Source organism: Xanthobacter agilis, assembly GCF_021730435.1.
Classification (GTDB): Bacteria; Pseudomonadota; Alphaproteobacteria; order Rhizobiales; family Xanthobacteraceae; genus Xanthobacter; species Xanthobacter agilis.
On record NZ_JABWGX010000027.1, the window covers coordinates 1 to 56784 of the forward strand.

Sequence of the window (56784 nt, forward strand, 5' to 3'; positions counted from 1 at the left end):
AGCCGGGCTCGTGGGCCAAGGCCGCCCCCTTGTTGGGACATACGAGAAAGCCCGGCAAGATCGAACGAAGATCCCAGACGCAGCGGAAGACACGGGCGGAGCTGAGGGAAGGAAAATCCTTCTCTTTTGACTGTCATCTTTGGAATGGAACGCGCGAGGCAAGCCACTTATACGTCGTTTTGAAAAGTAAACATCAAATTCACGCTCCATCCGGGGTTCGCGGGCGCGGTATCGTCCCGCAGCCGGGACGGGGATGCCTACCGGGCCCCGGCGGCGTGCCGTCGGGGCCGGGTGAGGTGGCGACACACCGGCGTCCGCCCCGTTCTCCGGAAGCGAGCGGGGGCGCCCCGCAAGTGGCCCAGGCAACAGGGAATGCACATGACAAAGCCGAAAAAGCGCATCATTCTCAACGCATTCGACATGACCTGCGTCGGCCATCAGGCCGCGGGCACATGGCGCCATCCGTCCAGCCAGGCCTCGCGCTACAACGACATCGAATATTGGACCAACCTCGCGCTGGAGCTGGAGCGGGGCGCGTTCGACGCCCTTTTCATCGCCGATGTCGTGGGCGTCTATGATGTGTATCGCGGCTCCGCCGAAGCCGCGCTCCAGGACGCCGCCCAGGTACCGGTAAACGATCCTTTCGGCGCGATCTCCGCCATGGCCGCGGTGACGAAGAATGTCGGCTTCGGCGTGACCGCCGCCGTGACCTTCGAGCACCCCTATCTTCTGGCGCGCCGCCTCTCGACCCTCGACCACCTCACCAAGGGCCGCGTGGCCTGGAACGTGGTGTCATCCTATCTCGACTCCGCGGCCCGCAACATCGGCATGGATCGCCAGATCGAGCATGACGCGCGCTACGATCTGGCCGACGAATACATGGAAGTTCTGTACAAGCTGTGGGAAGGCAGCTGGGAGGACGGGGCCGTTCTGCGCGACAAGGAGAAGGGCATTTTCACCGACGCCTCCAAGGTCCATCCCATTCAGCACGACGGCAAATACTTCAATGTCCCCGGCTTCCATCTGTGCGAGCCCTCGCCCCAGCGCACGCCGGTGATTTTCCAGGCCGGCGCCTCCGCGCGCGGCCGTCGCTTCGCCGCGCGCCATGCCGAGGCGATGTTCGTGCTGGCCACCGCGCCGGAAACCGCGCGCAAGCTGACCGATCAGATCCGCGCCGAGGTGGCGGCGGCGGGCCGCGAGCCCGACTCCTTGAAGATCTTCACCCTCCTCACCGTCATCACCGGCCCGACCGACGAGGCGGCGCAGCGCAAGTATGAGGAATATCTCTCCTACGCCAGCCCCGAGGGGGCGCTCGCCCTCTACGGCGGCTGGACCGGGCTCGATTTCTCTTCGCTCGATCCGGATACGCCGCTCACGGCGGTGGAAAACGACAGCCTGCGCACGACCCTCGAATCTCTGGCCGCCGACGGCGAGGCCTGGACCGTGCGCGAGGTGATCCAGCGACGGTCCATCGGCGGGCTCGGGCCGGTGCTTGTGGGCGGACCCAAGAAGGTGGCCGACGAGCTGGAGCGCTGGGTGGACGAAGGGGGCGTGGACGGCTTCAACCTCGCTTATGCGATCACGCCGGCCTCGACCACGGACTTCATCGATTTCGTTGTGCCCGAGTTGCGCAAGCGCGGTCGCGCGCAGAGCGGTTACGCGCCGGGCACGCTGCGCGAGAAGCTGCTGGGGGACGAGGGAGGTCGGGTGCGCACCAGCCACCCCGCCGCGCAATGGGGCCCCTATTATGTCGGCCGCGAGAGCGTGGCGGCTTCGAGCCGCGGCCAGCCCTTCACCGCGCCGGCGAAAGACCGTCGCGACGCGGCCGAGTAAGCCGCGCGATACCCCCGGCCCCGCTCAAGGGCGAACCTATGCGATCGGCCCGCCCGCGATGCCCCCGGCGACGTGGGCGGGCCGATCGCATGTGGGGATGGAATGTGCGCGCCCTTGAGCCCCTGCCTCCGCTCCGCAGCCGGGTCAGAGGACGCATTATGCCCCCGCCCGACAGCGACGCCCCCCTTCGGCCCCTTAAGACGGACCTCAGGCCCGCGCGTCTCAAGCGACCTTCGCGGCCGCTAGCGCCGTGCGCAGTTGCGGGTCTCGAGGGGATAGGCGGTGGTGAACTTCATCCGCTCCATGGCGAAATGGGACGTTACATTGCGCAGCGGCAAGGCTTCGGTGAGCCGGCGATAGAAATGATCGAAGGCGGGCATGTCCGGCATCGCCACGCGCAGCAAATAATCCATCTCCCCCGCCATGCGGTAGACTTCCAACACCTCGGGCATGCCGGCAACGACCCGCATGAAGCTCTCGCGCCATTCGGTCGTGTGGTCCGGTGCTTCGACCGCGACAAAAACCGCGAGGCCGAGCCCGAGCTTTTCCGGATCGGCGATCGCCACGCGCTGGATCAGCACCCCCGACGCCTCAAGCTTCTGGATGCGCTTCCAGCACGGTGTCTGCGAGAGACCCACCTTGTCAGCGACCTGCGCCACGGTCTGCGTCGCATCGCGCATCAGCTCAGCAACGATCTTGAGGTCGATCTGATCGAGGCCACTCATCGATTTTCTCCGGCGTCGGCCAAACGGTGGGTGCGTGAAAAATATAACCTAATCCATGGTTTTTATAGAAAATAAAATCCATAAGCGAGCCTCTTTTCGCGCCGGCCGCTGCAAATGGGGAACGCGCCTTGTCGGCACACATTTTTGCCTCGCCCACAGAGGGCGCCACCCACGCCCACGAGACGCCAGGCAGCGACCGAGCCAAATCAAGGGAAAGGCCCAAGAGCCCATGACACCACCGCCGGCCGCCGCACCGATCGGCGGTCCGGATCGCAGGTCATGGCGCCGTCACGGCGAACGTGGGGTCACGGCGCGGGACGCGGGACGCGAGGTCCGGCGCGCGGGGCGTCCGCCGCGGCCGTGAGGCAGGTTGTCCACACCGCCGCGGCGGGAAGAGAGGTCATCCGCCCTGTTCGGCCCGGTGCGGGCCCACGCCGATGGGGCGCGGACGCGCCGCAGCCCTCGGGTCAGGCCTGACGCGGCATCATGCCACCGGCATCTGTCCTCGACCGGTGCCGAGTGGCGACGCTGTAGGGAGGCGCAAGCGCCCGCCCGCTTGACCGAAGACCTCTTGCGTCAAATACGGGGGCCTTCGGTCTCGCATCATGCGGCCGGCTTTTCCGCCAGCGCCTCGAAGATATGCCGCGCGTCCTTGGCACCCCGGATCGCCTCCAGCACGCCGAGAGACCGCAGCCCCCGCGCGATGCAGGCGAGCACGTTCAGGTGCGCCTTGGTGCTGTCGTCCGGAATGAGAAGGACGAACACGATATTCACTGGGATGTCGTCGATGGCGTCGAAGGCGACATCCCCGGCCAGCCGGGCCAGCATCCCGAAGGGCTGCTTCAGGTCCCGGATGCGGGCGTGCGGAATGGCCAGACCGCCGCCGATGCCGGTCGACCCGAGCCGCTCGCGCGCATGGAGGGCATCGAAGATGACATTTGCATCAAGGCCCAGCTGGCGGCCCGCCGCGTCGGACAAGCGCCTCAAAACTTGAACCTTCGACGACGAGGGCAGGTCGATGAACACGTTCTCCGGTTGGAGAAAGTCGGAAATCTGCATGAATTCGTTCATTTCATTCGCGCGGGCCGGAACGGGTGGGCAAGCCAGGTAGGCGGATCACCCGTCCGCCTCGCGCAGGCGATAGCCGACGCCGGTTTCCGTCATGATGTACTGCGGCTGGTCCGGACTTTTTTCGATCTTCTGCCGGAGCTGACGCACGTAAACGCGCAGATACTGCACATCCGCCGTCTCGCCCCAGACCTGGCTGAGCAGGTGATGATGGGTGATGACCTTGCCGGCGTGCTGCACCAGCACCCGCAAAATGTCGTATTCCTTGGGGGACAGCTTCACGTCTTGGCCCTCGACCTTCACGATCCGCTTCACGAGATCGACGGTCAGGCCGCCGGTCTGGAACACCGGCTTCTCCCCCTGCCTTTGAAACCGATGGCGCAGGGCGACCCGGATGCGGGCCACCAGCTCCTTCATGCCGAACGGCTTCGTCACATAATCGTCGGCGCCCAATTCGAGTGCTTTCACGATTCCGGTCTCATCGGTGCGGCTTGAGAGAATGATGACGGGGACCTCCGCGCCCTCGGCCCGCCATTTCTCCAACAGGTCGTGTCCGGGAAGATCGGGGAGGCCGAGGTCGAGCAGGATCAGGTCCGGCCGATCCGTCTTGACGCACGCCGCCGCCTCCTTGGCGTTGGCGGCCTCGGAGATGGCGAAGCCCTCGGCCACCAGCCCGACGCGCAGCAGCTTGCGAATGGGCGGCTCGTCGTCAACGAGCAGAATCCTCACCGTCGAAACCGTCATGGCTGGTGGTCCAGGTTTGGCGTGTCGGCCGGGATCGGCATGCGGATCGTGAAGACAGCCCCGCTGCGATCCGGCCGGTTCTCCACCGATATGGTGCCGCCCATCGCCTCGATGAAGCCCCGGCAGATGGAAAGTCCAAGTCCGGTGCCGGCGCGCACATGATCCCCCTTGCGCACCCGGTAGAAGGTGTCGAACACCCGCTCCAGATCAGAGCCGGGAATGCCGGAGCCTTCATCGGTCACCTGGAATGCGAGGGTCTTGCCCTCCTCCCGCCCCCCGATGCGCACCGTCGAGCCGGCGGGCGCATATTTCGCCGCATTGTCCAGAAGGTTGAACAGCACCTGCTCGAACAGCACCGCATCGACCCTCAGCATGGGCAGGTCGGCCGGAATGTCCACCTCGATCGTGTGCCGCGCCAGGATCTTGGAGGCCCGGCGCAGGGCCGCGCCGACGATGTCGCCGGCGAAGTAAAAAGACACATTTGGCTGCATCGCCCCCGTTTCGAGACGCGTCATGTCGAGCAGGTTGGCGATGAAGCGGTTGAGCCGCTCCGCCTCGTCGATCACGGTGGCGAGGAGATCGACCCGGTCGGGCTCGGACATGGAGCCGGCGTAATCCCGCAAGGTCCCCGCGGCGCCGAGGATCGCCGACAGCGGCGTCTTGAGGTCGTGCGAGATGGAGGTCAGCAAGGCCGAGCGCAGCCGGTCGGTCTCCGCCGCGCGCTTGGCATGGTCGATGTCGGCCACGAGCTGAATGCGCTCGATGGCAAGGGCCGCCTGATCCGCGAGGGCGTCGAACAGGCGTTGCTGCTCGGGGGTCAGCAACGGCCCCTGCCGGTCATTGTCGAGGCCGACGACACCGAGCGCGGCCCGGCTCGATTTCAACGGCAGATAGAGGCGCTTGGCGCCGGGCAGCGTATCGGCGCCACGGCCCGCCGCGTGATCGTGCGCGAACGCCCAGCGGGCGGCGGCGATGTCGGCCTCCACCAGGGTGTCGTCCGGCGGGTAGCCCGCCTTCACCGCGAGCCCGTCGCCCTCCGGCAGGAGGATCACCACCCGCACCTTCAGCATCAAGGCGATCTGGTGAGCGGTGGCCCACAGCACGTCATCAAGGGTGCCGGCGCCGGCGAGCTTCTTCGAGAAAAGGTAGAGATCCTCCGTGGTGCGGGCGCGCTGGCGGGCCGCCTCCGCCTGCCGCTGCACGCGGGCCATCAGGTTGCTCGCCGTCACCGCGACCACCAGGAAGAACACGAGAGCAAGGACGCTTTCCGGATCCTGAATGGTAAGGGTGTAACGCGGCTCCAGGAAAAAATAGTTGAAGGCCAGCGCGCTGAGAAAGCAGGCATATAGCGCCGGCCATAGCCCCGCCGTCACCGCCGCGCCGAGCACCCCCATGAGGAAGACGAGCGCGAGATTGCGCACGTCGAGCACCCGGTCGAGCACGGCGCTGACCCCCAGCGCTCCGCCCACGAAGAGCGTGGCGATCAGATAGGGCCACATGTGGATGGGCTGTCGGACCGCCGCGGCTTTCACCCCACGCGCCGGGGCGCCGTGCTCGCGCTCGGCGCCCGAGATGACGTGCACGCTCATGTCACCGGCGCGGCGGATGAGGTCATGGGACACGGAGCCGGTGAGCCATTCCCGCCACCGTGGCTGGCCCGGACTGCCGACCACGAGGTGAGTGAAATTGTTGGCCGCGGCATAGCGCAGAATGTCGTTCGCCACCTCCTGGCCGGGGATGGTGACCGCCTCCGCCCCGAGCTGCTCGGCGAGGCGCAGATGCGCCGCGAGGCGGTCCTTGTCCGCCTCGGGACGCGCGGCATCGCGCGAGGTTTCCACATGCAGCGCCGCCCAGGGCGCGCGCAGGCGGTCCGCCTGGCGCCGCGCATAGCGCACGAGGGCGCTGCCGCGCGCTTCCTCGTTCAGGCACACCAGCACCCGTTCGCCCGCCGCCCAGGGGCCGGAAATAGCATGGGCCTGCATGTGGCTGACGAGCTGCTCATCCACCCGTTGCGCGGTGCGGCGCAGGGCGAGCTCACGCAGTGCCGTGAGATTGCCGGGAGAAAAATAATTCTCGATCGCCCGCCGCGCCGTCTTCGGCATGTAGACCTTGCCGTCGTTCAGGCGCTTGATGAGATCATCCGGCGTCAGGTCGATCAGCTCGACGTCATCGGCCCGGTCGATGATGGAATCCGGCACCGTCTCACGCACGCGGATGCGGGTGATCTGCGCCACCACGTCGTTGAGGCTCTCCACATGCTGAATATTCAGCGTGGTATAGACGTCGATGCCGCGCGCAAGCAGTTCCTCCACGTCCAGATACCGCTTGGGATGGCGGCTGCCCTCGGCATTGGTGTGGGCCAGCTCATCCACCAGCACCATGGTGGGCTGCCGGGCGAGAATGGCGTCGAGGTCCATCTCGTCGAGCACGCGGCCCTTATATTCCACCTTGTGGCGGGGAATGATCTCGAAGCCCTCCACCAGGGCCTCGGTCTCCTTGCGGCCGTGGGTCTCCACCACGCCGATCACCACATCCATCCCGTCGCTCAGGCGGGCGCGGCCGGACATCAGCATTTCAAAGGTCTTGCCCACCCCCGGCGCGGCGCCGAGGAAGATCTTCAGCCGGCCACGGGTCTCCCGCTCCGCGCTTTCCAGCAGGGCGTCGGGCGAGGGGCGCGCCACCCCGTCGCGCATGTCGTCAGCCATCCATCATCCCCCGCTGTTCCGCCCCCCCATATGAGGGGCGGAACTGGAAATTTCATCGGCCGATGCCGTCGAGCGCCAGGTTGAGGGCGAGCACATTGACGGTCGGTTCGCCGATGAAGCCGAGCACCCGCGGTTCCACCTTGGCGTCCACCACCGCCTTCACCGCCGCCTCGCTGAGGCCACGCGCCTTGGCGACACGCGGCACCTGGAAATAGGCGGCCTCCGGCGTGATATCCGGATCAAGGCCGCTGCCGGAAGTGGTCACGAGGTCCACGGGCACCGATGCGCCGGGATTTTCCGCTTTCAGCGCCGCCACGTCGGTCTTGATGCGGTTGATCAAGGCGACATTGGTGGGGCCGAGGTTCGACCCCATGGAGTTCGCGGCGTTGTAGGGCTGCGCCACGCTCTTGGTGGGATCGTTCGGGTCCGCGCCGGTGGTGGCGGACGGACGGCCGTGGACGTACCGATCGCCGGTGAAGGTCTGGCCGATGAGGGCCGAGCCGATCACCTTGCCGTCTTTCTCGATCGGGCTGCCCGACGCCTGATGGGGGAACAGCATCTGGGCGATGCCGGTCATGGCCAGCGGGTAGGCAAGGCCGGTGATGAGCGTGAGCGCCACGATCATCACCACGGCGGGACGAAGCTGCTTCAGCATGGGAATGTCCTTCCGATAGGCGGGCCGCGAGGGCGTTTTTGCGTTCGCACCGTCTCACGTCATCCGCTCCAAGTTTTCACATTGACGCATTTTCTTCACGCGAACCGGAATCCAACTCGCATTGAAGATGCTCGCATCAGGCGAGGCCGAGGGCGGTGATGGCCATGTCAATCACCTTGATGCCGGCGAACGGCACGATGATGCCGCCAAGGCCGTAGACGACGAGGTTGCGCGTGAGCAGGGCGCCGGCGCCGACGGCCCGGTACTGGACCCCCTTCAGCGCCAACGGGATCAGCGCCACGATGATGAGGGCATTGAAGATGATGGCCGAGAGAATGGCGCTCTCAGGCGTCGCCAGCCCCATGATGTTGAGGGCGTTGAGCTGCGGGTAGAAGGCCACGAACAGGGCCGGGATGATGGCGAAATACTTCGCCACGTCGTTGGCGATGGAGAAGGTGGTGAGCGCGCCGCGTGTCATCAGCAGCTGCTTGCCGATCTCCACGATCTCGATGAGCTTGGTCGGGTCGCTGTCGAGGTCCACCATGTTGCCAGCCTCGCGCGCGGCCACGGTGCCGGTGTTCATGGCGACGCCAACATCGGCCTGGGCGAGGGCGGGCGCGTCGTTGGTGCCGTCGCCGCACATGGCGACCAGCTTGCCCTTGGCCTGCTCCTCGCGGATGAGGGCGAGCTTGTTCTCCGGTGTGGCCTGGGCAAGGAAGTCGTCCACCCCCGCCTCGGCGGCGATGGCGGCGGCGGTCATGGGGTTGTCGCCGGTGATCATCACCGTGCGGATGCCCATGCGGCGCAATTCGGCGAAGCGCTCCTTGATGCCGCCCTTGACGATGTCCTTCAGGTGCACGATGCCGAGCAGCCGGTTGTCGCGCACCACGGCGAGCGGGGTGCCGCCCGCCTTGGCCACCTCGTCGGCGATGGCCTGCAACTCGCGCAGGGTCTCGGCGCCGTTGCGCGTGGCGCCGGTGGCCGCATGGGCCAGCTCCACATGCTTCAGCACCGCCTCCACCGCGCCCTTGCGGATGGAGATGCCGTCCATGTCCACGCCGCTCATGCGGGTCTGGGCCGTGAACGGCACGAAAGCGGCGTGCAGCATCCCCATGTCGCGGGCGCGGATGGCATATTGCTCCTTCGCCAGCACCACGATGGAGCGTCCTTCCGGGGTCTCGTCGGCGAGCGAGGCGAGCTGGGCCGCATCCGCCAGTTCCCGGTCGGAGACGCCGCGCACCGGGCGGAACGCGGTGGCCTGGCGGTTGCCGAGCGTGATGGTGCCGGTCTTGTCCAGCAGCAGGGTGTCCACGTCGCCGGCCGCCTCCACCGCGCGGCCGGACATGGCGAGCACGTTGAAGCGCACCAGACGATCCATGCCGGCGATGCCGATGGCCGACAGCAGCGCGCCGATGGTGGTGGGGATGAGGGTCACGAACAGCGCCACCAGCACGATCACCGGAATGGTACCGCCGGCATAGGCGGCAAAGCTCGGAATGGTGGCGGTAGCGAGGACGAAGATCAGCGTCATGCCCGCCAGCAGGATGTTGAGGGCGATCTCATTGGGCGTCTTCTGCCGCTCGGCGCCTTCCACCAATGCGATCATGCGGTCGATGAAAGTGGAGCCCGCCGCCGCCGTGATGCGCACGCGGATCCAGTCGGACAGCACCTGCGTGCCGCCGGTGACGGCCGAACGGTCGCCGCCCGACTCGCGGATCACCGGCGCGCTCTCGCCGGTGATGGCCGCTTCGTTGACCGATGCCACGCCCTCGATCACCTCGCCGTCGGAGGGGATGATGTCGCCGATCTCCACCAGCACGATGTCGCCCACCTTCAGGCTGGTGCCGGGCACCAGGGTGAAGGTGGTGCGATCGCCATTGGCAAGCAACTTGGCCAGGGTCTCGGTGCGGGTGCGGCGCAGGGCGTCGGCCTGGGCCTTGCCGCGCCCCTCCGCCACCGCCTCGGCGAAGTTGGCGAACAGCACCGTGAACCACAGCCACAGCACGATCTGGAAGGAAAAGCCGAGGCTGGCCCCGCCGGTCGCCGCGTCCTTCACGAGCAGCACGGTGGTGAGGGCCGAAACCACGGCCACCACGAACATGACGGGGTTTCTGGCGAGCTTGCGCGGATCGAGCTTGCGAAACGCGTCGCCCACGGCGGGAAGGAGGATGCGCGCATCTAGGATGCTCGCCGATTTGGAATGGCTCATGAGAGGCTCCAACGAAAGGTTCCGGGATCAAGGCCGGGGACGTTCAGTCCGCGACCGACACCAAGGTGAGCGCGGCGGCGAAGGCGAGGCCGATGGCGGCCATGATCAGCATGCCGAGAAGGAAGCTCGAGGCCCGCGGCGGATCGGGCTCCTGCATCCGATGAGACCCCCCGCCGGCCTCAGGTCGCCGGCGGGGCGGATGGCGTGACAGGGCCATGGCTGCGCTCAGAAGGTCGTGCCCTGAAGCATCGCCAGGTGCTCGACGATCGGCCCGAGCGCGAGCGCCGGGAAGAAGGTCAGCCCGCCGACGATGACGATGACGCCCACCAGCAGGCCCACGAACAGGCCGCCGTGGGTGGGGAAGGTGCCCGCCGATTCCGGCACCGCCTTCTTCGCCACCAGGGATCCCGCCAGCGCCAGCGCCGGAATGATCACGAAGAACCGCCCCATCAGCATGCCGACACCGAGGGTCAGGTTGTACCAGACCGTGTTGCCAGTCAGGCCACCGAAGGCGGAACCATTGTTGGCGGCCGCCGACGTGTAGGCATAAAGAATCTCCGAGAAGCCGTGCGGCCCCGGATTGGCGATGGACGCGACCGCGTTTGGCAACACGGTCGCCGCCGCGGTGAAGCCGAGCATGGCAAGCGGCAGGCACAGCACCGCCAGCATGGCCATCTTCACGTCTTTCGCCTCGATCTTCTTGCCGAGATATTCCGGCGTGCGGCCCACCATGAGCCCGGCGACGAACACCGCGATCACCACGAACAGGATGATGCCGTAGAAGCCGGCGCCCACGCCGCCGATGATGATCTCGCCCAGCATCATGTTGATGAGCGGGATCATGCCGCCGAGCGCCATGAAGCTGTCGTGCATGGCATTCACCGCGCCGCACGAGGCCGCCGTGGTGATGACCGCGAACAGCGCCGACAACGCGATGCCGAAGCGCGCCTCCTTACCCTCCATGTTGCCGCCCTCGACACCGAGCGCGTGCACCAGCGGGTTGCCCGCCGCCTCGGCCCAGTAGCAGACCGCGACGCCGGCCAGGAACAGGAGGCCCATGGCCGAGAAGATGGCCCAGCCCTGCCGCTCGTCGCCCACCATGCGCCCGAACACATTGGTGAGGGCCGCGCCCAGGGCGAAGATGGAGACCATCTGGATGAGGTTTACGATCGCGTCCGGGTTCTCGAACGGATGGGCGGAGTTCGCGTTGAAGAAGCCGCCGCCGTTGGTGCCCAGCATCTTGATGGCGAGCTGGGAGGCCACCGGCCCCACCGCGATGGTCTGCTTCGCCCCTTCCAGGGTCTCCGCCTCGAGATAGGGGCCAAGCGTCTGCGGCACGCCCAGCGCCACGTAAGCGATTGTCAGCACCATGCACAGGGGCAGCAGCACATAGAGCGTCGTGCGTGTCAGGTCGACCCAGAAACTGCCAAGCGTCTTCATCGACTTGCGCGAGAAGGCGCGGATCACCGCCATGGCGATGGCAATGCCGGTGGCGGCCGAGAGGAAGTTCTGCACCGCGAGACCCGCCATCTGGGTCAGATACGACATGGTGCTCTCACCGCCGTAGTTCTGCCAGTTGGTGTTGGTCACGAAGCTGACCGCGGTGTTGAAGGCGAGTTCCGGCGGCAGCGCCCCCATTCCGGCCGGATTGAACGGCAACGCGCCCTGCACCCGCTGAAGAAGATAGAGCAGCAGGAATCCGGCAAGATTGAACAGCAGCAAGGCAATGGCATAGGCAGTCCAATGCTGCTCCTCATGCTCATGGGTGCCCGCTGCCCGGTATAGTCCGCGCTCGATCGGGCCCAGGACTGGCCTTAGAAGCGTGCGCTCTCCGTTGAAAACCCGCGTCATGTAGCCGCCCAGCGGCCGCGCGAGCGCGATGACGATCCCGCAGAAGACGAGGATCTGAATCCATCCGTTCAGTGTCATGGAGTTTGCTTTCAAGGCGTACGCCAGCGGTCAGAACCGCTCCGGCCGAACGAGGGCATAGGTGAGGTAGAAGAGCAGGAACACAGTCACCGCTCCACCGAGAACGTATTCCACCGTCATGGATTCATTCCATTTCTATAGGCTGTCGCATGCCGCGACATAAACAAGCGAAATGCAGAAGAACAATGATCCGATGACGATCATGATGATATCCATCTACGCGCCTCCACATGTAACGCGATGTCATTCACGTTAATTTCGAAACATGATCTGATACATTTCAGCATATGCACCGCCATGTATTAGCGCGCATAAACTCTGGCACCGGAGCTGCAGCCACTGCGCCCGGACCCAGTAAATTGTGACCGGAATATGGATCAGGACCGCATAAAAATTCGAGATGATGGGGGCGCCAGGGGCATAAATATTCCATAGGATTTTGGACGACTGGAGCGCCACGCACCCCGGACCGGCTTGAACAAGGTCCCGTGCCGCAGGACCGGAAATCCGGGTTCAGAGGAAGGCCCATGGCCTGTTTGAGGCGCTCACGGCGCCTCGGCGCAACGACCCGAGGCGCCACCAGATGCTTCAGCTCACGCAGCCGCCTCGACAGCGCTGCGATGGACGCCGGGCAGACGCCTTATACCAAAGTGCTGTGAGCTCGACTCACGGGGCTTTGGTTAAGCCCGCGCGGCGCCTGAGCGAGCCTACTTGGCGCCGGTCAAAGACCGGGGCCAATGGCATTAAGTGTCTACGCCTACGCATTTTCCTCACACCTGCCCGGCTTTCTTCCGCGTGAAGAAGCGGGGCCGGCCCTTGCGGGTGCGGCGCGGCAGTGTACGCCCCCGCCCATAGCAGGCAAAAACGATTTCTACCCGCCGGACGCGCCTGATACCACCACTTGGGCACAACACATCGAATCGTGCGCGTTCAAACCTCGGCAAGCCAAGTAAAGCTGCTTGCACTTTACCACGCCGCGACCCACCCGCACAATCGCGCCACGGCGCGGGCGCATCCCGCGCGGTGGAGCTGGAGCCCGCGGCCGGGACCGCCTTGCCCCTGGGGACGACCGATGTTCAGCCCCGCGTCCCCGCCTGTTCCGTGGCTTCCGAAAAGAAATCCGTCAGCAGGCGCGCGAACCGTGCCGCATGCTCGATCTGCACCCAGTGTCCGCAGCGGCTGAACACATGCAGCTGGGACCGATCGATCCACTGCAAGAGGGTCAGGGAATTGGACAATGGGATCACCTTGTCGTCGCGGCCATGGACAATCAGGGTGTCGTGCGGCAGCGCCCGGATGTCGGCCTCGGCGCTCGCCATGGCGTCGACCCAGCGCTGGCGCGGCGCCGGGAACATGGCGGAAAAGCTCTCCTGAAAGCCCGGCCGGATGCTGGCGCGGTACCGCAGCTCCGCCAGCTCGTCATTCACCAGCTCCCGGCTGAACGCGAAGATGTCGAGCAGCGCCTTCATGTTGTCGATGGAGGGCTCGTAGCCCCACACCGCATCGAGCCCGTCGGTGATGGGAAAAGGCACGCCCACGCTGCCCATGAGCACCAGCCGCCCCACCCGCTCGGGATGCCGGATCGCCAAGGCGAGCGCGATCGCGCCGCCAAAGGAGTTGCCGACAATATGCGCCCGCGCCAGCCCCAGTGCGTCCAGCAGCCCGACCGCCTGCTTGACCCAGGTCTCCAGATCGTAGGCGATGCCCGCGGGCCGCGCGGTGAAGCCGAATCCAACCATGTCCGGCGCCAGCACCCGGTGGCGCTTCGCCAGCTCGGGAAGCGCCAGCCGCCAATTGGCCCAGGCGCTGACCCCAGGCCCCGAGCCATGGATGAAGAGCACGGGAAAACCTTCACCCCGGTCATGGAAATTGGTGGTGATGCCCGCAGCCGCGATGGACCGGGCGATTTCGGGATTGGTGGCGTCCATGGGCTCCTCCGGCCTGCTCGGTTCGAGGCAGCGTAAGGGGAGATTTTTATCGACACAACGTTGAATAACGATATTTTGGCGCGATTACGCGGACACCTTCACCGCGGCTTCCAGGATCTCGAAATGGCACCGGAAATGCTTGCCAACACCTTCAAGTCGGCCCTGAAAGACGGCCAGCAGCAGATCGGGCTCTGGCTCGCCATGGCCGACCCCTACAGCGCGGAAATCTGCGCCGGCTCCGGCTTTGACTGGCTGCTGCTCGATGGCGAGCATTCCCCTTTGGACCTGCGCACCATGCTGGCGCAATTGCAGTCGGTGGCACCCTATCCGGCCCATGCGGTGGTGCGCCCGCCAATCGGCGATCCGGTGCTCATCAAGCAGATGCTGGATATCGGCGCGCAGTCCCTGCTCATTCCCATGGTGGAGACGCCGCAGCAGGCGGAGATGCTGGTGCGAGCCACCCGCTATCCGCCGCAGGGCTTCCGCGGGGTCGGCGCCGGCATCGCCCGCGCGGCCCGCTGGGGCCGGCTCGACACCTACATGGATCACGCCAATGGGGAGGTCTGCCTGCTGCTGCAGGTGGAGACCCGCGCCGGGCTCGACAATCTCGAAGCCATCGCCGCCACCGAGGGGGTGGATGGGGTGTTTCTCGGCGCGGCGGACCTGTCGGCCTCCCTGGGCCATCCCGGCCAGCCCCAGCATCCGGAGGTGGTGGATGCCATGGAAAAGGCCATCGCCATCATTCTCGGCTGCGGCAAGGCGCCGGGGCTGCTGGCCACCGATGAAGCGGTGGCCACGGGCTATCTCGCGCTCGGCGCGCGGTTCGTGGCCGTCGGCGTGGATGCCCTGCTGCTGGTGAAGGCGACCCAGGATCTCGCGCGGCGCTTCAAGGGCGGCGCGCCATCCGCGACAACGGCATCCCCCTATTGAGGCCATGCCGTCACGCGAAGGGGCCGAGGTCCCGATCAAGGACCTCGGCCCGGCGTCTCAATACTTGAAGACCGCCGGCCGCATGGCGGAGGACGGCGCCATCAGCGGCACGATGATGTTGGCCCACACGCGGGTCTCATAGCCGCCGTAGTTTTCCTGATAAACGTCGCGCGTAAGCTTGAGCTGAATATTGCAGATATCGAAGTCATAGCCGATAAGGCCGCCCAGCGCGAACTGGCTCTGCTTCTGGTAGCCCACATAGGGCGTGGACAGATCGGTGGAGCCGAAGCCCACCGCGCCGATCTCGAACTTTCCGAACTTCTTGGTGGCCGTGAGGTCCACGTTGAACCAGGCCGGGCCGCCGTCCGAGCCTTCGGCGCCGGTGCCATAGATGAAGGTGGAGGACAGATCCCATCCGTCCTTCAGGTAGCTCAGGGCGGCGACGCCCTGCCAAGACACATAGTTATTGCCCACTTCCGAGTCGATCGGAAGATAAATTCCGCTCTGGAAACCGCCGAAGAAGCCATTGCCGAGGTTCCACTTCACCTGCATGTCGATGAAGCCGTTGGCCATGCCGGAGAATTGCGGGCCATTGTTCACGTCCGCGTTCACATAGGGCATGACCGCGTCGAGCATGATGACGCCGCCGCCCAGGGTCCAGGGGGTGGACCAGATCAACCACGCCGGCACCACCGCGCTGGTGTCGACCCTGGGATCGGAATCGCGCGAGCCATAGGTGGGAATGGTGATGGACCACAGGCCTTCCGGCAGCGGCGCACCCAAAGGAATGCCGGTGGAAATGCCGGGCATGAGTTCCGAGCCCGCCTGCGCCCCGCCAAGCGGCGCGCCTGTCAGGGCAACGGCCGCGACGGCGAGCGCGGCCAGGGATGTCTTTGTGATTGTCATGGGTCAACCCCCCGGATGATTGGCTTGTTCTTGCTTTCAGGAGAAGAAGCGGGGCGGAGCGCCCCGCCCCGATGTCACGATTTGCTCGAAGGTCCGCCCTTCGCCACGCCGCCGGCGCTGAAATGCACCGCCGGCACCTCGCGGATGATGATGCGGATGGCCTCTTTCGGGGCGTCGATGGCCTCGTGGACGGCCTCCGCCACCTTCTGGTGCAGGCGGACCTTGGCGTCGTCCGTGCGGCCCTCGATGAGGGTGATCTCGACGATGGGCATGGCTACTCCCCGACCTTGATCGAAACCGAACCGAGATTCTGCACGCGGGTGCGCACATGCTGGCCGACGCTGAGCGGATGGGCCGCCGTGGCGCCGCCGGCCAGCACGATCCATCCGGGCTTCAGCCCGCCGATGGCCGCCGCCGCACGCGCCGCCGCCACCAGCGAACGCAGGGGATGGCCCAGGATGGCCGCCGTGGAGCCCAGTTGCACCACGCGCCCATCCACCTCCATGGCGATGCCGAGGTTGGAGAAGTCCTGGTCCGGCCGACCCCAGGGCCCCACCACGAAGCCCGAGGATGACGAATTGTCGGCGATCACGTCGGGCAGGGCGAACTTGAAGTCGCGATAGCGCGAATCGATGATCTCCATGGCCGGGGCGATGGCCTCCACCGCGCTCAGCGCCTCGGCCGGCGACACCGCCCCGCACAGCTCGCGCTTCATGATGAAGGCAAGCTCCGGCTCGATGCGCGGATGCACGTAGCGCCGCTTGGAGAGCGCGCCGCCCTCCTCAAGGCGCATGACGTTGGTGAGGCGCCCCCAGATCACCTCGGCAACCCCCACCTGCACCATCTTGGCACGGGAGGTGAGGCCCATCTTGATGCCGGCGAGGGTTTCGCCGCGGGCGAAGCGCCGCTCCATGGAGAGCGCCTGGATGGCATAGGCCTCCTCGACGCCCAAAGGGCCGCTTTCGGTGAATTGCGGGATGGCGGTGGCGGTGCGCGCCGCCTCGTCCACCACCGCTGCGCATTGGGCGAGGGTGTTCATTGCGCCGCAGCTCCCGCGTCACGAGTCTTCAGGATGTCGAGGGCGACATCCACGATCATGTCTTCCTGGCCCCCCACCATGCGGCGCCGGCCAAGCTCGGTGAGGATGTCGCGGGCGTCCACGCCATAGGTCTTCGAGGCATTTTCCGCGTGGCGCAGGAAGCTTGAATAGACCCCGGCATAGCCCAGCGAGAGGCTCTCGCGGTCCACCCGCACCGGGCGATCCTGCAGCGGACGCACCAGGTCGTCGGCCGCGTCCATGAGCATGTGCAGGTCGCAGCCGGTTTCGATCCCCATGCGGTCGAGCACGGCGACCAGCGCTTCGAGCGGCGCATTGCCGGCGCCCGCGCCCATGCCGGCCAGCGAGGCATCCACGCGCACCGCGCCCGCCTCGATGCCGGCCACCGCATTGGCGACGCCCAGGGTGAGGTTGTGGTGGGTATGGACGCCGATCTCGGTCTCGGGCCGCAGGGCCGCGCGCACCGCCGCGACCCGCTCCGCATACTGGCGCGGCAGCAACGCGCCGGCCGAATCCGTCACATAGACGCATTCGGCGCCGTAGCTTTCCATGAGAAGCGCCTGCTCCACCAGCTTTTCCACCGGGGCCATGTGCGCCATCATCAGGAAGCCCACCGTGTCCATGCCCATCTCGCGGGCCGCCTCGATGTGCTGGCGCGAGACGTCGGCCTCGGTGCAGTGGGTGGCGATGCGCACCGAGCGGGCACCGGCCGCATAGGCCGCCTTCAGGTCATGCACCGTGCCGATGCCCGGCAGCAGCAGCACCGTTACCCGCGCGAAGCTGCATTCGTCCGCAACGGCGGCGATCCACTCCACGTCGTCATGGGCGCCGAAGCCGTAGTTGAAGGTGGCGCCGGTGATGCCGTCGCCGTGGGAGATCTCGATGGCGTCCACATGGGCCCGGTCGAGGGCTCGGGCGATGGCGCGCACGCCATCGAGATCATACTGATGGCGGATGGCATGCATGCCGTCGCGCAGCGTCACATCCTGGATGTAGAGCTTGTTCGGATTGGTGCGGGCCATCACGCGGCCTCCTTCCGCAAGTGCTTCGCCGCCCAGTGATCGGCTGTGGTCAGGGCGGCCGAGGTCATGATGTCGAGGTTGCCGGCATAGGCCGGCAGATAGTGCGCCGCGCCCTCCACTTCGAGGAAGACCGTGGTCTTGAGACCGCTGGCGTAGCCGATGCCGGGGATGCGCACCGGGGCGTTGTCGCCGATGACCTCGAACTGCACCTTCTGCTTCAGCCGATAGCCGGGCACGTATTTGCGCACCGCCGCGACCATGTCGAGAATGGACTGCTCGATGGCCTCCTTGCTGCCGCCCTGGCTGAGGGTGAACACCGTGTCGCGCATGATGAGCGGCGGCTCGGCGGGATTGAGGACGATCACCGCCTTCGAGCGTTCGGCGCCGCCCAGGATGCGGATGGCGTTGGAGGTGGTCTCGGTGAATTCGTCGATATTGGCGCGGGTGCCGGGGCCGGCGGATTTGGAGGAAATGGAGGCGACGATCTCGCCCCAGATCACCCGGTCGGTGGCGCGGCGCACCGCGTGCACGATCGGAATGGTGGCCTGACCGCCGCAGGTCACCATGTTGACGTTGGGCTCGTCGATATTGGCGTCGCCGTTGATCACCGGAATGGTGAACGGACCGACGGCGGCCGGGGTCAGGTCGATGACCTTCTTGCCGTCCTGCTGCAACAGCGCGTTGTTGGTCAGGTGGGCCTTGGCCGAAGTGGCGTCGAACACCACCTTGATGTCGGAATAATTGGGCAGCCGGCGCAGGCCCTCGATGCCCTCATGGGTCACCGGCACCCCGAGCCGCGCGGCGCGGGCAAGGCCATCCGAGCTCGGATCGATGCCGACCATGGCGCCCATTTCGAGGTTGTCGGAATTGCGCATGATCTTGATCATCAGGTCGGTGCCGATATTGCCCGACCCGATGATGGCGCAGGAGATCTTCGTCATTTGGCGTCATCCTTCCCAAAGGCCGCGCGCACGGAGCCGAGGCCCTCGATCCGCGCTTCGAACACATCGCCCCTCGTGACCGGCGCCATGGGGCCGAGCGCGCCCGACAGCACGGTGTCGCCCGCCTTGAGCGGGCGGCCGACGCGGGCCATGGTCTTGGCCAGCCACAGCACCGCGGACAACGGATCGCCGAGGCAGGCGGCGCCCGCGCCCACCGACACCGGTTCCCCGCCCGTCTCCATCACCATGCCCATGGCCCGCAGGTCGAGCCCGTCGAGCGTCTTCGGACAGGCGCCGAGCACGTAGAGGCCCGAGGAGGCGTTGTCGGCAATGGTGTCGAGAATGCCGATCTTCCAATCGGCGATGCGCGAATCCACCACCTCGATGGCAGGCAGCGCGAATGCGATCGCCCTGAGCACATCGGCGATGGTGAGGCGTTCCTCGTCGAGGTCGCGCTCCATCACGAACGCCACCTCCGCTTCCACCTTGGGCTGAAGGAGCCGGCCCGGCGCGATCTCCCAGCCATCGGGCACCGCCATGTCGTCGAACAGCATGCCGTAGTCGGGCTGGTTGACGCCGAGCTGGCGCTGCACCGCCACCGAGGTCAGGCCGATCTTGCGCCCCACCAGCCGGCGTCCGGCGGCAAGGCCGCGCGCGGTGTTGATCTCCTGCGCCGCATAGGCGAGATCCAGCGCCCCCGCCGGAAGGAGATCCTTGACCGGCGCGCAGGGCACACCCGTGCGGGAGGCTTCGAACAAGGTCTCGGCGACCTTGCTGACCATGTGTTCCGTCACCTTAACGCTCCCGATCACAGCTGAATGCAGACGTTGGACAGCTCGGTGTAGAATTCGAGCGAGTGCAGCCCCCCCTCGCGGCCGATGCCCGATTGCTTGGCGCCGCCGAACGCGGTGCGCAGATCGCGCAGGAACCACGAATTCACCCAGCAGATGCCCACCTCCATCCGCGCCGCCACCCGGTGGGCGCGGGAGAGGTTCTGCGTCCACACCGCCGCGGCAAGGCCATAAGGGGTGGAATTGGCGAGGCGAACCGCCTCCTCCTCCGTGTCGAACGGGCGGATGTGGCAGCAGGGGCCGAAGATCTCCTCGTTCACCACCCGCGCGTCGTCCTTGAGGCCGGTCCAGATGGTGGGCGCGATCCAGGCGCCGTTGGCGAGTTCGCCCGGCATGTCGGGTACGCGGCCGCCGGTCACCAGAGTGGCGCCCTCCTCCAGCGCAAGCCGGTAATAGGACAGCACCTTGTCGCGGTGATCCTGGCTCACCAGCGGGCCGAGATTGGTGGCGGGATCTTCCGGACGACCGAGCTTCAGGGCCTCGGCGCCGGCCTTCAGCCTTGCCACGAAGGCATCGAAAATGGTCCGTTCCACATAGATGCGCTCGGTGCCAAGGCACACCTGCCCGCAATTGGAAAAGGCCGAACGCAAGGTGCCTTCGACCGCCGCGTCGAGATCGCAATCGGCGAACACCAGGGCCGGGTTCTTGCCGCCGAGCTCGAACGACACCTGCCGCACCCCCAGCGCCGCCTGGCGCATGATGGCTTCGCCGGTGCGAGTCTCGCCGGTGAAGGTGATGCCGTTCACGCCCGGATGCTGGGTCAGGAACTCGCCGGCCGATTGGGGGCCGAGGCCGTGCACCACGTTATAGACGCCCCTGGGCACGCCCACCTTGTTCATCACCTCGCCCAAAAGGGTGGCGGTGAGCGGGGTTTCCTCGGACGGCTTCACCACCACCGTATTGCCGCAGGCAAGCGCCGGGCCCACCTTCCAAGTCATGAGCAGCAACGGCAGGTTCCACGGCGAAATCACCGCGATGACGCCCTTCGGCCGGCGCAGGCCATAATTGAGCGCGCTCCTGCCCCCGCCCTGTTCCAGCAGGAAGGTCTCGGTGGAGATGTTCTTCACCGTATCGGCGAACATCTTGAAATTGGCGGCGCCGCGCGGAATGTCGATGTGGGAGGCAAGGCCGTAGGGCTTGCCGGTGTCGAGGCATTCGGCCGCCAGGAAGTCATCGAAGCGGTTGGTGATCTCGTCCGCCACCGCGGCGAGCAGATCGGTGCGCTGGCCGACCGTCAGCGCCCCCCACGGACCGTCGAGGGCCGCCTGGGCCGCCGTCACCGCCGCGTCGATTTCCGCCCTTCCGCCCTCCGGCACCCGGCCGATCAGGCTGTTGTCGAGAGGCGAGCGGTTCTCCCAGCTCTTGCCGGTGGTGCCTTGAGTGAATTCGCCGTTGATGAAATGCGCCGCGTCGCGCCGCGCCCCATCGAGGCCAATCTGCATCGTCTTGTGCAGAGCCTGAACCGACATGGGTCCTCTCCTTCATCCGCGCCCGCGCCGCTGCCGCCACAGGCACATGATCCTCAGCTTTCATTGCCACGTTTTTTATCGATAAAAAATCATTTTATCGATATTTTTTGCTCGATTTTCGAGCATGTCGGCACGGCGGCGGGCCTTCCGTCGTCACCGCAGGCCCAGGGCCCAAAGCCCGGCGGCGGCGCAGGCCCGATCGTCCTCCTCCGAGCCTCCAGACACGCCGATGCCGCCGATCACCACCCCGCCCTCGACGATGGGCGCCCCGCCGCCGAACAGCACCACGCCGGGTCTCAGCGCGATGCCCTGGTGCAGGGCGGGGTTGGCCGCCAGTTCCGCGCCCAGCGCGTGGGTAGGTGCGCCGAACACCGCCGAGGTGTGGGCCTTATCCTGGGCGATGGTGATCGAGGCCTTGAAGGCCCCGTCACCGCGCAGCAGCGCCACCAAGTCGCCGCTCGCGTCCACCACCGCGGCCACCACCGCCTTGCCGGCGGCGCGCCCATGCGCCACCGCCGCCTTGACCGCCGCTTCTCCGGCTTCCGCCGTCACCGTGCGGCGCGCGAGCGAGAGATCCATCCCGTCCGGCCCTCAGGTCACCACCGACAGGAAGGCATCATTGAGCTTGCGCTCGTAGTAAAAGATACCCTTGCCCACTTCCGTCTCGTCCCAGGTACGGGTCGGGTTGTCGGGGTAATAGGTATAGCCGCCCGCGAACACTTCGTTGCGATTGCCCGACGGGTCGAAGAAATAGATGGTCTGGCCGCGGGTAATGCCGTGGCGGGTCGGGCCGATGTCGATGGAAATGTCGTAATGGGTGATGATATCGGCCGCGTTGCCCACCGCCTGCCAGTTCTCCAGCTCGAACGACACATGGTGCAGCTTGCCGGGCTCGGGATGCCGCACGAAGGCAATGTCGTGGGCCTTCATGCCGCACGCGAGCCAGATGGCGAGCAGGCCATCGGGCATGTCCACGCGCTCGGTGAGACGGAAGTCGAGCACCTTGACGAAGAAATCCAGCACCTGCTCGATATTCGGGCCGTAGAACAGCGCATGGTCGAAGCGGCGCGCGGACATGCCGTGCGGCTCCACAGACCACACATGGGGATTGTGGACATAGGGCTTGGGGTCGGACTGGTCGGCCTCGGCATAAAGCTCGAGCCGGTGGCCGGAAGGGATGGTGAAGCCGATGCGGCGCCCGATGCCGGGTTGCTCGCCGGCCGCCACATGATCGACCGCGATGCCGTAATCGACCACGCGCCTCTCGAACTGGTCGAGGTCGGCCTCCTCCAGCACCTTGAAGGCGATCAGGTCCACCCCGGCCTGTTCGGCGCGGCGCAGCACGATGGAATGGTGGTCGAACTCATCCGCCGACTTCAGATAAGCGCGCCCGTCCGGTCCCTCCGTGACCTGATGCAGGCCGATGCGCTTGGTGTAGTAATCGACGGACTCGGGCATATCCAGGACACGCAGCTGGACGAAGCCAGGGCGCAGAACTCCGGTCAGAGCCATTTTATTTTCCTCCCAATTCACTCTTATTGCAGTGTTGCTTCTTGTCTTTGATTGCCACCGCCGGCTCCAGGCGCAGCGAAAGCGGGGACAGCGGATAGATGCAGCATGCGAGGGTGAGCCCTTCCGCCTCGTCCTGTTCGGAAACATGGGCCCGGCTCAGCCTGTCGGACCGGTAATTGCCTCCTGTGACCCGCACCCGGCACACCCCGCAGCCGCCGCGCCGGCACCCCACCGGGAGCCGCAACGGCAAATTGGGCAGTTGCCCGAATCCCTGCGCCCGCTCCAGTGAGACCAAGACCCGCTCGCCGGCGTGGCCAAAGGCGGCGCCGCTGCCCTCGACGAAGATGGGATAGCGCTCGGCATCCATCTCACAGCCTCCGGAACACAGGGCTCTTGGGTTTCTCGACGCAATCCTTCGCCGTGAAGAAGCGTTCGGTGAAAATGTGCTTCTCGAACAGCCGGCCTTGCATGAGCGTCGCGATGCAGGCCTCGATCATGGGCGGCGGCCCGCACAGATACGCGGTGGCGCCTTCGAACACGCCGCCAAAAATCCGCTTGGCGGCATCGTGAACGAAGCCCCGCTCCCCCGCCCAGCCGCTGTCATCCGGCTCCTGGGACAACACCGGCGTGTAGTGGAAATTGCGATGCTGACGCGCCAGTTCCTCGAAAGCCTCCCGACCATAAAGATCCGCCTGGGTGCGCACCCCGTGCACCAGGACCAGGCGCTGCTCGCAGCCCTCCTCCAACAGATCCAGGATCATGGAGCGCGGGCTCGACACTCCCGTTCCACCCGCCAGAAACAGCAGCGGGCCGCCCCGCGACTTGCGCACCAGAAACCGCCCCTGAGGCCCGGTGAACGAAAGCCTGTCGCCGATCTTCAGCCTGTCATGGATGTAACCGGTCGCCGCGCCGCCCGGCACCCGGCGGATCTGCAGCTCCACATGGGTGTTATCCGAGGGCGGGCTGGCGATCGAGAACGCGCGCGAACCCTCGATCCCCGGCAGGAACAGATTGATATATTGCCCCGCCTGAAAGTCGATCGCATCGCCCTGAAGCGCAAGCCGCACGTTCTTCACATCGTGGGTGACATCATCCAGTGCGATCACCTCGCCCTTGAAGTCACGCACCGGGATCTTGCGGGCGTCGGGGTCCTCCTCCACGTCCGCTTCAATGGTCACATCGCCTTTCAGCGTGGCCGTGCAGGCGAGCACCATGCCTTCCTCGCGCTCGAAATCCATGAGCGCGAAAGACGATGCCTCGCCGTGTTCGATCTCTCCGTCCAGCACCTGCGTCTTGCAGGTGCCGCACAGGCCGTGGCCGCAGGCATGGGGCAGGTAGATCCCCGCCCGCAGGCAGGCGTCGAGGATGGTCTGGCCCTCCGCCACCTCGATGGCGTCGTCCGAGGGCTCGATCGTCAGCTTATGAACCGTCATTTCTCCCCGCTCGCTCCCTCATTATTGTTGTTACTTTTCCGCCGCCGCGCACCACCTCAGCTTGCGGACGACTTGTAGCCATCGAGACCAGGGGTCCAGAAGCGAACCAAGCTCTTATGCTGGATGCCGTTTTCCGCGAGCGACTTAGAGAAGTCCGGCGCCGTCTTCTCGCCGTCGATCATCCACACCAGCTTCGACCAATCCACATGGGCCGCATCGGGATGCGCGGCATAATGGGGCTTGATCACCTCCTCCACGAAGGCGCCGAACGGCATGGCCGGCGGCAATGGAAAGGCGATGGCGGAGCAAAACGAAAGATGTTGCTCCCAATGCACATATATCACGCGATTTCCGTGAAAATTCTGCTCGGCGTCGCGGAACACGATGTGGGATTCATAATCCGGGCTAATGGCGTTGATGGACACGTTTTTCTCCCGTGGTGGGCGCGGTCACGAGAACCGCGCCTGTTTTTCTGTCGTTGTCGATGTCACACGGCGGTTTTAAGCTTGTCCGCCTGCCACTCGTTCCACAGCTTCTCATCGGGAGAGCCGACATAGTCGAGGTTGTCGGCGCCATTGGCCAGGCGATAATAATTCAGCACATCGGGAATGGTCGCGCCGCCGCAATTGCCCTGAAAGATCTGGTGTACCGGAAGCCAGGACTGGGCGAACTTCTCCGGTTCGGCGTCGAAGATGTCCTTGCAGCCATCGGAACAGAAATGATAGGTCTCACCGCGGAACCGACTGCTCCGGAAGGCGATGGTGGTCGGATCGCCCGGCTCCGTATAGCCCATGGGGATCTGACAGGTCTGGCAGAGCTGCGGCAGCGCCATATTGTAGAAGCGCTTGCCCTCCTTTGCCATCCGGCCCCACATCTCCCAACGCGGGCGATAATATTTATCAAACGTGTTCGGATATTTCTCGGAAAGCCAGTCCATATGCTTGGCGTCCGGGATCCAGGTGTGAAACGCCGCCGCATGGGTGTACTGGTAGAAGATCGCCCAATTCTGATGCGAAATGTGCTCCGCCTCTGCGGTGGCGATGTCCGCGTATTTCGGCGGACGCAAGCCATAGCGGGCAAGATCCTGAAACAGCGCGCCTCCAGCCTGGGTGTAATAGATCTCCCAGGCCTCCTTCCAGGACATCACCGGTTTCGGCAGCATATAGTCCATCATCATGGCCACAAGGCCCAACACGCGATGCCCGCGCCAGAACCACTTGTCGACCCACTTCTGAACGATGGGCAGATTATCGGGATGCTGCTCCAGCAGGAACTTGATGACCTCGATGCCCAGTGTCATGTGCCGGCTTTCGTCGGATTGGGCCGAGAAGCCGAAGGTCACCGTGGACATGTCGCCATTGTAGGCTGCACCCGACATGAACGGCACGAACAGAAGGTTCGTCAACACATATTCGAACGCGAAGCCGATCGCGATCATGTATTCGAAGGGGCCAGCCGAGCGCGCATCATCAAAGAAGCTCTTGGGAACCGACAAATACCACACGCGATCATGCATGTGGGAAAACTCGGAGATGCCGTCAAAATGCTTGTTATAATGGCTGATGGTATGGATCTGCGTCTGCAGGTGCCGAAGCTCGTCCAAAGACTGCATCTGCGCCGCCACGCGTGGACCGACGCCGCGCAAATGACGTCCGGCGAACGCGAAGCCGCGATGGGCCTGATATTCCGCTGGCGAGATGCCGGTGAGAAAGAGTTTCAGCACATTGGCATAGCGTCCATCGCTGATGCCTGTCTGCCCATTGTTCTGGGCGAAGGCATCAATGACCGCATAAAGCTTGCGCTCTTTTTCCGCCTGAAATTTCCAATACGTATCCATAGTCAGCCGGAATGGATCCTCCCAGGCCGACCAGTCCTTGATCTTGATCCCCTCGAATGAATCGTAGGGGAACACCTTGTCCATGGGCTGATAGCTTGTCTCCCAGTCCAGCCCCCGTGTCATGTGGGCGTAGCGCTGCTTGAGGCCAAGTTTTTTCGCGCTCATATCGTCCTCCCGAGACTTTTTTACATGCGCGCATTGCGCGCGCCTCAGCACAATTATGATCTTTATTTTTATTCTATACTTCCGAATTGGCGAACGCCTCACGGAGCTGAGAGGTCAGCGCCTCAGGCTTCCCGCGCCCGCGAACCCAAGCTCAACCGCGATTGAACGGCGGCGGATGCTTCCAGCTGACGGAAAAGGCATCGTCATCTTCATCGAGATTGCCGGCCATGGAAATCAAGATGAGGTGGATTTCCTGCGGATCCCACGGCCGCCCGAGCCGCTCTTCCACGGTGGTGCGCTTGATAACGATATCGCCTTCGCGGTCGAGCTTCACCACGCCGGGCATGTTGAGAACCTGCACGCCCGGATTGTCGGCAAGAATAGCCTCGATGACTGGGCGGGCGTCGTCGTTGTGATAGAATGTGAGTGAAGCAAGCTGAGACATGGAAGAGCCCCTCTCAAAGCGTGAGGCCAAGGCCGCGGGCGCGCTTGGCGGTGGCTTCGCCTGCCATCTCTGCGCCGGCACCGCCGTCGCCGAGGAAGGCGGCGGAGAGTGGCCGGGTGGCCTCAACAGCCGCGCCGATGCAGGTGGACGCCCATTGCGAGATCAGCGCGCGGTTGGCCTCGCTCTCCGCGGCCACGGTCTTGATGACCGCGTCACTCCAGCGGCTCTCGTCGCTGCGCCAGTCACTCATGAATTCGGTGAGCAAGGCGATGGTCATCTGCGCATCGGCCCAACCGGCGTCGCCCATCTTATAAATGAGGTCAAAGATGACACCGTTGATCGCCAGCGTCTGGATCACGAAAAGGTGGAACCAGTCACGCTCCACAAAGCTGTCTTCGGTCAACTTGCGGATACCTTGCCAGGCGGGGTCGTTGATCCACACTTCCTTGGCGAGGTCGAGGCTGACACCGGTCTGCCCGTCAAGCAGCAGCCCGATGCGGCTGATGATCTGCGCCATCCCCAGGTGATCGCCCGCGGAAAAGATCGCCGGCGCGGTGATCGCAGTGCCATAACCGCGCTGGGTGATCTCGGTCATGTTCATGTTGGCGCCCCAGTGCAGGTGGCGCAGGGGGAGAAGATAGGTTTCGATCTGCTTGCGCGCGGCGGGAGACATCTTGTCCGCGAGGGCGCGCTCCTCGGCGAAGGTGAAGTTACGCTCCACCGCCTGATTCATCGTGGCGCGAGAGATATTGTATGTGGCGTAATAATATTGGCGCGGATCAAGCGGCTTGTACCAGTCTTCCATGACCACGCGGGTCTTGCGCGGATCGTACGTCCAGTATTCGGGTTCATAAAGCGGCTTATAGTGAAAATTCGTCGTCGGCTGAACGTCGAAGGTGCCCTCCTGGTACCGGGTCGCCGACTTACCCTCGCCGATGCGACGCGCGACATGACCAAAGGTCTGGCGCTTCGGCTCCATGTCGACCGTCTTGATCTGTATGGTCATGATACCCCTCCCCGAGGCATATGTGTTTTTTTGGCGATTGACCTTCGCTTTTGCAGCGAATGGAACTTGGTTGCTTGTAGAGGTGCGGGGACGTAGCCGTTTGGGGGCGCTGGGATGCGTCAAAGCCGCAGGCGCACACCCTAGGCGTCGCCACCGTCCTGAGTGCGGATGCGGCGGAGCAGGCCAGGTTGGTGCAGACGCCACGCCTGGCGCTCCAGCAGATCCGCCACTTCCGGCTCTGCCGGCAGGATGACGGCCTTCTGCCGGTCGCAGAAATCCTCGAACGCACGGAACGGCAGGATCAGCTCGACGGTCAGATCCTTGTCGTTCAGCGAAAACTCAAATTCGACATAGGTGTCGAGCCGTGAGCCGATGACGCGGACAAAGGTCTGCATCGCGGCGGTGGATGGCGTATCCTTCGGCATCGCGGCAAACCGATCTTGGTCCATGCCGGCGTCCTCCCCGTGACTGTGCGTCGCGTCTTGACGAGGAGTTATTCAGCTACTGCCGTTCTCCCCTTGCGTCCTTTCTAGGGGATCATAAATCGACAGTCAAAAGAAATATCGATATTTTAAGCGGCATGGATTTTGTGAGGTTGGCGAGCGGACGGCCCCCGCCGACCTGTTTCCATATCCACAGCGCCCGGTTTTTCCGCTAGGATTCATCCCATCCCGGGAGCGGCGGGCGGCAACGAGGACTCAATGGATACGGCGGGTAAACGCGACGACGCGGAGAAGGAGGGGCCGCGCAGGGCGGGCAAGACGCTGGTCGAGGGGGCCTATGAAACTTTGCGCCGCGAAATTCTCGACGGCACTTTCGAGCCCGGCACCAAGTTGCGCACCGAGGAGTTGCGCACCCGCTACAACATCAGCGGCTCCACCATGCGCGAGGCGCTGACGCGCCTGCTCGGCGAAGCGCTGGTGACCACCGAGGGGCAACGCGGCTTTCGGGTCGCGCCGGCATCCATCGCGGATTTCGAGGACCTCACGCGGGTGCGCGTGCTGGTGGAGACCGAAGCGCTGCGTCAGGCCATCGCCCATGGCGACGAGGATTGGGAAAGCCAGCTCGTGGCGAGCTTCTACCGCCTTTCCAAAGTAGAGGAACGCCTAGCTCAGGACCAGAAGGAAGCCGCCAGCGACTATGAGGGGCGCAACCGGGATTTTCACAATGCGCTGATTGCGGCCTGTCCCTCCCGATGGCTGCATTATATTGCGGGAATCTTGTTCCAGCAGTCGGAACGCTATCGGCGTCTGGCCCTCGCCAAGCGCAGCATCCCGCGGGACCTGCACGCCGAGCACAAGGCGATCTTCGATGCCGCCATCGCGCGCGATCCGGATCTCGCCAGCAAATATGCGGCGGAACATATCGAGCGCACCCTGACCGCGCTGCGCATCGCGCTGGAACCGACGGGGGTGAAGGAGCGGCCAAGGAAAGAGCGCGCAAAGCCGAAGGTCAGCTTGGGGCTGGAAGATTGAGCACGGCATCACGCTCATGTGCCGCGCCACACGACCGGATGGGCCGGGGGCGGTGCCATGGACCAAGGCGGACGGTGCCGGGATGAAACGTCACGCGCGCAGCGACGGCCTCCCTCAGGCGCTGAAGGCCGTCGCCGCGACGATTGTGAGCGCATTTTCAAGCGAAGTGGATTTCGGTTCGCGTGAAGGAAATGCGCCAATGCAAAAACTGAGGGCGGATGACGTGAGCCAGGGCCAACGGAAAACGCTCTAGATTGCCCTCAGCGCGTCATGCAGCTTCACGGCGAGGGGCGAGGCGGCGTAGGTGTCCGTGACCACTTCCACATAGGCGCCGCGCTCGGCCTTGCCGGCCTCCTCCAGCGCCGCGTCGAGCTCCGCGCAGGTGGTGACGCGGGCGGTGAACCAGCCCTCGCAGCCAAAGGCGTGGGGCAGCTCCGTATAGTGCCAGGGGGCGAGGTCGTTATAGGCGATCTCGGGATCCTTGCAGAGCAGCCGCTCGATCAGATAGCCGTTGTTGTTGAGAACGAAGACCACCGGCTTGAGGCCCATGCGGCCGAACTGTCCGATTTCCTGCGCCGTGAGCTGGTGCGAGCCCTCGCCGGTGAGCAGCACCACCCGGCCTTCGGGCGCGGCCACGGCGGCCCCGACGGCGGCGGGCGTGGCCCAGCCGATGGAGCCCCACAGGGTCTGGTTATAGAAGCGCGCGCCCTTCGGCATCAGCGCGAAACCCAGCCCCATGGAGACGGTGCCGGTCTCCGCCACCACCAGGTCGCCGGGCCGCAGAAACTCCGCCCAGCGCGGGTAAAGGGCCTCCACCGTGATCGGATCGGCCCCGCTGCCGCTCTTCCCGTCGAGGGTGGTGGCGGCAATCCGCGGCCATTCGCGCGGCGTCACCCGGGCGGCGAGGGCCGAGAGCACATCGGGCAATTCCACATTGTCATAGGTTTTGCCACCCACATGGACGTGGTGGTGGGCGATGTCGATGGTCCGGGCCGGATCGAGCCGCGAGGTGAAGGCGCCGGTGTTGAAATCAGTGGCGAGCGAGCCGATCACCAGCACCAGGTCGCGCCCCTCGACGAAGGCGCGCACATCCTCGGTCATGATGGCACCGTCATACATGCCGACGAAGCCCGGCTGCTGCTCATCGAGCACCGATTTGTCCATGAACATGGTGGCAAACGGCAGGCCTGACCGGTCGATGATGGTCTGCATCTCCTCCACGAGGCCGCAGCGGTGGATGACCACGCCGGGCAACACGCAGGCGGTGCCGGCCGCCTCCAGGGCGGCAAGGATGGCGGCAACCGCCGCCTCCAGCTTGGCAGGGTCGCTCCCCGGCGGTGAAAACGGCGCGGCGGTGCTCAGCACCGGAGCATCGGCGAAATCGGCCGGAAAAGCCATGTAGACCGGCCGGCGGTGATAGAACGCCTGAGCGATCAGCCGCTCGGTCTCATAGGCGACGTTCTGCGGGGTGAGGATGGCGGAGGCGCACACGACCGGCTCGCTCATGCGGGCGAATAGGCCGTATTCGCCATCGCCCAGGGTGTGGTGCATTGCCGCCCGGCTGTGCTGCACCGACATTTTCGGCATGCCCACCAGATGGAAGATGGGCAGGTGCTCGGCATAGGCGCCGGCGATGCCGTTGATGGCGGAAAGCTCCCCCACGCCATAGGTGGTGCACAGGGCCGCCTTGCCTTTGATGCGGGCATAGCCGTCGGCGGCATAGGCGGCGTTCAGCTCGTTGGCGCAGCCGATCCAGCGCAAGGCGGGATCGTTGCAGATGGCGTCGTTGACGGGAAAGGAATAGTCCCCCGGAACGCCGAACACGTCCCGAATGCCGATCGCCTTCAAGCGTTCGAGCACATACTGGATTACCGTAAACGTCATCTCGACCTCCGCAATGGTAAGCCGCCCCAGCAAGACCCGCGCCATCGGCGCGGATGGGAAGCCGCTCCTCGCACACGCATCGGGCTCGATTGGCCGCGCTCGGACGGCCGCCGCCTTCGCCAGGATTTCGGTATAGGGCGAAATGGTCAACCGCTCGATGACCGATTGCCACCGGGCGACCGAACACGTCGCGCTTGTCCACGGAAGCCGAGAGGCTGAACCGGTGAACGGAGATCGAGGTGGCGCTGCGGATGCCCTTGCGGGAGGTGGCGACCACCGGCTTGGCCGGCGGCGCGCGCGGCGACGCCCTCCTTGTCCGGACCGACGACCGCGCTCTGAGGGGGGCTGAGGGCACCTTCTCGCGGCGCGGATCATACAGGCCCTCAAAGAAATAAACTCCGCGGCGTGGACGGCTTTCCCATGGCCAGCGGGCGGGGATTGTCTTCCGGTCCAGGCGTGACGCGGCGCGCCCCGGCAAGGGCGATGATGCCAAGGCCACCGCTTCGTCGCCCGCCCCAAACGCTGAATCGTGGAACGAACCTTCGCCTGGCTCGGCCGATGCCGAAGACGCGCCAAGGATTGGGAGGACCTCAACCGCAAGGCGATCGCCTTGCGCAAGCTCCCTCCTTCGGTCTCATGCCGTGAAAGCGATGCGATCCGACATGCTGTTCCCGGACAGCCCCTGTGTGGCCTTTATGCCCGCTGTTGTAAAAGCGGCGGAATCTGAAACCGCATATGGTATTTTCCGTATATTTCAGACAGCTTAAAACGTTTCAGTCATGCCTTGTAGAAGTCAAGGAACATCGCAATGCCGCAACCGATCAGTTGATCGGCCTCGTAGGCGCGTGGGGGCGGAAAGGCGAGTGCGCCTGCCAGCTTGGTATCTTCCGCCACGAGGGCGAGAAACTGGTGCGCGGCCAAGTCGGGATCGGGGATGCGCACTCGCCCGGCGCGGCTGAGCGCGGCCAGATATGTCGCGATCTGGCGGATCGAGGCGCCGGGCCCCTCCTCGTAGAACACCTTTGCCAGACCGGGAAACCGGGGGGCGACCGGAACCAGGATGCGGAAGATGTCGAGCCCTTCCCGCTGCGTGAAAATGCGCCGGTAGTTGGTCGCTACCTTTCGCAACTCGGCCTCGACGGAGGCGTTCTGCGGGTCCGGCTCGTAGAGCCTCGCATTGACCGCCCGGCATTCGATGCGGATCAACTCCTCGAAGAGGACGGCCTTGCTGGAAAAGTGCGCGTAGAGCGTCGCCTTGGAAATCGCGCCGACGCGCGCGATCGCATCCATGGTGGCGCCGTCGTAGCCCGTCTCCAGAAACACTGCACGGGCGGCCTTGAGGGCTTCCCGAGCTTTTGGCCGCAGGCTGCTGGAGCCTTGCGGCACAGGGGTCGACGCGTTGCTCTCTGACATGCCTGCAATTTAATCGAACTGAACGGTTCCGTCCATATTGACTCTTCGATTATCTGGGGTTACTCGATTGTCGAACTGAACGGTTTGGTTCATATTGGATGTAGCCGGGTGCCATCGATCATGCGAGATCTCTCCCCCTTATCCCGGGTTGCCACCTGCCTGCGGGGAAGCACGATCGCCGCTTCGCTGCTCTTCATGAACGGCTGCATGGTGGGGCCGGACTTCGAGGCACCCGATGCGCCGCGCGTGAGCGGCTACCTGCCTGAGGGCACGCCTCGTCCGACCACGTCCGCGGACGTCCATGGCGGCAGCAGCCAGGTCTTCCTCCGTGGCCGTGATCTGCCCGGCGAATGGTGGCGTGTGTTTCGCAACCGGCAGATCGACGCCTTCGTAGCGGAAGCGATCCGCAACCATCCGGACATCGCCGCCGCCCAGGCCGCGCTTCGGGCGGCGCGTGAAACCGCGCTGGCGGGGGAAGGCGCCCTGTTTCCGCAGGTGTCGGCGAGCGGCAGCGCCACGCGCGAGGTCGCATCGCTGGCGAGCCAGGGCGAGAGCGGCAACACCAGCCCCTACAATCTCTATAACGCCTCGGTCAGTGTCAGCTATGCGCTCGACGTGTGGGGCGGCACCCGCCGGCAGGTCGAGGCGCTGGAGGCGCAGGCGGATTACCAGCGCTTCCAGCTGGAGGCGACCTATCTCAGTCTCACCGCCAACGTGGTGACGGCGGCCATCACCGACGCCTCGTTGCGCGCGCAGATCGAGGCGACCAACGACATCATCAAGTCGGAGCAGGAACAGCTCAAGCTGGTCCAGCGCCAGTTCGAGCTTGGCGCGGTGACCCAGTCCGACGTGCTCTCGCAGCAATCCAATCTGGCCCAGACCCAGGCGACGCTGCCGCCGCTGCAGAAGCAGCTCGCCCAGCAGCGCAACCAGCTCATGGCCTATCTCGGCCGGCTGCCGAACGAGGACCGCGGCGAGCATGTGACCCTCGCCAGCCTCACCCTGCCGCGCGACCTGCCGGTGAGCGTTCCGTCCTCCCTGGTGCGGCAGCGGCCCGATATCGGAGCGGCGGAGGCAAACCTGCACAAGGCGACCGCCACGGTGGGCGTGAATGTGGCCAACATGCTGCCGCAGGTTCAGCTCACCGGCAGTTACGGCCGCGCCGGCCTCACCCCCGACAGCCTGTTCTCGCCGGGCGCCGCCGCCTGGAGCGTCGCGGGCAGTGTGGCCCAGACGGTGTTCGACGGCGGCACGCTCTACCACGACAAGGAATCCGCCGTCGCCAGCAACGAGCAGGCGCTGGCGCAATACAAGAGCACGGTCATCACCGCCTTCCGCGACGTGGCGGATTCGCTGCGCGCCATCGAGGCCGACGCCAGCACGCTGAAGGCCCAGCTCGCCTATGAGAAGGCGGCGCAGGAGAGCGTGAAGATCTCCCGCACCCAGTATCTCGCCGGCGCGGTGACCTATCCCTCGGTGCTTACCGCCGAGCAGAACTTCCAGCAGGCGGTGGTCGCCCGCGTGAAGGCGCAGGCCGCACGCTTCACCGATACCGCGGCGCTGTTCCAGGCCCTGGGCGGCGGCTGGTGGAACCGGGTGGACCAGACGGCGCAGGCCGAGCCCCGCACCAACGCCGGCTATTTCCAGGACCACTGACCGGGCCGCACCGCCCCCGCCAAGTCCCCTGAAATGCCCCCTCAAGACGCCCCCTGCGCCGCAACGGCAAGGAGATACGGCAGATGAAAAAACGGATGATCCTGATGCTGGCCGCCGTCGCCCTGGTCTTCGGGGCGCTCTACGGCTTCCAGCTCTTCAAGGCGAGCATGATCAGGCAGGCTCTGGCCTCGCTGCGCGACCCGCCGCAGACCGTCGCCACCACGGCGGCCGCGCTCACGTCCTGGCAGTCCACCGTCAAGGCGGTGGGCAGCGTGCGGGCCGAGGCGGGCGCCGATCTCGCGCTGGAAAGCTCGGGCACGGTCGCGAAGATCAACTTCAAGTCCGGCGACGAGGTGCGTGAGGGGCAGGTCCTGCTTCAGCTTCGCGACGACCAGGAAGTGGCCAATCTCGCCGCGCTGAAGGCGACGGCGGATGTCAGTGCCATCATCCTCAACCGCGACCAGGAGCAATTGAAGATCCACGCGGTGAGCCAGGCCACCATCGATAGCGACTCCGCCAACCTCAAGAAGGCATTGGCCCAGGTGACCGAGCAGCAGGCAGTGGTGGACAAGAAGACGCTGAAGGCCCCCTTCTCCGGCCGTCTCGGCATCCGCTCCGTCGATCTCGGCCAGTATGTAAGCGCGGGCACGACGGTGGTGACGCTCCAGTCCCTCAACCCCATCTTCATCGACTTCTATCTGCCGCAGCAGGCCCTCGCCGAGGTGAAGGCGGGGCAGACGGTGAAGGCCACGGTGGACACCTATCCCGGGCATGCGTTCGAGGGCACGGTGACGGCCATCAGTCCCAAGGTGGACGCCGCCTCGCGCAACGTGCAGCTGCGCGCCGAATTCAGGAATGACGATCACCGCCTCACCCCCGGCATGTTCGCGACCGTCGAGGTTGCGGTCGGCGCGCCGGACGAACTCGTGACCGTGCCGCAGACGGCCGTGACCGCCAATCCCTACGGCGACATCGTCTTCGTGGTGGAGAAGAAGGAAGGGTCGGCCACGGGCCTCGCCGCCCGGCAGGTGTTCGTGAAGACCGGCGCGACCCGCGGCGACCAGGTCGCCGTCACCTCCGGCATCGAGCCGGGCGACCAGATCGTCGTGGCCGGCCAGATGAAGCTGCATAACGGGTCGCAGGTCAGCGTCAACAATGCGGTGACGCCGGCCGACGATCCCGCTCCCACCATCGTCGATCGCTAAGCGGAGGCGCCCGTGTCATCCTTCACCGACATCTTCATCCGCCGGCCGGTGCTGGCGATCGTGGTCAGCCTGATGATCCTCGTGCTCGGCCTGCGCGCCATGGGCTCCATGCCCATCCTGCAGTATCCGCGCACGCAGAATGCCATCGTGACCGTCTCGACCACCTATCCCGGCGCCGATCCGGACGTGGTGGCGGGCTTCATCACGACGCCGCTGGAAAATGCCATCGCCCAGGCGAACGGCATCGACTACATGACCTCCACCAGCACCACCGGCACCAGCACCATCACCGCCAATTTGCGGCTCAACTACGATACCGGCAAGGCGCTGACCGAGATCAACACCAAGGTCAATTCGGTACTGAACCAATTGCCCTCCGGCACGCAGCAGCCGGTGCTGACCGTGAAGGTGGGCCAGACCATTGATGCCATGTATATCGGCTTCCGCAGCGAGGCCATCGCCGCCAACCAGATCACCGATTACCTGATCCGCGTGGTGCAGCCGAAGCTGCAGGCGGTACAGGGCGTGCAGACGGCGGAACTGCTCGGCAGCAAGACCTTCGCCATGCGCGCCTGGCTCGATCCGATCCGCCTCGCGGCCTATGGCGTGACGGCCTCGGAAGTCTCCACCGCGCTCAGCAACAACGACTACATCGCCAGCCTCGGCAACACCAAGGGCCAGATGGTACAGGTGAACCTCACCGCCTCCACGAGCCTGCACAACGTGGAGGAGTTCAGGAACCTCATCGTCAGGGAGGCGAACGGCGCCATCGTGCGCCTGAAGGACGTGGCCAACGTCACCCTCGGCTCCGACGACTATGATTCCGCCACTATGTTCAACGGGCGGGAGTCGGTCTATATCGGCATCCAGATTGCGCCCTCCGCCAATCTGCTGGACGTCATCAAGGGCGTTCGGGCGGTGCTGCCGGACATCGAGAGCCAGCTGCCCACCGGGCTATCCATGGGCGTAATCTACGATTCCTCCGCCTTCGTGAATTCCTCCATCGAGGAGGTGATCCACACACTGGTGGAGGCGCTCGCCATTGTCACTCTGGTGGTGTTCGCCTTCCTCGGCTCCTGGCGGTCGGTGCTCATCCCGGTCATCGCCATCCCGCTGTCGCTGATCGGCACCTTCCTGATGATGCTGGCCTTCGGCTTCAGCATCAATCTGCTCACGCTGCTGGCCCTCGTGCTCGCCATCGGCCTCGTGGTGGACGACGCCATCATCGTGGTGGAAAGCGTCAACCATCACATGGAAGAGGGGATGAGCGCCCTTCAGGCCGCCTTCGCCTCGGCGCGGCAGCTGGCCAGCCCGATCATCGCCATGACCGTGGTGCTGATCGCGGTCTATGTGCCCATCGGCTTCCAGGGGGGCCTCACCGGCGCCCTCTTCACCGAGTTCGCGTTCACGCTGGTGGGCGCGGTGACGATCTCCGCCATCGTGGCGCTGACGTTGACGCCGATGATGTCCGCCTACATGCTGAAGCCGGTGGACCATGCGGGCGGCGATCTGGAATCCCGCATGGTGTTGGCGGTGGACCGGGTGATGGGTGCCGTCACCGCCGCCTATTCCCGCTCGCTCTCGGGCGCGCTCAACTACATGCCCGTCACCGCCGTGTTCGCCGGCCTCGTGCTGTGCAGCATCTACTGGTTGTACGGCACGGCCCAGAGCGAGCTGGCGCCGGAGGAGGACCAGGGCATCATCCTGGCCCAGAGCATCTCCGCCCCCAACGCGACGCTGCAGCAGAAGCAACTCTACAACCGGCAGACCTTCGAAATCTTCGACAAGCATCCCGAGACCGAGACGGTCTTCCAGGTGGAGAGCACCGGCAGCAGCATCGCTGGCTGGGTGTTGAAGCCATGGGACGAACGCAAGGCCACCACCAAGACCCTCCAGCCCCTGATCCAGCAGGAGCTGAGTGAAGTCGCCGGCCAGAAGATCGTGGCATTCCAGACCTCACCTCTGCCGGGCTCCAACGGCTTGCCGATGCAGGTCGTCATCGGAACCTCGGATGGGTTCGACAAGCTCAACGAGGTGGCCGCGAAATTCATGCAGGAGGCGCTGGACACCGGCCTGTTCATCTTCCTCAACAACGATCTCAAGATCGACCAGCCGCAGGCCTCCATCGTCATCGACCGGGAGAAGACCTCCCTCCTCGGCCTCTCCATGAGCGACGTGGGCGGCGCGCTTTCCTCGCTGCTGGGCGGCGGCTATGTGAACTATTTCAGCCTCGACGGACGGTCCTACAAGGTCATCCCGCAGGTGAAGCAGGAGGCGCGGCTCAATACGGACCAAGTGCTTGACTATTACATGCGCATGAGCGACGGGACCATGATCCCGCTGTCGACGGTGGCGCGCATCGAGACCAAGACCGTGCCGGAATCCCTCAACCACTTCCAGCAGGTGAATGCCGCCACCATCGCCGGCGTGGTCGCGCCCGGGGTGACCACGGGCGATGCCATCACCGCGCTGAAGGATCTTGCGAAACGCACCCTGCCCACGGGCTACACGCTCGATTTCGGCGGCGCCTCACGGCAATACGTGCAGGAAAGCGGCGGCTTCGTCACCACCTTTGCCTTCGCGCTGATCGTGATCTTCCTGTCGCTGGCCGCGCTGTTCAACAGCTTCCGCGATCCCGTGGTGATCCTGCTGTCGGTGCCCATGTCGCTCGCCGGAGCGCTTCTGTTCATAAGCATCGGCATCGGCGGAGCCAGCATCAACATCTATACTCAGGTGGGACTGACCACCCTGATGGGGCTCATCAGCAAGCACGGCATCTTGATGCTGGAGGTGGCGAACGAGTTGCAGCTCGACGGCAAATCCAAGCGTGAGGCCATCATCGAGGCGGCCACGCTCCGCCTGCGGCCGATCCTGATGACAACGGCAGCCATGGTGCTCGGCGTCGTACCGCTGATCTTCGCCTCCGGCGCGGGCGCCGCCTCGCGCTACAATCTCGGCCTCGTCATCGCCACGGGCCTCGCCATCGGCACCCTGTTCACACTCTATGTGGTGCCCACTGCCTATGTGCTGATGGGCCAGACCCACCGCCGCGAAGAAGGCGAAGGCGCGGCAGCTCCGGCTCCAGCTCCGGCCGAATAGGCCTCGGCTGGAGCCGGCATGGTCTCGTCGGCGGAAGCGAGATATGCAGCAAGCGCTTGCCCATATAGATCTTCGGAGGCTCTCCGGTCATCGGATGACCACAGCTAGTCCGGCGCCACGGTGCCGGCTTGAGCCGCGATCTCATCGCACTGACCTTCGGCGGCCAGATCGCGGATTGCCGTTTTTGGGTCGGCGTCGATCTGATCCAGCGCCAGCAGGAGCGACGCGACCCGGTTTGCCGAAGATGTCCATTCGGCAAGGTGGGCATAGCTGTCGGGAATCCAATTGAAGGCGCTCTGCACGATGACGAACGCCGCCGCCGCCTGAACCACTTCACCAAGGCTCATCAAGCCGGATAGGTACTTCGGCGTGCACAGCAGCAGACCGACAATCGGCGTCAGCAGCAGGTTGGTCTGCGAAACCAGGGTCATCCGCATGAGCTGCCAGCAGAGCAGACGCCATTGCGAAATCACCTTTGTCAGGGCCGCGCCGATGGTGCGGTGTCCGTCCTGCCGCCCGTCAGGCACTGCAGTGCCTTCACCGTGGGCCCGCAAATTGGCGCCGATCGAGCGCAGCTCCGCTTCGGCGCGTTTGCTCTCCGCCATCACCCGCATCAGATGGCGGCCGATGAGCATCATCGCGGCGGTGCTCAGGATGGAATAGGCCACCACCGAAATCACGAGGTATCCCGGAATGGAAAGCGTGAACCCGTCGGTGGTGACATCGAGGCTGCCGCCCACGCTCCAGAGAACGCCGATGAAGGTCCCGGCGGTGAGAACGGATGAAATCAGGCCGACCACAAGGTCAACGGGCAGATCTGTCGCGACCTTCCCGTCCTCGGCGATCCGATATTCAGGAGTCTGATGCTCGCCCAGCATGTATTGGAGCTGGACCGAGCGACCGTTTCCAAGCCAGAAATCATAAAGATGCCTGCCCAGCCACGCGCGCCATTCGCGCTGCGTGGTCATGCGGACCCAGACCGAGGCGATGGCGAGAGCGATGCTCGCGGCCGCAAGCGGGATGAAATGCACGGCTTGCACCCAGAGCGCCATGCCGTCCCTTCGCTCAAGGGCATTGAAGAAATAGCGGTTCCAGAAGTTCAGTTCATACTGGGTCAGAAGCTGGAGAAATATGGTGGCCACCATCACGGCAACCAGCAGCCAGGCGCGCCAAGCCGAGCGGCCCCGCCAGAATCCCGTTGCGCTTTCCCAGAACCGCCCGAGCAAGCGCCTTTGATCGGGAGCGAGATAGGGATCAAGCAACATCAAATCGATCCGAAAAATGCCGGCTCCCATGCCCGCGGCCGCCAGACCACACACCGGCGGCTCATCCGAGAGGGGGGCGGCGCGCGCAAGAAGGCGCCAAGTCGAAGCCTGACCCGCGCAGCGCGCATCCGCACCCGGCGGCGCCGGGCGGCCCTCCACGGGCGGTCTTTTGCGGCCTGTGATCTCGTGTTCTGCGCGAGCAGGGTCATTGGGCCTCCGTTACCGCGAGACGCCGGCGGCAATGGGCGCCGCAGCAACAGGAGACGCGCAACGGCATCGCGTCTTCTCCTGTTGTCGAGACTTTACTCATCTAAGAAGCGGCGCACGGTTTCGCAATTGCACGCGGCGTCGCGTCGCTCCGCTTCGCGGTGCCGCTGCGCCCCGTTCACGCTGTCCGGAGGCCGGCGCCCTGTTCAGCCGTGGGGTAATCTGCCACTATCGGTGTCGGGTTCGTCCGCATTGGAAAGGAACGAACACCTGCGGCCACCGCGGCGCTTGAAACCGCGGTCCCGGATATGGAATCGAACCGAATTCGGCCTTGTCCTGGGGCATCCGCTTCCGGCCGCACCGCACGGGGGGCACACGCGATGAATCGGAATCTTCTCTACCTCGTTATTGGGGCGCTCGTGGTCGTCATCGCGGTCGTAGGCTACCAGCTTTACAAGGAGCAGCAAAAGCCTTCCGGTATCGAGATCAATCTCGGAAAGAACGGGATTTCCATCGAGGAGAAGTAGTGACACCCTGCATGCGCCGGGTGGGTGGCCACTCCGTCGGGTGCGGGGCGACGGAATTGCGCGGCGAGCCGATCGCGTCTGGGGCCCTGCCAAGGAAGAGCGCGCCATGCCGGTGAAAGTCCGCTTTGTCATCTTCCTGCGCGACGACTTCACGGGCCGGTTTCTGACCCGCCGGCAAAGGGGCGAGCGGCAAAGGGGCGAGCGGCAGAGTGGCGACCGGCGGACGACGCGGCCGGAGGCTTTCACCGGCGTGCGCAACGCCGCCTCTCCCCGCAGGCGCGTGCTGGAGATAGGCACCGCCGCGATCCGGTCGCGCCCGGTACCGCGCGCGCACTTAAGAGCGCGCGCATTTTCCGCCGTATATCGAGCATGCAGCATCGTCGCGGACTGAGGGGCGCACCGTGAACGTGATCGACGCACCGCCCCAGGACAAGCGGTCTGACGACCTGCGCACCTTCTGGGTGCAGACGCCTGAAGTGGTCTGCACCCGCCTCCATTGCGGGACCGCCGGCCTGACCTCGGACGACGCCCAGCGGCGGCTTGCGGAATACGGGCCCAACAGCGATGTCGAGGCGCGATCCGTCAGCCCTACGCGGGCGATCTTGCGGCGGCTGCTGGAACCCCTCTCCTTGATCCTGCTCGCGGCCGGCATCGTCTCGGTGGCGACCGGCGATGGGGTCGGCGGGTCGATCATCGTGGTGATCCTGATGGTCTCCATCGGGCTCGACACGCTGCAGGAGGGCCACGCCGCCAAGACCGCGGAGATCCTGCGGCGGTCGGTGGCACTCAAGGCCGAGGTCAGGCGCGACGGCGCCTTCCGCGAGATCGAGGTGGACCATGTGGTGCCCGGCGACATCCTGCGGGTGCGAGCCGGCGACATCATCCCCGCCGATGCACTGATCCTGGAGAGCCGCGCCTTCACCGCCGGCGAAGCCGCCCTGACCGGGGAGCCCTATCCGGTGGAAAAGCGCGCGGGGCCCGCCGCGGGGGCAAGCCCCGGCGAGGCGTCGAATGCCCTGTTCCGCGGCGCGGTGGCGCAGACCGGGGAGGCGCTCGCGCTCGCCGTCGGCACCGGGCGGAACACCGTGTTCGGCGCCGCCGCCTCGGCGCTGGCGCAGGCGCAGGAGCCCTCGCCATTCGAGCGCGACCTGCACCAGTTCGGCCTGATGATCGCCCGCCTGACCCTTGCTCTGGTGCTGGTGGTGCTCGCCACGCGGGTGCTGCTCGGGCGGCCGGCGTTGGATTCGCTGATGTTCGCCGTGGCGCTGGCGGTGGGCCTCACCCCCGAGCTCCTGCCCATGATCACCACCGTCACCCTCGCCCGCGGCGCCATGCGGATGGCGCGGCGCAAGGTCATCGTCAAGCGCCTGGCCTCGATCCACGATCTCGGCGCCATGACGGTATTGTGCACCGACAAGACCGGCACCCTGACCTCGGCCGAGATTTCGCTCGCCCGCAGCCTCGACGCCGCGGGTACCGACGATCCGCGGGCAGCCCGGCTCGGCGCCGTCGCGGCCGACCTCGGCGGTGATCGCGGCGCGCTCGATGCCGCGCTGGTGGCGGGTTCCGCGGATGCCGCGAAAGGCTGGACCCTGTGCGGCCGGCACGCCTTCGATTTCTCGCGCCGGCTCGGATCGGTGCTGGCCATCGGGCCGGAGGGCCCGCTGCTGATCGTCAAGGGCGCGCCCGAGGCGGTGGTGGCGCTGTGCACGGCGCAGCGGCGGGGCGGCGCCATCGCACCCCTGGACGAGACCCAGCGGGCGGCGGCGCTCGACCGTGTCCATGCCCTGGCGCGGGATGGGCTGCGCACCATCGCCATCGCCTCCCGCCCGTGGTCGGGCGCCACCCACGAGGTGGAGGCGGCAGACGAGCGAAACCTCATCTTCGAGGGGCTGTGCGCGTTCGCCGATCCACCCAAGGCCACGGCGGCGGCGGCCATCGCCCGGCTCGGCGCCGCCGGGATTCGGCTGAAGATCCTGTCCGGCGACGATCCGGTCGTGGTGAAGCGCCTGGCCGGCCTCGTCGGGTTGAACGCCGAGACCGTGCTGTCGGGCACCGACATCGCCGCGCTCAGCGACGACGCGCTGGCGGTCCGGGTGCGCAGCGTGGACGCCTACGGGCGGCTCGCGCCGGACCAGAAATCCCGCATCGTGAAGGCCTTGCAGGCCGGGGGCGCGGTTGTCGGCTATCTCGGCGACGGCATCAACGACGCGCCGGCGCTGAAGGCCGGTGACATCGGGCTGTCGGTGGCGGGAGCGACCGGCGTCGCCCAAGCCGCCGCCGACATGATCCTGCTCGCCTCCGACCTGGAAGTGGTGGCCGATGGCGTCCAGGAGGGCCGGCGGACCTTCGTCAACATCCTCAAATATGTGCGCATGGGGGCGAGCTCGAACTTCGGCAACATGCTGTCCATGGCGGTCGCCTCCATCGCCTTGCCGTTCCTGCCCATGCTGCCGACGCAAATCCTCCTCAACAACCTGCTCTACGATCTCTCGGAAGTCGGCATCCCCCTGGACGATGTCCGCGCCGAGGCGACCCAAAGGCCGCAGGTTTGGGACATGCCGGCCCTCATGCGGTTCGCCGGCGTAATGGGACCGCTCTCCTCCCTGTTCGATTTCCTGACCTTCGGCGCGCTGCTGTTCGTGTTCCACGCCACCCCGGACCAGTTCCGGACCGCATGGTTCCTGGAATCCATGGCGACGCAGATCCTCGTCATCTTCATCATCCGCACCAATGGCCGCCCCTGGCGGGACCTGCCCGGTCCGGCGCTGGCCGTCTCCTCGCTGGCGGCGCTGTTGGTGGCGCTGGCGCTGCCCTTCACGCCCCTGGGTGACTGGTTCGGCTTTGTGGCCCCACCGCCGGGCATGCTCGCCGGCATTGCCGTCGTCGTGGTCGTCTATCTCGTCTGTGCGGAGGTGCTGAAGCCCCTGGCCCTGCGCCGACGGCGCCGGACGCGCGGGACGCATCGGCGTTGAGCCGCGTAGAGCGGGGCGTGCAAGATTGAGTAGTTTCCGACCCTGCTCTTTCGGCTTTCCCGCGCGCTAACGTGCGGACGGTGCGGTTCCCCCGCCGCGGCATGCCGCGATCGCGCCCTACCGGCGGCGGCGTTCTGCCGCCGGTAGACTGTCCGGCCGCGCCCACCGGGAGATCCAGACATGGTGTTCACCCATAATACGCTGTCGGAGAACATCCGGGTCCAGTCGGTCGAACTGTTGAACCGTCACCTCGCCGCGGCCATCGATCTGCACGCCCAGGTCAAGCACGCCCATTGGAACGTACGGGGGCCGGGCTTCATCGCCGTCCACGAGCTGTTCGACAAGGTGGCGGGAGAAGTGGACGCCTATACCGACCAGATTGCCGAACGGGCCGGCGCTCTCGGCGGCGTCGCGCGCGGTACCGTCCAGACCGCGATGGAGCGCTCGTTCCTCACCACCTATGCCCTCGACATCGCCGACCCGAAGGAACACGTCTTTGCCGTTGCCGCGACGCTGGCCGCGTTCGGCCAGTCAGCACGGGAGGCCAGCGACCTGGCGGCGGGCTTCGGCGACGCGAACACCGCCGACCTGTTCACCCACATCTCGCGCGGGCTCGACCAACAGATCTGGCTGGTCGAATCCCATATCGATCCAGAGCAATGAAAACGATTTCGACTTCCGCGAACCTATTCCACCGCCATGGGCGCCGCCTCCAGCACGCGGAGCTGACCGTGTTCCGGCTCGACCGGCATTCGACGGTCGCACCGATCAACCGCGCCGCCTCGACCCGCGCGGTGCGCATCGACGTCTGGGTGAATGAAGGGGGAGCGGGGGGCGACGTGGGCCGATGACCGCGCTGCGGATCCTCATTGTGGAAGACGATGCCGTCATTGGCATGCACCTCGCCGAAGTCCTGGAGGGGATGGGGCATGACGTCTGCTCCATCGAGGCCACCGAAGCCGGTGCGGTGGCGGCCGCCGATCGCGACCGACCGGATCTGATGATCGTCGATGCGTGGCTGCAGGACGGCAGCGGCGTCTGCGCGGTCAAGACCATATGCCGGAACGGACATGTGCCGCATGTCTTCATCAGCGGTGATGTCGCGCGCGTCAAGGCCGCCCTGCCGGCGGCGGTCGTGGTCCAGAAGCCGTTTCGGGAGGATGTTCTCGCCCGCATCATCCAGCACGTCATCGACGATATGGTCGCGCCCCGGTCTCCATGACGACCGCCGCGCGGGAGGCGATGCCCGCCCGCGACGCCCCTTTACCTGCGGCGCCCACCGATCGGCGCGGGCAGCCGCACCGACGCAGCCAGGATCAGGGGCGTCCGAAATTCAGTCCCTGGAGGCCGCCCACCAGCCACAACACGAGGATGATGAGCAACAGAAGGCCGAGCACGCCGCCCAGCCCGCGACCGCCGTAGCGGTTGAAGCCGTAATAGCCGCCGCCGCCAAACAGTAAAATCAGAATGACGATGATGAGTAAGGTCGACACGTTCGGACCTCCATGGATTGAGTTTACAATTTGGGCCGATCTTCGGCCCTGCCCCGTCGGAGTGTTCGCAGGCGTCGGACGCGTGGGAAATCACGCCATGGACACACGCCGTCATCTCAAGCTCACTTTATCCGGTTGAGAGCGAGGCGGCAGGCTCGGAAACTACTTAGAGCGAATGATTTAAGGCGAATGGTCGGGCGCCAATGATTTGCCGCGAGTGATTTGGCATATGCGGGCGCCAGCCCGCAGCGGAAGTCCCGCGGCGATACCCCGTTCCAGCTCCCGAACATCAGGCGTTCAAGCCCCCGGAGCATATCGCGCCCGAGGCCAGCCCGGCACCGAGGGGAGACGCCGTCGCCGATCGACAACACCTGCCCCCTGCCTGTGAGTATTTTCCGATACTGGCGCCATTGGCGTTCCGTTGCAAGTATCGATGCGACGGCGCCAGTATCCGATCGTGACGTCTTGGACGTTCCGGCGACGCGGACCACCTGTCCGCACCTTTGGCTCGTACCGCGAACGACCGGAAGCCACCCCCCATGCGCGCCTGACGCATTCGCGCCCAGCATCTTCGCTTCACGCGAAACTGCAGCAACGGAGACATCTGACATGAACAAGGATCGTATCGAAGGCGCTGCCAAGCAGGCCAAGGGCGCGGTCAAGGAGACCGTGGGCAAGGTTCTCGGCGACACCAAGCTCACGGCCGAGGGCAAGAGCGACAAGGTCGAGGGCAAGATTCAAAATGCCGTGGGCGGCATCAAGGACGCGCTCAAGGAGTAGACGGCTCAAGAAATGAACCTGCTCATTCAAGGCGGATAAGCCTGATGCCCCTCTGCGAAGTCGCTACAATAATAAGGACATGAAATGATACGGTCGACACAGATTCTCGCAGGCGCCTTCATCCTCACTGCCGCCTTCAGCGCTCCCGCGTTTTCGCAGGGCGCGCCACAGACCCTGAGCCTCATGAAGGTGGATCCGGCATCGCTGGCCACCGGCTATCGCACCTCGAAGGTGGTTGGCAGCACAGTGCTCAATGAAGCCAACGAAAAGGTCGGAACCATCGACGATCTGATCGTCACGCCCAGCGACAAGGTGCCTTTTGCCGTGCTCTCGGTCGGCGGCTTCCTCGGCGTCGGCAACAAATATGTCGTGGTGCCGTTCAGCGCCCTTGAGGTGCGCGATAAGAAGATGGTGCTTCCGGGAGCGACGAAGGAGTCCCTGAAGAGCCTTCCGGAGTTCAGCTACGTCCATTGACCCCTCCGCTTCGGAGCGGCCTGGGCGCTTGAAGCCGCAGGCCAGCCGGAGCGTTTCGGATGCGGCCCATGGGCGACCCCAGTCTCATGGGGCGAGGCTGGCCTCATGACGTGAGGCCGCCGTCGTCCAGCAAAGCCCCGCGCCCCACTGCCGATGCGTCCTGGCCGGTCCGTATCCGGCACAATGGCGTTCTGCGGTGGGGTAAGCCCTTTGCCCCAAACTCAATCCCCTGAGTCGATCCTCTGGAACGCGGCCGCCGCCTGGCCCGCGCTCCACCGGACGACCACCGCACCGCCAGGTTTGGCCCACCTCAGGTGAACGGCTCCCCGGTTCCCTTCCAGGCGGCGGCGAGCGCCAGGCGGGCCAGGGCGGGCAGGGATTTCGCACCGGTCTTCCTCATGATCGCCGCGCGGTGATTCTCCACCGTGCGTTGGCTGATGCCGAGGTCGGCGGCGATGTTCTTGCTGGGATGCCCGGCCAGCACCAGGTCCAGGATCTGGCGCTGCCGGTCGGTCAGGGACGCCAGTTGTTCCGCTGCGGCCGCGTGCCAGACGGGCGGCGCATCCGCGTCGCGTGCCTGCTCCAACGCCCGCTCGACGCTGGCGATCAGCTCCCCGCGTCCGACCGGCTTTTCGATGAAGTCGAAGGCGCCGGCCTTCATCGCCTGAACCGCCATCCGCACGTCGCTGTTGCCCGTGATCATGATCGCGGGCAACCCATGGCCCGCATCGCGCATCCGTTGCAGCAGTTCGAGCCCCTTCATGCCGGGCAGGTAGGCATCGATGAGCAGGCAACCGTCGCGGCCCGGGCGATAGGCGGCGAGAAAGGCTTCGCAGCTGTCGTAGTCCTCGACGGTGCGGCCATCCTCCTCCAATACGCCGCGCACGCTTTGCCGCACCTGGTCGTCATCGTCCACGATGAAGATGACCGGCGGGCGCGGGGGCGCGGGGTCCCCGGCCGCGGCGGGCGTGTGCTCGGCTACCGGCGGCGGCGGGCCGCGGAGCAGGTCCCCCACGACACGCGCCAGATCGCCCCCCTTCACCGGCTTATTGAGCTGCAGGCAGTCATGGGCCGCGATGTCGCGCAAAGTGTCCATCGAGATATCGCCAGTCACGATCGCAACGGGAATCTGGCGCCGCAGCCGGGTCCGCAGCCGTTCCGCAGCTTCGAGGCCGGTCATGCCGTTGGGCAGGTTGTAGTCGGCGAGGATGAGGTCGGGCCGGATCGCGCCCCGCGCCACCATCTCCAGGGCGCCGGCGCCGTCCGCGGCGGCGGTCACGACGTGTCCTTCACCGGTCAGAAGGAGATCGAGCAGGGCGCGCAGGTCGGGATCGTCCTCGATCACCAGGATCGCCGCCTTCCGTCCAACCTGCTCCTGGATCCGCCCCTCGGATGCGTGCTCAGCGGCCTGAGGCTCCGGAACACTGTGCGCACGCGCGACGTCGATGGAAAAAACCGAGCCGCGACCGGGCAGCGAGCGCACGTTCACGGGGTGATCGAGCAGGAGGCCGAGCCGCTGCACGATGGACAGGCCCAGCCCGAGGCCGAGGTTGCGTTCGCGGGCCGCATTGTGAAGCTGGTGGTATTCCTCGAATATCGCCTGGAGTTCGGTGGCGGGAATGCCGATCCCGGTGTCCCAGACCTCGATGCGCAGCCGCGACCCATGCCTGCGGCAGCCGACCAGCACGCGACCGCGCGGGGTATATTTCAGCGCGTTCGAGATGAGGTTTCGCAGCATCTGCTCCAGGAGGTGCGGATCGCTGTCCACGGACAGTCGACACGGGATCACACGCAAGGTCAGCTTCCTGGCGCGCGCGTGATAGGTCAGTTCCTCCCTCATCCGGTCGAGCAGATCGTTGATCGGGAAACTGACCACGTCCGCATGGACGGTACCGGCCTCGATCTGGTTGATGTCGAGCAACGCGTTGAGCATCCCCGACATGGCGCTCACCGTCTCGTCGAGACGCTTCACCAGCCGCTCGGCCTTCTCCCCCTCCACCACCTTCGACAGGAGCCCCTGGAGCAGGACCAGCGACTGTAGCGGCTGGCGCAAATCGTGGCTCGCGGCGGCGAGGAAGCGCGACTTGGCGATGTTGGCCAGTTCCGCTTCGCGCCGTGCCGCCTCCAGCGCATCGCCCGCCCGCCGGCGCTCGGTGATGTCGACGAAGGTGATGACGACGCCGTCGACGCCGTCGTCCCGGGTCCGATAGGGCAGGATGCGGCGGATGTACCACGCCCCGTTGCGCGCCTCGATCTCCCGCTCGCGCGGCGCGCGAACCTCCAGAACCGCCCGGATGTCGGCCATCAGCGTCCCATCGTCGGCCAGCGAGCTGAGGTCCGACAGCGGCCGCCCCACATCGCTCGGGATGACGCTGAAGAGGGAGCGGGTGGCCGGGGTGAAGAAGCGGATCTTCAGCTCGGTATCGAGGAACAAGGTCGCCACGTCGGTGCTGTAAAGCACGTTCTGCAGATCGCTCGAGGTCGTGCGCTGCCGCTCCAGCGTTTCCTGAAGCTGGCCGTTCAGGGCCGTGAGCTCCTCGTTCAGGGACTGCAACTCCTCCTTGGAGGCCAGAAGCTCCTCGTTGGTGGACTGGAACTCCTCGTTGACCGACAGCGCCTCTTCGTTGACCGCCTTTTGCTCCTCGCTGGAAAGCTCCAGATTGCGGATGGCGCTCTCAAGCTCGGTGCGCATGGCCTCAAGCTCGCGCTCCAGCTCGGCCACACGGGGCAGATCCCGTTCCGGCGGCGGCCGGGCGGGCCGCCTCCGGCCGGTCGCCGGGGCTTCGAGAAAGCAGACCAGCAGCAGGTCCTCGCCCTCGCTCTCGACCGGGTGCACGGCGATGCTGAAGGCGACCGGCTTGCCGTCGCGGTGGACGCGGCCGCCGTCCACCGCCACCTGCGTCTTCTCCTGGCTGGCCCGCTGGATCGCGGCCCGGAGCTTGGTGCGCACGCCCTCCCGCGCCATGGAGAGCAGATCGTGGGCGGGCTGGCCCGGAGCCAGCCGCAGATAGGCATCGGTGGACCCCAGGTAATAGAGGCACTCATATTTGCGGTTGATCAGCACCGCCGCCGGCGCATAATTCTCCAGGATCAGGCGCCGGCAGAGTTCGGCGAGCGCCGTCTGGCGGGATGGTGAAGGCAGCTGGGCCGGGCGCACGGAAAGGCTCTCGCTGTCCGAGGTGCCGATCGAGAAGTTCAGATCCCCCCGCCGGCGCTGCCCGGTGCGCCGGTAGAGCCGCGCGGGCTTGGAGACGATCTCGAACCTTGTATCGGCGCTGCCAACCTCTTCCGAGGTGCCGAGCAGGAGCAGACCACCCTCGAGCAGCGCAAAATGGAACAGTGAAATGATCTTGGCCTGCGCCTCGGGGCCCATATAGATCAGGAGATTGCGGCACGAAATGACGTCCAGGCGCGAAAAGGGCGGGTCCGCCAGCACGTTCTGCACGGTGAACACCACCATGGCGCGCAGCTCGGGCGCGATCCGGAAGCCTTGCACGTCCTTCGAGAAGAAGCGTTCGAGCCGCTCGGGCGAGAGATCGTCTGCGATCGCCCGAGGATAGAAACCGTCCCGCGCCAGGGCGACCGCGTCGGGATCGATATCCGAGGCAAAGACCTGAAGGCGGATGCCGCGCCCCGCCGCCGCGAACGCCTCGGAGAACAGCATGGCCAGGGAATAGGCTTCCTCACCGGTGCTGCAGCCCGGCACCCAGACGCGCAGCGGGCGATCGAGGGGATGGGTGCGCACCAGATCGGGAATGACCTTCTCGGCGAGGAACTCGAACACCTTCGGATCACGGAAGAAGCTGGTGACGTTGATCAACAGGTCCTTGGCCAGAAGCTCAAGCTCGGCCGGGTTGTTCCGCAACAGCTCAAGATACCGATCCATCTCGTCGATGCCAATCGACGCCAGCGCCATGCGCCGTTCGGTCCGGCGCTGCAGCGTGCCGGGCTTATAGAGGGTGAAGTCGAACGTCGTGCTGGCCCGCAGAAGATCGAGGATCTGCGCCAGAGCGCTGGTCATGGGCGGATCGGCCGGCGGCGCGCCGCGCGTCAGCAGCGCTTCGGGGATCTTCGCCACCGGCAGCACAAGCTCCACGGCGCCGGCGGCGATCGCGTTGCGCGGCATGCCGTCGTAATCCGCCTCCTCCGGATCCTGGGCGATGGTGAGGCCGCCCTTGTCCTTCAGTGCTTTCAGGCCGAGGCTGCCGTCGGCGCCGGTGCCCGAGAGGATCACGCCGATGGCGCCGGCGCCGTATTCGGCCACCAGCGACTTCAAGAGGAAATCGAACGGGAGCCGCGCGCCGTGCGGCGCATCCGGCGCCGACAGGCGCAGGTGTCCGGCTTCGACCGACAGATAGAACCCGGGCGGGATGATATAAAGATGATAGGGTGCGATCGGCATGCCATCGGCGGCCTGGCGCACCGTCATCGACGTGTGCGGCGCCAACAGGGCCGCCATCATGCTCTCATGGGTCGGATCGAGATGCAGCACTAAAATGAGCGCCATCCCGTGATCGCGGGGAAGGGCCGCAAGCAGCCTTTTTGAGGCCTCCAGGCCGCCGGCCGAGGCCCCCACTCCGACGACCGGGACACCTTCGCCCGCCAGCGGATGCCTCCTCGATGGGGCCGCGACCGTGCGAACCGCGGGCGTGGGCAGCTGTGGCATTCGCTCTCTTCCACCCCGATCACAGGAAACGCATGCGAGCGCCTCTCAGCTTATTCCGTTATCGTATAAATTGTATCGAAGAAATCTACACGGGATTCGTGATGCCGATCAAGCCGGTAGCGGCGCTTTGGCCGGGACGCGAGGGGCGCCACGGCACCACGACTTGCGCCGCGACACCACGCATCGGCACGATCAGACGCGCGATGGCGGCGGGACCGCGCGGACCCATCATTCAGGGATAGCTAGAAAAAGGATGGATAGCCCATCATGGGAAGAAGTCGAGATATGATGGCGCCCAGACAGACGAGAACGACGAGCAGCTTGAGAAGATAGGCCAGCCGCGCATCCGGACAAAACTTATCTATGACCCAGAACAGGATTGCGCCAACGACGACAATGATCAAAATTCCAATAACCAAGCTGATCATGGCGTTTTTCCTGCCGGTTCTTTTACGCTTTCATGCGTAAAATGCAGATTAAAACAGTATAATATGCGTGATCATGTCTTGATGACGCAGCCGATGGCGAGGATCGCGTAAGCAAGGAACACAAACCAGAAGCCATAGAGCGTGAAGAAGGGGATAAGCACGATATGGCCGAGAAGCGCGAGAGCGGCCAGGACTAGGGAGACGATGAAAACCGGTACTGAGGGTGCGTGCGGTGTCATGTCCGTCTCCCCTGTCCCCACGCCACCACGAACGAAGTGGTTGGCCACGCATTCGCCATTCATGAAAGTCAATTTTGAGCGTGAAGGAACCTGCCCGTGGGGTTTCCCCAGCCCAGGCATTGGGAAACACCTTCCTGCCCCCTGGTACCGAGCTTGAGCGAGCGGTTCCAGTTCTGCCCCTGCACGGATCAAGACCCGAGATATAGATATCACAATCCCGCGTTCCCCGCCATGCTGAAGCGCTCGCCCGCGAAGATCTCTCCCGCCGGTGGGCCGTCGGCGCGCCGGAGCGGGAAGGCCCCTGGGCCGAGGGCCGGCCGGCTGGCGCCGCCGTCATTCCTCGTCGGCGAAGAAGTCCTCGTCCAGGCGCTTGAACTCGACGGCGCGGGTGAGGCGGACGCCGACGTTGTGCTCGATCATCAGGTCGGCGAGCTGCTGGCCGTCGATGAGGATGACGCGCTGGGTGAGGTGGCGCACGAAATCCCGCGCCTGAGTGCTGAAGGCGGAGGTGGTGACGAACACGCCCTTGGTGGCGCCGAAGCCCACCAGGCTGCCGACGAAGCCCTGCACGTCCGGCCGCCCCACCCCATTGCCCGGCGCATAGCGTTTGGCCTGGACATAGACGCGGTCGAGGCCCAGCCGGTCTTCGTTGATGACGCCATCAACCCCGCCGTCGCCGCTGCGGCCGAGCTGCCGGGCGGCGGCGGGGGCGGCGCGGTGCCGACCGCGTTTTCCCCGGCACTCTCGCCGGGGCCGCGATAGAAATCGCGGAAGACGGGATCGGTTTCCAGCAAGGTCACGTCGATGCGCGGCGGGGCGCGGGCGAGCAGCGCCCGCCCGGCCACGCCCCGGCGCATCCATCAGGCCGGCGCGGGGGTGAGCGTGCACGCGCAGCGGACCACGGCCGCGAGGCGGTCGATCGGTTTCGATGCGGCGGACGATTTCGGATTGCGCTCCTGTCGTCGCAATAGGCGCAGGAAGCTCCTTGAGGTCGCGGAGGTTGATTTCTTGTTGGGCAACACCCTTCACATCGCCAAGTCAGCTTGGTTCTGGTGTCGGCTACGCCGCCACATCGATGCCGTCGCCGACCCTGTGGGCCTCCTCCGGTGTCTTGCCGGCGCGGGCCGAGTTGGGCCTCGCGCCGTTATAGGTAGTGATCCACCGGCCGATCCCGGCCCACGCCTCGGAGCCAGTCTCGAAAGCCTTGAGGTAGGTGCACTCGTATTTCAGGGAGCGCCAGAGCGCTCGATGAACATATTGTCTCTACCAGCGGGCGAAGACCACGCAGGCCATGAGGCGCCGCACGCGCTTGCGTCCTACCGCGTGGCCCTGCCGGAGCCACACCGTGGCCATCCCCTCGACCACCTGCTTCTTTCGGGCGTTAATCATGGTCTGGTGGACGCTATGCTTGGCGGCCAACTGCGCTACCGCCTGTTCCCCGCGGAGCGCCTCCAGGGCCACCTTCGCCTCGCAATCCGCGGAATGCCGCTTCCTTTTCCCCGGCGCTCGTCCGTCCCTCAGGCCGAACCGAGCTTAGCTCCCCGTCCAATTTTCGGGGACCACTCGCACCCGCGTGGGCTGAGGGAGCATCTATCCAACTGACAGCACGGCAAGCGACAGCCTGCCCCAGCCATGAGAAGCCAGACGCCCATGAGCGCATCGGTTTGCTTTTGGTCAATGGGGAAGGAGCTCGCGGACCCATAGCGGGCGGCCCGGGTCCAATTATCAGCGTTATCACTCTTTAGGAGTGGTGGGCGCACAAGGGCTCGAACCTTGGACCCGCTGATTAAGAGTCAGCTGCTCTACCAACTGAGCTATGCGCCCGTTCCGAGTTGCCCCGGAAGAGGTCGCCGATGTAACAAACCCCTCGGGGGCTGGCAAGCCTCTTCCCATGAAAAAATGCAGCCGCCTGGGGATAACTCGGCCGCGGCAGGGATCGGCGAGGCCCCGCCTCGCGCCCTCGTGCGGGGCTGGCGCACGCCGCGCCGCCACAGCGTGTCACAGGGACGAGACGAGGTGTCCACCGTCCACCACCAGGGCGCTTCCGGTCATGTATTGCGACGCCTCGGAACACAGGAACAGCAGCGGCCCCGCCAGATCCTCCGGCCGGCCCAGCCGCCGGCTCGGGATCCGGCGCACCAGCGCCTGCCCGGCCTCGGTGGCGAAGAAGGCGCGGTTGATGTCGGTCTCCACATAGCCGGGACACAGGGCGTTGGCGCGAATGCCGTAGCGCGCCCATTCCAGCGCCATGGAGCGGGTGAGCTGCACCAGGCCCGCCTTGGAGGCCGCATAGGCCGCCACCTGCCCCGCCACCCGATGCCCCAGGATGGACGCCACATTGACGATGTTGCCGCCGCCGTCCTGCGCCATGCGCCGCGCCGCCGCCTGCGCGACCAGGAAGGCGCCCTTGAGATTGGTCTCGACCACCCGGTCCCACTCGGCTTCGCTCATGTCGAGAAGCGGCACGGTGGCCGTGACGCCGGCATTGTTGACCAGCACGTCCAGCCGCCCGAACCCCTCGGCCACCCGCGCCACCGCCGCCGCCACCGCGCCGGCGTCGGTCACGTCGAGCGCCACCGGCATGGCGCGGCCACCGGCCGCGGTGATCCGTTCGGCAAGCGCGGCGCAGGCCTCCACCTGGCGCGCGCCCAGGGCCACCCTGGCCCCCGCCGCCGCCAGCCGCTCGGCGAAGAAGGCACCAAGACCCTGCGATGCGCCGGTGACCAGCACCGCGCGATTCTCCAGCGAGACCTGAAACCCCATGGGTGCCTCCCCCGCGCCGGCGGCGCCTTGCGTTTCCACGGCGCCCGTTGGCGCGCCGCTCGCCAACCATTTTTTGAGCGAGCGCTCGTTTTATTAGGTGAGCACCGCCGGCGGAGCAAGCTTTGCATGGCGCTTTTCGCGGCCCGCAACACGACCGCGCCGGGAACCATATTTCCCGGAGGCCGCGCCGCTCTTCTTCACGGCCGAAGCCGAGGCGGGCGGCATCGAAGCTTTCCGTAAATTTGTGCTAAGCACAATTCCGCGCTTGCGCATGCTGCAATGCCGTCATTGATTTGCAGCCGATTTGCTCTAGGCGTGAAAATCATGGACGGGGATAGAGAGAGGGCTCTCATGTTTTCGCTGGCGGGGCAGAAGGCGCTTGTCGTGGGCGTGGCGAATGACCAATCCATCGCGTGGGGCTGCGCTAAGGCGTTCCGCGAGCAGGGGGCGGATCTTGCCATCACCTATCTCAACGCCAAGGCCGAACCCCATGTCCGGCCGCTGGCCGAATCCATCGGGGCCGAGCTGATCCTGCCCCTCGACGTCACCGACGACGCGCAGCTGGATGCGGTCTATGCCGCCATTGCGGAGCGCTGGGGCCGACTGGACACGGTGCTGCATTCCATCGCCTTTTGCCCGCGCGAAGACCTGCACGGTCGCGTGGTGGACTCCTCCCGCCAGGGTTTCGCCATGGCCATGGACGTCTCGGTGCACTCCTTCCTGCGCATGGTGCGCCGCGCCGAGCCGCTCATGACGCGCGGCGGCACCTGCATGACCGTCTCCTTCTACGGCTCCGAGAAGGTGGTGGAGAATTACAACATCATGGGCCCGGTGAAAGCCGCGCTCGAAGCCTCCGTGCGCTACGCGGCGGCGGAGCTGGGCGAGAAGCGCATCTCGATCCATGCGCTCTCGCCGGGACCTCTGAAGACCCGTGCCGCTTCCGGCATCGCCGAGTTCGACGAACTGCTGGAACTCGCCGCCGAGCGCGCACCCACGCACCTGCTCGCCACCATCGAGGACGTGGGCGCCTATGCCGCCTTCCTCGCCAGCCGCGAGGCCGCCAATGTGACCGGCGGCGTGCATCTCATCGATGGCGGCTACAGCATCATCGGCTGACCATCCCGCTCCGCGCGCCGGCCCCCCAGCCGCGCCTTCGCCAGGCAGGGAAACCGACGTTCCTTCCCGGACCAATCCAAGGTAAGGTGCCACCGCATGATGCGCGAAAACAAGACCTTCGACGAGCTCAAGCCGGGTGACAGCGCCGAACTGCGCCGCTCCTGCACCACCGACGACCTGATCGTCTTCGCCAATGTCTCCGGCAACCACAACCCCATGCACCTGCCGAACCAGGACATCGACGGGGACGGCAAGGAAGACGTGGTGGTGGCGCCCTCCATGTGGGTGGGCTCGCTGATTTCCGCGGTGCTGGGCAATGTGCTGCCCGGCCCCGGCACCCTCTACCGCACCCAGACGTTCCGCTTCCATGCCCGCGCGTCCGCCGGCGACGAGCTGAACGCCAAAGTGTCCGTGATCGACAAGGACCCCGACGGGTCGGTGCGCCTCTCCACCGAGGTCAGGCGCGTGTCGGACGGGCTGCTGCTCGTGGAAGGCGAAGCGGTGGTGCAGGCGCCCAAGGCCAAATACACCTATGAGGAACAGGAGCTGCCGGGCTTGGTGGTGCAAAGCCACCGCCATTTCGACGCGCTGCTGCAGCGGGCCGAAGCCCTGCCGCCCCTGTCGGTGGCGGTGGTGGCGCCGGAGGAGCCGGCGTCCCTCGGCGGCGCCCTGCTCGCCATGCGGGAAAAGCTCATCACCCCCATTCTGGTGGGCAGCGCCCGCAAGATCGAAGCCGCGGCCAAGACCCTCGGCCTGAGCCTCGACGGCGTCGAGGTCATCGACGTGCCGGAGAATGCCGCCGCCGCCAACGCGGCGGTGGACATCGTAGCGGACGGTCGCGCCCAGGCCCTCATGAAAGGCCACCTGCACACCGACGAGCTGCTGAAGGCGGCGCTGCGCAAGGAGCGGGGCCTTCGGATCGGCCGCCGCTTCACCCACATCTTCGTCATGGACGTGCCGGGCCTGTCGCATCCGCTGCTGGTGACCGACGCCGCCATCAACATCGCGCCCGACCTGCTCACCAAGATGGACATCTGCCAGAACGCCATCGATCTCGCCATCTCGCTGGGCATCGAGACCCCGAAGGTGGGCGTGCTCTCGGCGGTGGAGACGGTGAACCCGGCCATTGCCTCCTCGGTGGACGCGGCGCTGCTGTCCAAGATGGCCGAGCGCGGCCAGATCACCGGTGGCCTGGTGGACGGGCCGCTCGCCATGGACAATGCGGTGGACATCACCGCCGCCCGCATCAAGGGCATCCTCTCGCCGGTGGCCGGCCGGGCCGAGGTGCTGGTGGTGCCGGACCTCGACGCCGGCAACATGCTGGCCAAGCAGCTCACCTTCATCTCCCACGCCGAGGCGGCGGGCCTGGTGATGGGCGCCAAGGTTCCGATCATCCTCACCTCGCGCGCCGACGGCGAGAAGGCGCGGCTCGCCTCCTGCGCGGTGGCGGTGGTGCATCAAGCCCGCATGGCGGCGGTGGCCAAGGAGGCCGAGTGACATGGTGCGCCCGGTCGCCCTCACCCTCAACGCCGGCTCGTCTTCCCTGAAGTTCAGCCTCTATGACATCGCACAAGGGCCGGCGGAGCCGACCCTGATGGCGGTCGGCCAGGTGGACAGCATTGGCGGCAAGCCGAAGCTGAAGGCCACCCTGTCGCCGGCCTCGCCCGCCATCACGCGCGAGCTCACCGCGTCCGAGGCCTCCAACCACACCAGCGCGCTCGCCACCGCCCTCGGCGTGCTGCGCACCCA

52 protein-coding genes, 1 tRNA gene and 2 pseudogenes (1 of these 55 only partly in view) are annotated in these 56784 nt (G+C 65.7%); 19 read left to right on the forward strand and 36 right to left on the reverse strand.

What is annotated here, in order from left to right; translation table 11 throughout:
* The first annotated feature begins 378 nt into the window (after positions 1-378).
* Positions 379-1833, forward strand: coding sequence for an LLM class flavin-dependent oxidoreductase (locus tag HUW53_RS17420; protein ID WP_237347032.1), 1455 nt, complete (start codon positions 379-381; stop codon positions 1831-1833).
* Between the two features lie 242 nt (positions 1834-2075).
* Here the strand turns inward: HUW53_RS17420 and HUW53_RS17425 are convergent, their stop codons facing one another.
* The 9 genes from HUW53_RS17425 to HUW53_RS17465 all read right to left on the reverse strand — a co-directional run bounded on the left by HUW53_RS17425 (position 2076) and on the right by HUW53_RS17465 (position 13796).
* Entirely contained in the window at positions 2076-2558 is a 483-nt protein-coding gene (locus HUW53_RS17425; protein ID WP_237347033.1) for an Lrp/AsnC family transcriptional regulator, read from the reverse strand.
* A gap of 603 nt (positions 2559-3161) precedes the next feature.
* Positions 3162-3617 carry a PTS sugar transporter subunit IIA gene (locus HUW53_RS17430; protein ID WP_237347034.1) on the reverse strand — a complete coding sequence of 152 codons (456 nt, stop codon included), beginning with the start codon at positions 3615-3617 and terminating at the stop codon, positions 3162-3164.
* Positions 3618-3674: 57 nt separating this feature from the next.
* Positions 3675-4370 carry a response regulator gene (locus tag HUW53_RS17435; protein WP_237347035.1) on the reverse strand — a complete coding sequence of 232 codons (696 nt, stop codon included), beginning with the start codon at positions 4368-4370 and terminating at the stop codon, positions 3675-3677.
* A complete protein-coding gene (locus HUW53_RS17440; protein WP_237347036.1) occupies positions 4367-7075 on the reverse strand; it encodes a sensor histidine kinase in 2709 nt (902 codons plus the stop codon). Before HUW53_RS17440 ends, HUW53_RS17435 begins: the two co-directional genes overlap by 4 nt.
* A 52-nt stretch (positions 7076-7127) precedes the next feature.
* Complete coding sequence (locus tag HUW53_RS17445; RefSeq protein WP_237347037.1) at positions 7128-7730, reverse strand: K(+)-transporting ATPase subunit C; 603 nt, start codon at positions 7728-7730, stop codon at positions 7128-7130.
* Between the two features lie 136 nt (positions 7731-7866).
* A complete protein-coding gene (kdpB, locus tag HUW53_RS17450) occupies positions 7867-9939 on the reverse strand; it encodes a potassium-transporting ATPase subunit KdpB (RefSeq protein ID WP_237347038.1) in 2073 nt (690 codons plus the stop codon).
* Between the two features lie 225 nt (positions 9940-10164).
* Positions 10165-11868 (reverse strand): potassium-transporting ATPase subunit KdpA, encoded by a 1704-nt coding sequence (kdpA, locus tag HUW53_RS17455; RefSeq protein WP_237347039.1) that lies wholly within the window; start codon positions 11866-11868, stop codon positions 10165-10167.
* A gap of 30 nt (positions 11869-11898) precedes the next feature.
* A complete protein-coding gene (locus HUW53_RS17460; protein ID WP_237347040.1) occupies positions 11899-11988 on the reverse strand; it encodes a K(+)-transporting ATPase subunit F in 90 nt (29 codons plus the stop codon).
* Between the two features lie 956 nt (positions 11989-12944).
* Positions 12945-13796, reverse strand: coding sequence for an alpha/beta fold hydrolase (locus HUW53_RS17465; protein WP_237347041.1), 852 nt, complete (start codon positions 13794-13796; stop codon positions 12945-12947).
* 123 nt (positions 13797-13919) lie between these two features.
* On the opposite strand from HUW53_RS17465, the gene hpaI reads away from it, so the two are divergent.
* A complete protein-coding gene (hpaI, locus tag HUW53_RS17470; protein ID WP_237347042.1) occupies positions 13920-14726 on the forward strand; it encodes a 4-hydroxy-2-oxoheptanedioate aldolase in 807 nt (268 codons plus the stop codon).
* A gap of 57 nt (positions 14727-14783) precedes the next feature.
* Here the strand turns inward: hpaI and HUW53_RS17475 are convergent, their stop codons facing one another.
* From HUW53_RS17475 to HUW53_RS17550, 16 genes are all read right to left on the reverse strand, one after another.
* Entirely contained in the window at positions 14784-15632 is an 849-nt protein-coding gene (locus HUW53_RS17475; protein WP_237347043.1) for a transporter, read from the reverse strand.
* Between the two features lie 74 nt (positions 15633-15706).
* The gene (locus HUW53_RS17480; RefSeq protein ID WP_237347044.1) at positions 15707-15904 is read right to left on the reverse strand and encodes a 2-hydroxymuconate tautomerase; all 198 of its coding nucleotides are present in this window, start codon (positions 15902-15904) and stop codon (positions 15707-15709) included.
* Between the two features lie 2 nt (positions 15905-15906).
* The gene (locus HUW53_RS17485) at positions 15907-16671 is read right to left on the reverse strand and encodes a 2-keto-4-pentenoate hydratase (RefSeq protein ID WP_237347045.1); all 765 of its coding nucleotides are present in this window, start codon (positions 16669-16671) and stop codon (positions 15907-15909) included.
* Positions 16668-17711, reverse strand: coding sequence for a 4-hydroxy-2-oxovalerate aldolase (dmpG, locus tag HUW53_RS17490; RefSeq protein ID WP_237347046.1), 1044 nt, complete (start codon positions 17709-17711; stop codon positions 16668-16670). The genes HUW53_RS17485 and dmpG overlap by 4 nt, the downstream gene beginning before the upstream one ends.
* Complete coding sequence (locus HUW53_RS17495) at positions 17711-18652, reverse strand: acetaldehyde dehydrogenase (acetylating) (RefSeq protein WP_237347047.1); 942 nt, start codon at positions 18650-18652, stop codon at positions 17711-17713. Before HUW53_RS17495 ends, dmpG begins: the two co-directional genes overlap by 1 nt.
* Positions 18649-19446: a 2-keto-4-pentenoate hydratase gene (locus HUW53_RS17500; RefSeq protein WP_307500344.1), complete on the reverse strand. Its 798-nt coding sequence runs from the start codon at positions 19444-19446 to the stop codon at positions 18649-18651. The genes HUW53_RS17495 and HUW53_RS17500 overlap by 4 nt, the downstream gene beginning before the upstream one ends.
* A 14-nt stretch (positions 19447-19460) precedes the next feature.
* Positions 19461-20972, reverse strand: coding sequence for a 2-hydroxymuconic semialdehyde dehydrogenase (locus HUW53_RS17505; protein ID WP_237347048.1), 1512 nt, complete (start codon positions 20970-20972; stop codon positions 19461-19463).
* Between the two features lie 153 nt (positions 20973-21125).
* Complete coding sequence (locus tag HUW53_RS17510; RefSeq protein ID WP_237347049.1) at positions 21126-21551, reverse strand: GlcG/HbpS family heme-binding protein; 426 nt, start codon at positions 21549-21551, stop codon at positions 21126-21128.
* A gap of 12 nt (positions 21552-21563) precedes the next feature.
* A complete protein-coding gene (locus HUW53_RS17515; RefSeq protein ID WP_237347050.1) occupies positions 21564-22484 on the reverse strand; it encodes a catechol 2,3-dioxygenase in 921 nt (306 codons plus the stop codon).
* A 1-nt stretch (position 22485) separates the two neighbouring features.
* Entirely contained in the window at positions 22486-22851 is a 366-nt protein-coding gene (locus tag HUW53_RS17520; RefSeq protein WP_237347051.1) for a 2Fe-2S iron-sulfur cluster-binding protein, read from the reverse strand.
* 1 nt (position 22852) lies between these two features.
* A complete protein-coding gene (locus HUW53_RS17525; protein ID WP_237347052.1) occupies positions 22853-23917 on the reverse strand; it encodes an NADH:ubiquinone reductase (Na(+)-transporting) subunit F in 1065 nt (354 codons plus the stop codon).
* 56 nt (positions 23918-23973) lie between these two features.
* Positions 23974-24342: a phenol hydroxylase subunit P4 gene (locus HUW53_RS17530; protein ID WP_237347053.1), complete on the reverse strand. Its 369-nt coding sequence runs from the start codon at positions 24340-24342 to the stop codon at positions 23974-23976.
* Positions 24343-24404: 62 nt separating this feature from the next.
* A complete protein-coding gene (locus tag HUW53_RS17535) occupies positions 24405-25970 on the reverse strand; it encodes an aromatic/alkene/methane monooxygenase hydroxylase/oxygenase subunit alpha (RefSeq protein WP_237347054.1) in 1566 nt (521 codons plus the stop codon).
* A 100-nt stretch (positions 25971-26070) separates the two neighbouring features.
* Positions 26071-26364, reverse strand: coding sequence for an MmoB/DmpM family protein (locus HUW53_RS17540; protein WP_237347055.1), 294 nt, complete (start codon positions 26362-26364; stop codon positions 26071-26073).
* Between the two features lie 13 nt (positions 26365-26377).
* Positions 26378-27370 (reverse strand): ferritin family protein, encoded by a 993-nt coding sequence (locus tag HUW53_RS17545; RefSeq protein ID WP_237347056.1) that lies wholly within the window; start codon positions 27368-27370, stop codon positions 26378-26380.
* Positions 27371-27510: 140 nt separating this feature from the next.
* Positions 27511-27795 carry a phenol hydroxylase subunit gene (locus tag HUW53_RS17550; protein ID WP_237347057.1) on the reverse strand — a complete coding sequence of 95 codons (285 nt, stop codon included), beginning with the start codon at positions 27793-27795 and terminating at the stop codon, positions 27511-27513.
* Positions 27796-28071: 276 nt separating this feature from the next.
* On the opposite strand from HUW53_RS17550, the gene HUW53_RS17555 reads away from it, so the two are divergent.
* Together HUW53_RS17555 and HUW53_RS17560 are read left to right on the forward strand one after the other, a co-directional pair.
* The gene (locus HUW53_RS17555) at positions 28072-28845 is read left to right on the forward strand and encodes a GntR family transcriptional regulator (RefSeq protein ID WP_237347058.1); all 774 of its coding nucleotides are present in this window, start codon (positions 28072-28074) and stop codon (positions 28843-28845) included.
* 82 nt (positions 28846-28927) lie between these two features.
* Positions 28928-29098, forward strand: a complete 171-nt coding sequence (locus HUW53_RS17560; RefSeq protein ID WP_237347059.1) for a hypothetical protein — start codon at positions 28928-28930, stop codon at positions 29096-29098.
* Here HUW53_RS17560 and HUW53_RS17565 read toward each other — a convergent pair.
* The gene (locus HUW53_RS17565) at positions 29095-30729 is read right to left on the reverse strand and encodes an alpha-keto acid decarboxylase family protein (protein ID WP_237347060.1); all 1635 of its coding nucleotides are present in this window, start codon (positions 30727-30729) and stop codon (positions 29095-29097) included. The two genes, HUW53_RS17560 and HUW53_RS17565, sit on opposite strands and share 4 nt — an antisense overlap.
* A 502-nt stretch (positions 30730-31231) precedes the next feature.
* Between HUW53_RS17565 and HUW53_RS22135 the strand changes: the two are divergent.
* Positions 31232-31456: pseudogene (locus HUW53_RS22135) on the forward strand (hypothetical protein); the annotation flags it as partial.
* A gap of 50 nt (positions 31457-31506) precedes the next feature.
* Here the strand turns inward: HUW53_RS22135 and HUW53_RS17575 are convergent.
* Positions 31507-32142 carry a TetR/AcrR family transcriptional regulator gene (locus HUW53_RS17575; protein WP_237347061.1) on the reverse strand — a complete coding sequence of 212 codons (636 nt, stop codon included), beginning with the start codon at positions 32140-32142 and terminating at the stop codon, positions 31507-31509.
* Positions 32143-32262: 120 nt separating this feature from the next.
* On the opposite strand from HUW53_RS17575, the gene HUW53_RS17580 reads away from it, so the two are divergent.
* From HUW53_RS17580 to HUW53_RS17590, 3 genes are all read left to right on the forward strand, one after another.
* Positions 32263-33798 carry an efflux transporter outer membrane subunit gene (locus HUW53_RS17580; RefSeq protein WP_237347062.1) on the forward strand — a complete coding sequence of 512 codons (1536 nt, stop codon included), beginning with the start codon at positions 32263-32265 and terminating at the stop codon, positions 33796-33798.
* A gap of 83 nt (positions 33799-33881) precedes the next feature.
* Positions 33882-35003 (forward strand): efflux RND transporter periplasmic adaptor subunit, encoded by a 1122-nt coding sequence (locus HUW53_RS17585; protein ID WP_237347063.1) that lies wholly within the window; start codon positions 33882-33884, stop codon positions 35001-35003.
* Between the two features lie 72 nt (positions 35004-35075).
* Positions 35076-38102 carry an efflux RND transporter permease subunit gene (locus HUW53_RS17590; RefSeq protein WP_237347085.1) on the forward strand — a complete coding sequence of 1009 codons (3027 nt, stop codon included), beginning with the start codon at positions 35076-35078 and terminating at the stop codon, positions 38100-38102.
* Positions 38103-38206: 104 nt separating this feature from the next.
* On the opposite strand, the gene HUW53_RS17595 is transcribed toward HUW53_RS17590, so the two are convergent.
* Positions 38207-39526 carry an SbmA/BacA-like family transporter gene (locus tag HUW53_RS17595; RefSeq protein ID WP_237347064.1) on the reverse strand — a complete coding sequence of 440 codons (1320 nt, stop codon included), beginning with the start codon at positions 39524-39526 and terminating at the stop codon, positions 38207-38209.
* A gap of 428 nt (positions 39527-39954) precedes the next feature.
* Between HUW53_RS17595 and HUW53_RS17600 the strand changes: the two genes are divergently transcribed.
* The 6 genes from HUW53_RS17600 to HUW53_RS17625 all read left to right on the forward strand — a co-directional run bounded on the left by HUW53_RS17600 (position 39955) and on the right by HUW53_RS17625 (position 44298).
* Complete coding sequence (locus tag HUW53_RS17600) at positions 39955-40101, forward strand: hypothetical protein (protein WP_237347065.1); 147 nt, start codon at positions 39955-39957, stop codon at positions 40099-40101.
* 106 nt (positions 40102-40207) lie between these two features.
* A complete protein-coding gene (locus tag HUW53_RS17605; protein ID WP_237347066.1) occupies positions 40208-40492 on the forward strand; it encodes a hypothetical protein in 285 nt (94 codons plus the stop codon).
* Between the two features lie 70 nt (positions 40493-40562).
* Positions 40563-43076 (forward strand): magnesium-translocating P-type ATPase, encoded by a 2514-nt coding sequence (gene mgtA / locus HUW53_RS17610; protein WP_307500395.1) that lies wholly within the window; start codon positions 40563-40565, stop codon positions 43074-43076.
* Between the two features lie 180 nt (positions 43077-43256).
* Positions 43257-43739, forward strand: a complete 483-nt coding sequence (gene dps / locus HUW53_RS17615) for a DNA starvation/stationary phase protection protein Dps (protein ID WP_237347067.1) — start codon at positions 43257-43259, stop codon at positions 43737-43739.
* Positions 43736-43927, forward strand: a complete 192-nt coding sequence (locus tag HUW53_RS17620) for a hypothetical protein (RefSeq protein ID WP_237347068.1) — start codon at positions 43736-43738, stop codon at positions 43925-43927. Before dps ends, HUW53_RS17620 begins: the two co-directional genes overlap by 4 nt.
* Positions 43924-44298: a response regulator gene (locus tag HUW53_RS17625; protein ID WP_237347069.1), complete on the forward strand. Its 375-nt coding sequence runs from the start codon at positions 43924-43926 to the stop codon at positions 44296-44298. Before HUW53_RS17620 ends, HUW53_RS17625 begins: the two co-directional genes overlap by 4 nt.
* Positions 44299-44392: 94 nt before the next feature.
* On the opposite strand, the gene HUW53_RS17630 is transcribed toward HUW53_RS17625, so the two are convergent.
* On the reverse strand, positions 44393-44569 hold the full coding sequence (locus HUW53_RS17630; protein WP_237347070.1) for a DUF3309 family protein: 177 nt from the start codon (positions 44567-44569) through the stop codon (positions 44393-44395).
* A gap of 609 nt (positions 44570-45178) precedes the next feature.
* Here HUW53_RS17630 and HUW53_RS17635 point away from each other — a divergent pair.
* On the forward strand, positions 45179-45349 hold the full coding sequence (locus tag HUW53_RS17635; RefSeq protein WP_237347071.1) for a CsbD family protein: 171 nt from the start codon (positions 45179-45181) through the stop codon (positions 45347-45349).
* A gap of 84 nt (positions 45350-45433) precedes the next feature.
* Positions 45434-45823, forward strand: coding sequence for a PRC-barrel domain-containing protein (locus HUW53_RS17640; protein WP_237347072.1), 390 nt, complete (start codon positions 45434-45436; stop codon positions 45821-45823).
* Positions 45824-46133: 310 nt separating this feature from the next.
* Here HUW53_RS17640 and HUW53_RS17645 read toward each other — a convergent pair whose 3' ends face one another.
* From HUW53_RS17645 to HUW53_RS17675, 7 genes and pseudogenes are all read right to left on the reverse strand, one after another.
* Positions 46134-50489: a chemotaxis protein CheB gene (locus tag HUW53_RS17645; protein ID WP_370877811.1), complete on the reverse strand. Its 4356-nt coding sequence runs from the start codon at positions 50487-50489 to the stop codon at positions 46134-46136.
* A gap of 242 nt (positions 50490-50731) precedes the next feature.
* Positions 50732-50917: a hypothetical protein gene (locus HUW53_RS17650; RefSeq protein ID WP_237347073.1), complete on the reverse strand. Its 186-nt coding sequence runs from the start codon at positions 50915-50917 to the stop codon at positions 50732-50734.
* Between the two features lie 71 nt (positions 50918-50988).
* Positions 50989-51156 (reverse strand): hypothetical protein, encoded by a 168-nt coding sequence (locus HUW53_RS17655; protein ID WP_237347074.1) that lies wholly within the window; start codon positions 51154-51156, stop codon positions 50989-50991.
* A 333-nt stretch (positions 51157-51489) separates the two neighbouring features.
* A complete protein-coding gene (locus tag HUW53_RS17660) occupies positions 51490-52185 on the reverse strand; it encodes a restriction endonuclease (RefSeq protein WP_237347075.1) in 696 nt (231 codons plus the stop codon).
* 30 nt (positions 52186-52215) lie between these two features.
* Positions 52216-52418: pseudogene (locus HUW53_RS22140) on the reverse strand (integrase core domain-containing protein); the annotation flags it as partial.
* A 486-nt stretch (positions 52419-52904) separates the two neighbouring features.
* A tRNA-Lys gene (locus HUW53_RS17670) sits at positions 52905-52980 on the reverse strand.
* Between the two features lie 174 nt (positions 52981-53154).
* Positions 53155-53919 carry an SDR family NAD(P)-dependent oxidoreductase gene (locus HUW53_RS17675; RefSeq protein ID WP_237347076.1) on the reverse strand — a complete coding sequence of 255 codons (765 nt, stop codon included), beginning with the start codon at positions 53917-53919 and terminating at the stop codon, positions 53155-53157.
* A 351-nt stretch (positions 53920-54270) separates the two neighbouring features.
* On the opposite strand from HUW53_RS17675, the gene fabI reads away from it, so the two are divergent.
* From fabI to HUW53_RS17690, 3 genes are all read left to right on the forward strand, one after another.
* A complete protein-coding gene (fabI, locus tag HUW53_RS17680; protein ID WP_237347077.1) occupies positions 54271-55035 on the forward strand; it encodes an enoyl-ACP reductase FabI in 765 nt (254 codons plus the stop codon).
* Between the two features lie 96 nt (positions 55036-55131).
* On the forward strand, positions 55132-56532 hold the full coding sequence (locus HUW53_RS17685) for a bifunctional enoyl-CoA hydratase/phosphate acetyltransferase (protein WP_307500332.1): 1401 nt from the start codon (positions 55132-55134) through the stop codon (positions 56530-56532).
* 1 nt (position 56533) lies between these two features.
* Positions 56534-56784 carry the beginning of an acetate/propionate family kinase gene (locus HUW53_RS17690; protein WP_237347078.1) on the forward strand. 961 nt of this gene lie beyond the right edge of the window, so 251 of the gene's 1212 nt are visible here — the first part of the coding sequence; it begins with the start codon at positions 56534-56536; its stop codon lies off the right edge, out of view.

What these genes read in the sequence shown, in the direction of transcription:
- HUW53_RS17420 (WP_237347032.1), top strand. Translation starts at nt 379, where the DNA reads ATGACAAAGCCGAAAAAGCGCATCATTCTCAACGCATTCGACATGACC.
- HUW53_RS17425 (WP_237347033.1), bottom strand. Translation starts at nt 2,558, where the DNA reads ATGAGTGGCCTCGATCAGATCGACCTCAAGATCGTTGCTGAGCTGATG.
- HUW53_RS17430 (WP_237347034.1), bottom strand. Translation starts at nt 3,617, where the DNA reads ATGCAGATTTCCGACTTTCTCCAACCGGAGAACGTGTTCATCGACCTG.
- HUW53_RS17435 (WP_237347035.1), bottom strand. Translation starts at nt 4,370, where the DNA reads ATGACGGTTTCGACGGTGAGGATTCTGCTCGTTGACGACGAGCCGCCC.
- HUW53_RS17440 (WP_237347036.1), bottom strand. Translation starts at nt 7,075, where the DNA reads ATGGCTGACGACATGCGCGACGGGGTGGCGCGCCCCTCGCCCGACGCC.
- HUW53_RS17445 (WP_237347037.1), bottom strand. Translation starts at nt 7,730, where the DNA reads ATGCTGAAGCAGCTTCGTCCCGCCGTGGTGATGATCGTGGCGCTCACG.
- kdpB (WP_237347038.1), bottom strand. Translation starts at nt 9,939, where the DNA reads ATGAGCCATTCCAAATCGGCGAGCATCCTAGATGCGCGCATCCTCCTT.
- kdpA (WP_237347039.1), bottom strand. Translation starts at nt 11,868, where the DNA reads ATGACACTGAACGGATGGATTCAGATCCTCGTCTTCTGCGGGATCGTC.
- HUW53_RS17460 (WP_237347040.1), bottom strand. Translation starts at nt 11,988, where the DNA reads ATGACGGTGGAATACGTTCTCGGTGGAGCGGTGACTGTGTTCCTGCTC.
- HUW53_RS17465 (WP_237347041.1), bottom strand. Translation starts at nt 13,796, where the DNA reads ATGGACGCCACCAATCCCGAAATCGCCCGGTCCATCGCGGCTGCGGGC.
- hpaI (WP_237347042.1), top strand. Translation starts at nt 13,920, where the DNA reads ATGGCACCGGAAATGCTTGCCAACACCTTCAAGTCGGCCCTGAAAGAC.
- HUW53_RS17475 (WP_237347043.1), bottom strand. Translation starts at nt 15,632, where the DNA reads ATGACAATCACAAAGACATCCCTGGCCGCGCTCGCCGTCGCGGCCGTT.
- HUW53_RS17480 (WP_237347044.1), bottom strand. Translation starts at nt 15,904, where the DNA reads ATGCCCATCGTCGAGATCACCCTCATCGAGGGCCGCACGGACGACGCC.
- HUW53_RS17485 (WP_237347045.1), bottom strand. Translation starts at nt 16,671, where the DNA reads ATGAACACCCTCGCCCAATGCGCAGCGGTGGTGGACGAGGCGGCGCGC.
- dmpG (WP_237347046.1), bottom strand. Translation starts at nt 17,711, where the DNA reads ATGGCCCGCACCAATCCGAACAAGCTCTACATCCAGGATGTGACGCTG.
- HUW53_RS17495 (WP_237347047.1), bottom strand. Translation starts at nt 18,652, where the DNA reads ATGACGAAGATCTCCTGCGCCATCATCGGGTCGGGCAATATCGGCACC.
- HUW53_RS17505 (WP_237347048.1), bottom strand. Translation starts at nt 20,972, where the DNA reads ATGTCGGTTCAGGCTCTGCACAAGACGATGCAGATTGGCCTCGATGGG.
- HUW53_RS17510 (WP_237347049.1), bottom strand. Translation starts at nt 21,551, where the DNA reads ATGGATCTCTCGCTCGCGCGCCGCACGGTGACGGCGGAAGCCGGAGAA.
- HUW53_RS17515 (WP_237347050.1), bottom strand. Translation starts at nt 22,484, where the DNA reads ATGGCTCTGACCGGAGTTCTGCGCCCTGGCTTCGTCCAGCTGCGTGTC.
- HUW53_RS17520 (WP_237347051.1), bottom strand. Translation starts at nt 22,851, where the DNA reads ATGGATGCCGAGCGCTATCCCATCTTCGTCGAGGGCAGCGGCGCCGCC.
- HUW53_RS17525 (WP_237347052.1), bottom strand. Translation starts at nt 23,917, where the DNA reads ATGACGGTTCATAAGCTGACGATCGAGCCCTCGGACGACGCCATCGAG.
- HUW53_RS17540 (WP_237347055.1), bottom strand. Translation starts at nt 26,364, where the DNA reads ATGTCTCAGCTTGCTTCACTCACATTCTATCACAACGACGACGCCCGC.
- HUW53_RS17545 (WP_237347056.1), bottom strand. Translation starts at nt 27,370, where the DNA reads ATGACCATACAGATCAAGACGGTCGACATGGAGCCGAAGCGCCAGACC.
- HUW53_RS17550 (WP_237347057.1), bottom strand. Translation starts at nt 27,795, where the DNA reads ATGCCGAAGGATACGCCATCCACCGCCGCGATGCAGACCTTTGTCCGC.
- HUW53_RS17555 (WP_237347058.1), top strand. Translation starts at nt 28,072, where the DNA reads ATGGATACGGCGGGTAAACGCGACGACGCGGAGAAGGAGGGGCCGCGC.
- HUW53_RS17560 (WP_237347059.1), top strand. Translation starts at nt 28,928, where the DNA reads ATGAAACGTCACGCGCGCAGCGACGGCCTCCCTCAGGCGCTGAAGGCC.
- HUW53_RS17565 (WP_237347060.1), bottom strand. Translation starts at nt 30,729, where the DNA reads ATGACGTTTACGGTAATCCAGTATGTGCTCGAACGCTTGAAGGCGATC.
- HUW53_RS17575 (WP_237347061.1), bottom strand. Translation starts at nt 32,142, where the DNA reads ATGTCAGAGAGCAACGCGTCGACCCCTGTGCCGCAAGGCTCCAGCAGC.
- HUW53_RS17580 (WP_237347062.1), top strand. Translation starts at nt 32,263, where the DNA reads ATGCGAGATCTCTCCCCCTTATCCCGGGTTGCCACCTGCCTGCGGGGA.
- HUW53_RS17585 (WP_237347063.1), top strand. Translation starts at nt 33,882, where the DNA reads ATGAAAAAACGGATGATCCTGATGCTGGCCGCCGTCGCCCTGGTCTTC.
- HUW53_RS17590 (WP_237347085.1), top strand. Translation starts at nt 35,076, where the DNA reads ATGATCCTCGTGCTCGGCCTGCGCGCCATGGGCTCCATGCCCATCCTG.
- HUW53_RS17600 (WP_237347065.1), top strand. Translation starts at nt 39,955, where the DNA reads ATGAATCGGAATCTTCTCTACCTCGTTATTGGGGCGCTCGTGGTCGTC.
- HUW53_RS17605 (WP_237347066.1), top strand. Translation starts at nt 40,208, where the DNA reads ATGCCGGTGAAAGTCCGCTTTGTCATCTTCCTGCGCGACGACTTCACG.
- dps (WP_237347067.1), top strand. Translation starts at nt 43,257, where the DNA reads ATGGTGTTCACCCATAATACGCTGTCGGAGAACATCCGGGTCCAGTCG.
- HUW53_RS17620 (WP_237347068.1), top strand. Translation starts at nt 43,736, where the DNA reads ATGAAAACGATTTCGACTTCCGCGAACCTATTCCACCGCCATGGGCGC.
- HUW53_RS17625 (WP_237347069.1), top strand. Translation starts at nt 43,924, where the DNA reads ATGACCGCGCTGCGGATCCTCATTGTGGAAGACGATGCCGTCATTGGC.
- HUW53_RS17635 (WP_237347071.1), top strand. Translation starts at nt 45,179, where the DNA reads ATGAACAAGGATCGTATCGAAGGCGCTGCCAAGCAGGCCAAGGGCGCG.
- HUW53_RS17640 (WP_237347072.1), top strand. Translation starts at nt 45,434, where the DNA reads ATGATACGGTCGACACAGATTCTCGCAGGCGCCTTCATCCTCACTGCC.
- HUW53_RS17645 (WP_370877811.1), bottom strand. Translation starts at nt 50,489, where the DNA reads ATGCCACAGCTGCCCACGCCCGCGGTTCGCACGGTCGCGGCCCCATCG.
- HUW53_RS17650 (WP_237347073.1), bottom strand. Translation starts at nt 50,917, where the DNA reads ATGATCAGCTTGGTTATTGGAATTTTGATCATTGTCGTCGTTGGCGCA.
- HUW53_RS17655 (WP_237347074.1), bottom strand. Translation starts at nt 51,156, where the DNA reads ATGACACCGCACGCACCCTCAGTACCGGTTTTCATCGTCTCCCTAGTC.
- HUW53_RS17675 (WP_237347076.1), bottom strand. Translation starts at nt 53,919, where the DNA reads ATGGGGTTTCAGGTCTCGCTGGAGAATCGCGCGGTGCTGGTCACCGGC.
- fabI (WP_237347077.1), top strand. Translation starts at nt 54,271, where the DNA reads ATGTTTTCGCTGGCGGGGCAGAAGGCGCTTGTCGTGGGCGTGGCGAAT.
- HUW53_RS17685 (WP_307500332.1), top strand. Translation starts at nt 55,132, where the DNA reads ATGATGCGCGAAAACAAGACCTTCGACGAGCTCAAGCCGGGTGACAGC.